This window comes from Nostoc sp. LEGE 12447, from assembly GCF_015206985.1.
In the GTDB taxonomy this organism is placed as follows: Bacteria; Cyanobacteriota; Cyanobacteriia; order Cyanobacteriales; family Nostocaceae; genus Nostoc.
Genome location: NZ_JADEXT010000002.1, coordinates 403,700 through 461,370, shown reverse-complemented (window position 1 = coordinate 461,370; position 57,671 = coordinate 403,700). Strand labels below are relative to the sequence as shown.

Here is a 57,671-nt window from a genome sequence, read left to right as displayed (position 1 = left end):
AATTGCCTGCGTGAAAGAAGAAACCGCAGCGAGTGAGTCTTTTTGGCAATCTTCTTGAAAGTGTCCCATCCCTATGAAGTCGTCTATTGTATTAAGATGTGGTGGCATAGAAGTTTGGCAGTCAGTAGAGGCATTAGAAGCTGATATTTGTGCAACTAATGGTAGCGAAAAACCTAGCAGCACAATAGATGATGCATAAGCTAATAAAGAAGGTATAGAGAAAACAAATTTCATAATTTATATAATCCAGAAATATTTCTAGTTAACGTATAACTAGCGTTCACAGGTTGCACCTTTCACCAGAGCAGACACATCATGTCAATAAAAACATTATATATTGCCAAAAACAATTAAAGTAAGCTCATAGGATGCCTTACTTATACCCTTGACCAACGCACCATTCCAATACTTTCGGTGCGTTATGCTATCGCTAACACACCCTACCAAATTGGACATTAAAGGCAGTAGGGAGATGAGAAAATATGATCGCCTGCCGTAATGCTGAGTTTAAATATAGTATGTCAGGTGATCGCTCACTAAAAAAGAAATGCGATGTCTACGACGGGCTACGCCTACGCATTTCTGAACTCGGTGTTTCAAGTTCTGAACACCAATGACCGAGCAAAAAGGTCGAACTTCCGAGTTCCGAACACCAATGACCGAGCAAAAAAGTCAAAGTTCCGAGTTCCGAACACCAATGATCGAGTAAAAAGGTCGAACTTCCGAGTTCCGAACACCAATGACCGAGTAAAAAGGTCGAACTTCCGAGTTCCGAACACCAATGACCGAGCAAAAAGGTCAAAGTTCCGAGTTCAAAGCTTGAAGTTTTCAGTTAAGTCAGCAAATAGCCACTCTATATTCTGCTTAATTTCTACAATCCAGCCAAACTGTATGGTATTATTAGCAACTAGTTATTCGTCACTATCTAGGTAGATGACCTCTGGCTGGGTCGGCGGTTGGATTTGCGATACCATATTCGCCCTCAGAAGGATATTTAATCGGGATGCTTCCAAATTAGCCGACTCTTAAGGATGTCTGCGCCATGAATCTGAAACGATAACTAACTAAAACAGTACGATTGTTCTACTATAAACTAATTAAAGATAGTATTATTAAGGACTGTTTCATAAGAAACTCCTTCTTCGCCGCCCAATATGTCAGACAAACAGCTAGCAGCATCCTTGAATGGACATCTTCCGTACCCCAGCCACAACAGCCAGAATACCATTCGGATTCGGGGTGCTAGGCAGCATAATCTGAAAAATATTGACTTGGAATTGCCACGCGATCGCCTAATCGTATTCACTGGCGTTTCTGGTTCTGGTAAGTCTTCCCTAGCCTTTGATACCATTTTCGCTGAAGGGCAACGTCGCTATGTAGAATCCCTCAGCGCCTACGCCCGGCAATTTTTAGGACAACTGGATAAGCCGGATGTAGAAGCCATTGAAGGCTTAAGTCCAGCTATTTCTATTGACCAAAAGTCAACGTCTCATAACCCCCGTTCCACTGTGGGTACAGTGACAGAGATTTACGACTATTTGCGGCTGTTATTTGGTCGCGCTGGCGAACCCCATTGTCCGATATGCGATCGCTGTATTGCACCCCAGACAATCGATGAGATGTGCGATCGCATCATGGAATTACCAGACCGCACCCGCTTCCAAATCCTTGCACCCGTTGTCAGGGGGAAAAAAGGCACACACCGGAAGCTTTTGTCAAGCCTGGCATCTCAAGGTTTTGTCCGCGTGCGAATCAATGGCGAGATCCGCGAACTGTCAGATTCTATTGAATTGGATAAAAATTTTACCCACACCATCGAAGTGGTAATTGACCGCTTGGTGAAAAAAGCTGATATCCAAGAGCGTTTGGTTGATTCTTTGTCTACGTGTCTCAAGCAATCGGGTGGGATTGCAGCCATACTGGTGAGTTTGCTTGGTGACGACGGACAAGAAAAAGAAGAAGAATTAGTATTTTCGGAAAACTTTGCTTGTCCAGAACATGGCGCAGTAATGGAGGAATTATCACCGCGATTGTTCTCCTTTAACTCTCCTTATGGTGCTTGTCCACACTGTCACGGCATCGGGACTTTAAGAAGATTTGCGCCAGACTTGATCGTACCTGACTGGGAAGCGCCAGTTTATGCTGCGATCGCGCCTTGGTCAGAAAAAGATAATTCTTATTACTTGGAATTACTCTATAGCGTCGGACAGATTTATGGGTTTGAGTTACAGACAAATTGGGGCAAGCTGACAGAAGAACAGCAGCAAATTCTTCTCTATGGCGAGAAAGATGAACGAGCCGCAGAAGCGCAAAGGAAGCAGAGTTTTAAAGGTGCTATTCCAATTTTGCAACGGCAGTATGAAGGTGGTTCGGAATTAATTAAACAAAAATTAGAGCAGTATTTAATCGATCAACCGTGCGAAGTTTGTAAGGGAAAACGATTAAAACCTGAAGCCTTGGCAGTGAAGTTGGGACAATATGGAATTTTAGAATTGACTACCGTATCAATTCGGGATTGTCGGGAGAGAATTGAGCAATTTAAGTTGAGTGATCGCCAGTTACAAATTGCTGATTTAGTCCTGCGAGAAATCAAAGCAAGATTGCAATTTTTGTTGGATGTAGGTTTAGATTATCTCACCCTTGACCGTCCCGCCATGACCCTTTCCGGTGGCGAAGCCCAACGAATTCGTCTAGCAACGCAAATTGGTTCTGGTTTAACAGGAGTTCTCTACGTTTTAGATGAACCGAGTATTGGTTTGCATCAACGAGATAATGGCAGGTTGCTTAAAACCTTAACGAAATTGCGTGATTTGGGTAATACATTGATTGTCGTTGAACACGATGAAGAAACAATTCGCGCAGCTAACCATATAGTTGATATTGGCCCTGGTGCAGGAATTCACGGTGGAAATATTATCGCCCAAGGTGATTTTCAGGCATTATTAGCAGCAGAAGATTCTTTAACGGGTGCATATTTATCAGGAAGGCGAGTAATTACCACACCAGCAGAACGCCGAGAAGGAAATGGGCGTAGTTTGGGAATTAAAAATGCCCATCGCAACAATCTACAAAATATTGATGTAGACATTCCGCTAGGTAAACTCGTCTCGATCACTGGTGTGTCTGGTTCTGGCAAATCTACACTGATTAACGAATTACTATATCCATCTCTGCAACACCATTTAACAAAGAAAGTTCCCTTACCCAGACATTTGGATAAAATTCAGGGATTAAACGCGATTGATAAAGCGATCGTTATCGATCAATCTCCAATTGGACGCACGCCACGTTCTAACCCTGCAACTTACACAGGAATTTTTGATGCCATTCGGGATGTATTTTCCCAAACAGTAGAAGCCAAAGCTAGGGGTTACAAACCTGGACAATTTTCCTTCAACGTTAAAGGTGGACGTTGTGAGGCTTGTAGCGGACAGGGTGTGAATGTTATTGAAATGAACTTTCTCCCGGATGTTTACGTGCAATGCGAAATTTGTAAAGGTGCAAGATACAACCGCGAGACTTTGCAGGTGAAGTACAAAGATAAGTCAATTTCTGATGTTCTGAGAATGACAGTTGAGGAAAGTTTGGACTTTTTCCAGAATATACCCAAAGCGATCGCGCGTTTGCAAACTTTATTTGATGTCGGGTTGGGTTATGTCCAACTAGGACAACCTGCGACTACTTTATCTGGTGGTGAAGCGCAACGGGTAAAATTGGCAACAGAACTATCTCGACGCGCCACAGGTAAGACACTTTATTTAATTGATGAACCGACAACAGGGTTATCTTTCTACGATGTTCACAAATTATTAGATGTGTTGCAAAGATTGGTAGATAAAGGTAATTCAATATTAGTAATTGAACACAACTTAGATGTAATTCGTTGTTCTGATTGGGTGATAGATTTGGGGCCAGAAGGTGGCGACAAAGGGGGAGAATTGATTGCTGTGGGTACACCAGAGGAAGTTGCAAAAAATCCCAGGTCTTATACTGGGCAATATTTAAAGCAGGTGTTGAAACAATATCCGGCGGTGAAGAAGTAGGACGGTGCTTTAGTGAAACCTAACACACCTGATACGGTAATTTGAAAATGGTGTCTTTGGCTTCACTTTAACGCACCTTATAATTGAATCTAATTCTTTTCTATAAATCTCAAAATGTATATTAATAAATCTCTACGTAATAATATTGAAGAATGGAGAAACAGGGTTGCTAATGCACATTACAATCAACTACATAGACAACTAGATTATTTTTTAGAAAAATTAGAAAATACATCCGTTCTCAACTCTATATTATTAGAGTTACAAATAGTAACTGATAGTTCTGGAATTAATCCTAGAGAAAAATGTAGAGATGCACTAAGAGCTGGGATGCTTTTTTCTATATTTGAAAATAAAAAGTTTGTAGATGAAACTGAGCGTGTAATATATCATTATAATTTATTAAAAATCTTACAAGATGATGATACACCTTTATATTTAAATTCCTCTGTGATTGATGGCACTACGCAGCCATCAGAAAGACCAAGATTGTTTGTATCTCAATATATTGATCCATTAGTATATTACATCCAAGATAAACTTGATGAAAGTAGTACAGTTTTATATCTGTTAGAAAAATATAAGCAACGATGTGAATGGTTTTTTAAAGAGGAACTTCGCAAACTTTATGAGGATAATCAAGGTAATCCAGATAAACAAGGTAAACAAGAGAAAGTTTTAGATAAAGATTTAAGAAAGTTTCTATTTGACCAAGGTATTGATTATCCATTATCACAACCTCCATCGCCATCGGGTGAAGCAGATATAGTAAGTCTTTTAAATACCAAAGATCCATTGGTACTAGAAGTCAAAATTTTTGATAGAAATAATAATAATTATGGTAAGAATAGAATAATAGATGGCTTCAAGCAAATAGTTAAATATGCAAATGATTACAATAAATCGATAGGCTATTTATTCTTATTCAATTTTGATAATGCTGAAATAGATATAGTTACAAATTATGGAAACTCTAATTTTCCAGTCAGAATATTTTTTAATGGAAAAACGTATTTTATTATTATTGTTAATATATATCAATTCAATACTAAAAGTGCTAGTCAAATTAAAGGGAAATTACAAAAATTCACTATTCTTGAAGAAGAACTTACAGTAGAAGCAATATCATAGCTTGAGTAGATGAAACTGAACTGAGTATATAGAAGTAGTTACTGTGTTTTATTATGTTAACTTCTTTTTATGACTCTAGGAAGAGAATAATTGAGGTTAAAAGATGAAAGTTAGATTTTGGTAAAGTAATTAGCATTCGTAAACTTATAAAATCCTGAAAAATCAGCTTATAAAATAAACAAACTTGCATCAACGTGAAAAAACTTTCCCAAAGCCTCAGCTTGTTTTTTAGTGATTTCTAGTTCGCCATTCATGATTTTAGTAACAATCTCGCTTGAACCCAGAATTTCTACCAAATCAGCTTGTTCCAAAGTTCTAGCTTCCATCAAATGCAAGAGTCTTGAGCGAGGTGTTGAGGAATTAAGCTGATAGTGCTTATCTTCAAAATCCTCACTCAGTTTTACCAATAATTCCAACAAAGCATCTTCTTCAAGAGTTAGATGGGAACGAGAAAGCAATTCTTCAACAGTTTCTAAAAACTTCTCATTTTCCTCTTCTGTCTTGATAATCCGAGGTTGATGTTGAGATAGCAATTGGCTGTAAATGTTTGAGTTAAAAGTAAGGGTCATTTTTCCAATAGCTAATTAGCCATCTTTCCCCTTTGCCAAAACTGCCGTAAAATCTCTCCAGGTTTACGATCCCATGTGTCGATATGCTCATATATCAAGTTATCTTGGTTGAGTTTATACGTTGAATAGCCATTAAAAAGCAACCCAGCTTTCCAAGGAACCCGCAACACTCCCCGCACCGTCCACTTTGCTAAAATCGTATCTTCGGCTGACTGATAAACCTCATGTACATCAAAGTAAATTTGGGTAAAAAATAGCCGAGCGTGAAATCGCAAAGTCCAAAATATAATGCGATAGTTAAATTTGTATTTGAATGTATTTACTGGGTCTTTAAAGTAGATATCATCTGTATAAATGTCATAAGAAATATCTTTTTCAAAAAGTGTTGGTAAATCTTCTTTTAGAGTTTTAATTACCTGTTCCACCGATAATTGAAATTCCACGCGCCTTTTCCCTTAAAAAATCTTTTTTAACAACCTTTGCCAAATTGAAGATGTCCTCTTGTTATTTACACCACCCGCACTCAAATCTGACAGAGTGGGAAATGATGCAGACTTAGCATAGGGCCCATTTCGCAAAACTTTAGCTAGGGTATTGTTATTTTCGCGCAAACCTTCGTAAAAAAAGAATACCTCTCCTTGAATCCCAAGTTGGCGATTGTATTCAATTGCCTGCACCAGATATTCTGGACTAATACAATAATTGCCAAGCTTCATCAGTATTCCCGGTGCTAACTTCGGCAGTGTCGTATCTGTGAACTGCTGGTTTACTAGTTTATCAGCGATCGCAGCGTAACTCCCAAAGTCACGGCGGTAAATCTGCGGCTGAATCATATCAACTATTCCCCGCTTCAGCCATGCGGGTGAGTCTTGCAGATATTCCTGGAATGCCCAATCATGGATATTAGGTGCGATCGCTACTAGCAAATTAGGATTAACTGCTTTTACCTCCCCGTAGAGACGCGCCAAAAACTCAGTCAGAATATCTGCACGCCACTGTAACCATTGCCTATCCTTGGGATTCTCTGGTGGATTGCGATCGAATTCCTGGCGATAGCGGCTGACAGTTCCCTCATCATAGCCACCTTCACAGGGGAATGCTGGCAAGCGATCGTCACCTTGGATACCATCCACATCATAATTCTTTACAACTTCCAGCACCAAATTCAAGAAGAATTCCTGTACCTGTGAGTCGAGGGCATTCAACCACTCAAAGCCATTTTTATTTAGTAAGTTGCCGTTAAAATCACGCGCAGCCCATTCCGGTTTTTTCTGTAAAAGTACACCACCATTCAAATTGTAGGAACTGGCAAAACCGTATTCAAACCAAGGAATGACTTTCAATCCAACTCGCCGCGCCTCAACTACCACCTCTTCTAAAGGGTCACGACCTACAGACATAGGGTCAATTTCGACTCCAAATGTCTGCTGCATTGTTTGACTGGGATACAGAGTTACTGCCTTGTTCCAAACAACGGGAAACACCACATTAAATCCCGTCTCTGCTAGAAAATCCATTGCCTCAGCAATACGTTGCTTTGACCTGAGAACTTTACTATCAGTAGTGGTCAGCCAGATACCACGGGTTTCTATTATTGCCATTTCTTTGAAGAAGAATTCAGGAGTCAGAAGCAATTAGTGGACCAAACTTTCTTGTTTTGTGGGGGTTTTAAACCCGATTATTCGTCCGCCAATCATACACAATACCCATACTGAATTCTGACTCCTGAATTCTGTTTGATTGAAATTCTCAGCACCGCACCATCTAAACATTGACTAGCCGACGATACCGAGCCTGTATTATTGTGTAAATTCCATAGGCAACCAAACCTAACGCCACAATACCCAAAAGCCATACCCCGTTAGGCTGTTGCGCTAGCGTCTGTAATACTTCATCCAAACCTTCGGCGGTAGCGGCGTTAGATTGCCTTGCTGCTTCAATTAAAAACCAACCGATAATACAAAATACTATACCCCGTGCCGCCAAACCAAATCTGGAAATCCTCATTACCCATTGAGCTTCTTTGTTGCTTAACTGAGTTAAATTGAGTTCTTTACGAAATTTCCCACTAAAAGCTTGATAAAACTGATAGAAACCTAGAGCAATTACAAACACCCCCGCAGTTCCAACTAACCATTGACCAAAAGGTTGAGAAAGCAAACGTGCTGTCCAATCTTCAGTAGAATCACTACTATTTTTACCGCCGCCTGTACCCATAACAATTTTCACAGCACTTAAGGCTAAACTTGCATAAATCAAGCCATTAACTGCGTAACCAATTCGTACTGCCAAACCTTTGGCATCATTACCTTTATTTTCTGGGTCTTTAATTGCCTGTACAAAACGCCAGATTACGTATCCAATCAAGCCAATTGCAACTAAAGCCAGCAAAAATTTACCAAATGGCTGGTTAACGATTGTTTGGAGAGCGCCTTGGGTATCAGTTGTTTTACCACCGTTGCCAAAAGCCGCCTGTGCTGCCAGTAGTCCAACTATACCGTAAACTACTCCCTTGGAAACATAGCCAAATCGTCCCAGTCGCTCAACCCACAATGAAGCATGGTTTGTCAACTGTTGTGTCATAGTATTTGGGAAGAATTATTATATCTATCCTTTACCAAAATTTACCCACAATTCACATCTACCCCAGGGCAAATTATCTAATGTTTTTGCAAAAAATCACTATCGTAATACTGTCTTTTAATAGATGTAAGACTCCTCAAAATACTATTACAGTTATTAAGTGCAGTATTATTATTTAGTACTTTTTAATCCTGAATTTTGATTAATTATGTCTCTAATAGAAAGTTCTTGGAAACACGAATATATAACTACCAATGGAGTAAAACTACACTATGTTACCCAAGGTGAAGGGCCATTAATGTTGATGTTGCACGGGTTTCCAGAGTTTTGGTACTCTTGGCGGCATCAAATACCAGAATTTGCCCAAAATTTCAAAGTAGTCGCCCTTGACTTGCGTGGTTACAACGATAGTGATAAACCAAATGAGCAATCAGCTTATGTCATGGATGAGTTTATCAAAGATGTTGAGGGAGTAATCAAAGGATTAGGATACCAAAAGTGTGTTTTAGTTGGACATGATTGGGGAGGTGCGATCGCTTGGAATTTTGCATACACTCACCCCGAAATGTTAGAACAATTAATTATTCTTAACCTGCCTCATCCTGCCAAATTTGCCCAAGGGTTACGCACTCCCCAACAGTTGCTACGTAGCAACTACATATTCCTCTTTCAACTACCGTGGATACCAGAATTACTTTTACAATCTTCCGACTACCAAGCTATTGAAACAGCTTTTAAAGGTACAGCAGTTAACAAGAGTGCTTTCACCAAAGCGGATATTGAGGCATATAAAAATGCTGCTGCAAAACGCGGTGCCCTGACAGCAATGTTGAACTATTACCGCAATATTTTTCAGCAGAGAATGCTAAATCCAAGTTGGGGCGTTTTGGAAGTGCCAACACTGATGATTTGGGGAGAAAATGACACTGCACTCGGCAAGGAACTAACCTATGACACCGCAGCTTATGTCCAAAACTTTCAAATTAAGTATATTCCTAATTGTGGCCATTGGGTGCAGCAAGAACAGCCTGAATTGGTCAATCAGTATATGCGAGAATTTCTAATAGACTTAACCTAATTTGCAAATTTACGATCAAATCAATTGATAAAGTATAAATACCTATAAAACTGCCAAATTATGCCAAGCAGTGCAAGCCTTTAAAATATTTAACAGAGATTTAATACTGGCAGCTTTTTAGGGTTTATCGGGTAAAAATCGACCAGAAAACAGGATATATAGAATTTTTTATCTCGCTATTATAGCAAGTTCATATCTTAATCAACTTATTAACGCATAGTATACATTGACCTCACAAAGTTTAGTGAGATAATAGAGTTGTGAGGGACAGAACGGACGCAACTTGATTATTAAGGGGGAAAATATATGAAACTCCAGCTATTAGCGGCCATGGCCTTAGCAACTCCCCTATTTTTCGCTAGCTCGGTTAGAGCCGAAAATCCGCAGGATTTACAAAAGCTGCTTTCAACTGGGGAATGTATCCAGTGTAATTTGTCGGGAGCTAACCTCAGTGGCGCTCATTTAATTGGTGCTGACTTGAGAGGCTCGAAGCTCGAAGGAGCAAACCTTGTAGGAGCTAACCTCGAAGGTGCTGACTTAACAGGTGCTAATTTGGCAGGTGCTAACCTAACATCAGCTTATGTAAGCAATGTTAATTTGAAGCAAACCAATCTTAACGGAGTAAATTTTACCCGCGCTACGATTCACGATTCTAATGTGTATAAAGCATCAATGAACGATCTAAATCTAACTGATGCCGAAATATTTAACACTGGAATCGGGATTGGTGGAGAAGATGCCGAAATTCCCGATTGGAAATAGGCTGAACTGAGTAGGCAGGTGAAAATAAACACAACATCAGAGAAACTGGTTTTTGGCCAGCATTATCTTTAAAATCTGCCTATACAAAAATAAAAAATGAAACCCCTCTTGCTTGTAATCACTTTACTATGACGCAAGCAGAGGGGGTTTCTTATTGGGATTGAGCCGATTTGTCTTGGTGCTATTTTGAAAGCACATAATCAATGATGCTAGTTCCTACGGGAAAAACTCACTATCAAATTCGGAAAGTGGGTATGAAAGCGGTTATCGCACCGTGGCAATCTCAAATTCCCACTTCTTTACTCGGTACTGTTTTGCTGACTATAGTCCTGCAAACCACTCATAGCCCTGATCTTCCCAATAGCCTTTAAGAGGCAACAAATTGCTGACGAATGTAATTTGAGTCACCCACTTGCTTTGCTTATAGCCCAGTTTAATTGGGGATGCTAGGCGCATAGGCGCACCATTATCAACTGATAATGGTTGTCCATTCTTTTGATAAGCCATCAGGGTTTGGGGATGTATAGCAGAGGCAAGATCCCAGCTTTCATAGTAGCCATCAGCAGATTTAAAGTAGACAAAACGGACATTTGACTTCGGCTGTACCAGCGCTACTAAGTCTCGCAATCGCACGCCTCCCCATTGAACGATCGCAGCCCAGCCTTCAACACACACATGACGAATTACCATTGAAGTTAAGGGAAGTTTTTCAATATCCCCCATACTCAATTGCATCGGGTTACTAACCTCGCCATCAATCTTCAGGCGAAACTGCGCCGGATCAATTTGCGGTGTGAAGTCAAAGGAATTGATTAGCAATTTGTCTGCTTCTATGGCACTAACAGGAAATTCTGGAACTGGTTTCTGACTTAAAAGGAGTGCTTCTAGACGTTGGTTTAGTGGCTCAGATATTTGCCGCAGATTATCTGAGAACAAATTTGTCCCACAGCCACCTAAAAGAAAGCCTACCCCTGAAAGTCCAGATAGTTGCAGTAATTGGCGACGGGATAAGGTGCGTTTGGGAAGAATCAGACTCATATTACCTCTACAGGAACATAGACTTAACTAGACGGATGCTTCCTACCTTCAGGGCAAGTAAGGAATGAGCAATTGTAAACAGTATGACTGTGGGAACAGTTATAAAGTGAACAGTGCTTAGAGTTTGCCAACTACCAAACAGCCCCGAAATCCAATGCAGTTGGGCAGGTTTGTACATCGCCAGACCACTCAAGATTGCCAACAGTAGCACTGGAATGATAGCAGTATAAACTAGATAAGAGTTTGAGAGAGTTATTGCGTAAGTCCTACCTAAGAGTTTCAGAACAAACCTATCTCTGGCTGGCTATCCTGAACTTTGGAACATACAAAGATAATTGATGCTTAAGCCTTGATATGCGATGCCTACAGCAGCAAGCTACGCAACCCAATTTTCTAGAGTAATATTTTGTTATTGAAGAATATCTGCGCTTTGATGATCCTGATACTAATCTATGGACAACAGAGGAAAAAAGCGACTTTTAAAATATTTATTGCAAATCTGACTATCATACCAGCGCTAACTAGCGATTAGGGTGGGTAATACTGCCCACCCTAAGACTTTAACTTGCTACTGCTTCAGCAGGGGCTGTCTCAACAGCAGTTATAGGTAAATAAACACTGACTTTTTTACGGGTTTTGCCCTTTCTCTCAAACATTACAACACCGTCGATTAAGGCGAACAGAGTGTCATCGCTACCAATACCGACGTTGTTACCAGGGTGAAATTTGGTACCGCGCTGACGCACGAGAATGTTTCCTGCACGCACAACTTGACCGCCATAACGCTTGACACCCAGACGTTGGGCGTTAGAATCACGACCGTTGCGTGTACTACCCGTTCCTTTCTTATGAGCCATGATTTCCTCTTAATGTATCTGTATCTACTTCTTTTTATTATTCAGCAGCGGTTTCAACTTCTTCAGCAGAAGTCTCATCTAAAATGGGGGTTTCCTTCTCCGCTTCTCCTTGGGCAACAAATACTTCACCGTTAAGGGTGATGGAGTCAATCATAAGTCTGGTAATTTCCTGACGATGCCCCCGTTTTTTGCGGGTTTTCTTTTTCGGCTTCATCTTGTATACCAAGACTTTACGACCTCTGTAATGTCGCATTACAGTCCCTTCTACAGTTGCACCTGTCACTAGTGGCTGTCCAATGCTGACTGCGCCATCGTGCTGCACGAGTAATACAGAGTCTATTGTAACTTTTTCATCTGGTTCGGTAGGAAGCAGTTCAATGTCATAAAACCGCCCTGGCTCTACTCGTATTTGTTTGCCGCCAGTTTCAATAATCGCGTAAGTCATGGAATTGTCCTTGAGGTTGCCGTACAGGTAGCTGGTTTTTATCTCCTGTAGAGAGGTTTTTGCCAGCTTTTGTAATATGTCTACCTGATCCGAGCAGGAATTAGACAGACAATCTAACATACTATTTTATCTACAGGTGCTAAGTCAAGCTTTCATTTGCCATCCCAGCAATTCTCATTATGATAGTATCCGACAAAACCTTGCTGACGTTGCTCTGAATTTTGGTTTTCAATGAGCCTACAACGAGGTCATCCTTGCCTGCCATCAGAGCCTCAAAACCCTGTTTAGCAAAAGTTTATCGAGGAAGGCAGTTCAAGAGTGAAGGAATACTGCTCTCACTCTTGAACTGCTGCAACCAGACAGGTCTTGATCATTTACTCCTTGTGCCTCCTGCCTCCTTCAAAGTATCAGTTTTCGCTTTTATCACTCGAACTTTATACAGGCTTGCTCAGATTTTCAGAGCAACCAAACACCAATTTAGACGCTAGGCGATCGCATTCCTATCTTTACCCCCAATGAGGTATTGTAAAATGATCCCATGCGATAGCTTGCTCTTCATCATCAACTAGGCGTAGTCCTAACCCAGGTATTGCTCAAATCAATATCAAAATGTAAACAATTACACAAATAACGGTAATTTTATATACATTTATCGCTCAAAAATGTAAAGATTATGCAAAGATGTCTTTTTAAGTATAGACATCGAAATAAATATTCTGTACTTACTTATTGTAAGGTTATTTAAATGTTTTACATTTTTAAGCTAAATACCTAGGAGTAATAGCCGACAATGAGAGCATAAAGATCATTTTGCCTATCCTCTATTTTCAAGACAGTAAGACTTACGCATTGGCAAAAGGCAAATATTAAGTAAATGTGGATTTCAGGCATTCAAAGTTGATTTTTCGACGCTTCTTTAACAATAGCTACTGAATCAAAGATTTTTGAAAAAAGTCTGAAACGACCTATTATCCTGAATTCACACCCCAAGTAATTTGACAGTGCCTAAGACTTAGATAGTCCTACATAGTTGGATACATATTACTTACAAGCTACTCAAGAGAGTGAATCTTCGGGAAAAATTGCTAACCCTCAAGGATGATTTGAAAGTATTGGCAAAAGTTGACAGTTTTGGCGAGTTCATTTTGCCCTAAAACAGTACTAACAGCAGGCTAAAAACTTAAAAGTTATGGCAAATATCATTGGAACCAACGGTAATGATAGCTTAGTAGGTAGCTTCGAGGCTGATACGATTGACAGTAAAGGCGGGAACTATACCATTCCAGCTAATGCAAGGGAGGACATCCTAACTGGTGGCGGTGGCAACGATAAATTTATTTACACTTTTTCCGACTACAACGACAATGATATCATCACCGATTTCGGTGGTATAGGTAAAGGCTCAAATCCCTCGGCAGCAACCATTGCCGAAGTAGACACACTGATATTCCAAGGTAATAACTTAAATGCCCAAAATCTGCTGCTGACACAGAATGGCAGCAATCTGGAAATTACCTTTGAACGCCAGGATAATATCAAAGTCACCCTGCAAAACTTTACTCTAGAAAACCTTGATAACCTAGCAACAGTGGGCAATATCTTGTTTGATGGACAAACCAGCATTCAGGACAGCTTTGATGTCGTCAATGCCAACTCGACTCAACAAAACCTGTTCAATAAAAACACAGTCACCTTCTTTAACGACCTGAATAACGATGTCATCGGCTTTAACAACTCAGATGATGTCATTAATGGTCAAGGGGGTAATGACCGTATCGATGGCAAAAGTGGCGACGACCTCCTGCGTGGCGGTACGGGGAATGATACTCTCATTGGTGGTGTAGGGAATGATAAACTCGTTGGTGGTGCAGGGAATAACATCCTCAACGGTGACACGGGTAACGATTACTTGAATGTTGACGGTTTGACAGGCGATAATCTACTTGATGGTGGCGATGGTAATGATTATCTCTCTGCCTCTCGCTACTACGACAACGAATACACATTCTATGACGCTTCTGGCAGTAATACCCTCAACGGTGGCGCTGGTAACGATACCTTAAATGTTGACTTATCAACAGGCGATAACCTACTCAATGGGGGCGATGGCAATGATTATCTCTCTGCCTATACCTTCTACCGTGACTTCTCTAACACTTCTGGAAATAATACCCTCAACGGTGGTGCTGGTAACGATACCTTAAATGTTGACTTATCAACAGGCGATAACCTACTTAATGGGGGCGATGGCAATGATTATTTCTCCGCCTCTGGTGACAGCACTATATACGGCTTCTATCCATCCACAGGCAATAACACTCTAAATGGTGGTGCTGGTAACGATACTTTGAATATTGACATATCAACAGGCGATAATCTACTCGATGGGGGCGATGGTAATGATTCTCTCTCTGCTTTTGGTGGAGTGGGTTCCCAAGGATCAGTAGGAGGGTTTTTTGGCAATAACACCCTCAACGGTGGCACTGGTGACGATACCTTGGATGTTGGCTTTTCCAAAGGCAATAACCTTCTGGATGGGGGCGATGATAATGATTATCTATCTGCCTCTAGCTACCTCTTCGGCGGTACTACTTCTTCTGGCAATAATACCCTTAACGGTGGTTCTGGTAACGATACCTTAAATGTTGACATATCAACAGGCGATAATCTACTTGATGGTGGCAATGGCAATGATTTTCTCACAGCCTCCAGCTACTACAGCAACGAAATAGGCTTCTATCGGATTTCCTCAGGCAATAACACCCTCAACGGTGGCGCTGGTAACGATACCTTAAATGTTGACATATCAACAGGCGATAATTTACTTGATGGTGGCAATGGCAATGATTTTCTCTCTGCTTCTGGCGCTTCTGGTGATAACACCCTCAAGGGTGGTGCTGGTAGTGATATCCTGATAGGCGGCAAAGGTAATGATGCCTTATATGGAGGTAATGGTAGTGATAGCTTTGATTTCAATAGTTTCAATGAAGGCGTTGATACTATTTATGACTTCAACGCAACTAATGAATTTATTCAGGTATCAGCTACTGGTTTTGATGGGGGGTTATCACTAGGTCTTCTTTTTGAGAGTAAATTTACCATTGGAACATCTGCAACCAGTAGCGATCAGCGATTTATCTATGATGATACTACAGGTGCATTGTACTTTGACCAAGATGGTAGTGGGGATGCTTTTACTCAGGTAAAATTTGCACAACTATCTGCTGGAGTGTCACTAACCAACAACAATTTTTATGTGATTGCTTAATTGTGATCGGTTCTTTTCAAAAATCAAACATGAGTCCTATTACATCATCAACATACCTCCAGAACATTTGTTAGCAAAGATGTGGTTGACATTTTCTGCAATTACTGTGTCAGCACCGTCGCTAAAGTTCCAAGTCTAGGTAATAGGATCATTTCCTGGGTAAGTGGCGATCGCTTACCCAAAAATCAGAATTGGTGCTTTTTATTTAAAAACTGCTTCTATCTGAGGAATGATTTTTATAAACTAGTAGAAATATTTTAGACCCAAACATATAGTTTCTTGTCAAAATCCACACATTTATCTTATTTGTTTTAAAATCAAAATTACACGCTTAATCTAATAGTTCTTTACAGAATTTAGTGAACCAAAAAAGTCAAATTACTACATTCAAACCTGATATTTAAAACAGGAGATGGATTTGTCATGACACAGCAAAATGCTACTCGACTTTTTCAAGCCGTAAAAAAAGATCAAGCATTGCAGCAAAAGCTTAAAGCAACAGCTGATCCAGAAGCTTTCATCAAGATTGCTAAAGAGCGTGGTTATGACTTCACAACTGATGAACTGGAAAATGAAATCAACAAGTTATCAGAAGAAGATTTAGCCGCCATTGTCAATCCAGGATGGGGAACTAGACGGCACATTCTTCCTAGATAATTCCTATTCTAGGAAACTGAAAATATATGAACAACTGAATTGACAAGTTTTGCTCCTCAAGGGGATACCGTTGCATCATCTCCTTTAGGGGCATTTCTGTGAAATTAAGCAACTCTGCTTCCCATCTCCCCACCTGCCCAATACTGCTCGGATTTTGCATTTTTAACTCGGAATTGAGTTTTGGGAAAAGGTTAAAGGGTAAAGGTTTTTCCTTTCCCCTTCCCCTTTTCCCCTTAACCGACAATTATTGCCCACCTGCCTAACTCGTGAGTTAGGATGGCTATATTTTAATCAGGTGATATGGAAAGAATAGAAGTTGAGCAAAGAACTATTTTAATTGGTTTGGCAGGTAGCCACGGCTATGGTTTAAATCGTCCTGATTCGGACTTTGATTATCGGGGAGTATTTATCGCGCCCAAAAGGTACTACTTGGGATTTGATCGTATAGAACAAAAAGATACTGGTTGGGATGAACCAGGAATATTTTCATTCCTGGATGGCAACAAAGACACAGTTATATATGAATTAAGAAAAATCCTTCTGTTATTAGCCGGCGCGAATCCCAATGTTTTAGAATTGCTCTGGTTAAATAACTATCCTTTTGTAAACGCAGTTGGACAGCATTTAATTAATCATAAGCAGCTATTTTTGAGCAAGAAGGTAAAACATACTTACACTGGTTATGCCTTTGCTCAAATCAAAAAGATGGAAACTCATCGTAAATGGTTGTTAAAGCCACCACAAAAAAAGCCAATACCATCTGACTTCGCCATAGAAAACGAAGCCCCCCTCAGCAAAGATGAGCTAAATGCTTTTCTGGAGTATCTTTATAATTTAATCAGAGGACGGATTGAGTTTTTGGAAGAAGCGGAACAGTTATACAAATTGCTGACGGCAGATATTGATTTTAAAGGAGTGTTAAAACAATATACTTTACCCGATGAAACTTTAGAATATACTCAAAATTTAACCAATAGCCGTAAAGATTTTATCCGCCTGCTTCAAAAAAGCCAAAATTATCAAATAGCTTTAAGAGAATGGAAAGCTTACTTATCTTGGCAAGAAAATAGAAATCCGGCTAGAGCAGAAATGGAAAGAAAGTCAGGTTTTGACCTCAAACATGGTATGCACTGCATTAGATTATTACGCAGTGGAGTAGAAATATTGCGTCAAGGTGAAGTGATTGTAGATAGAAGAATAGCTGGTGATGTTGAAGATTTAAGAGCTATTTTGAAGGGTGAGTATTCTTATGAGCAAGTGATGAAAATAGCAGAAGATTTAGTCGCTGAAATGGAGGTTGTTTACGAACAATCTACCCTCCCTCACAAACCTGATTTAGAGGAAATTAATAAGTTGTGTATGGAATTGGTAGAAATGCAGAATTGGTGATTGGGCGCATTGGGGATTGGGTATGGGGCATGAGGCATTGTTAATTAGTTTCTTCCCCATTCCCTATTCCCTATTCACCATTAAATACTGTACATTAAATCAGCAAACCCATAGAGGCTGATGATCAGCAATAACGATGCTGTTAGTTGGGTAATTCGCGCCTGGGGTGAGGGCGCGATCGCTTCCCGTACTAAAATAGAAATAGATGCCCCAACTACTAGGCTCAAGCCTAAGATTAAATAGGGTATGTCCGGTAAAATTGTGGCTATTGCCAGCATAGCGATCGCTAATAAAAGCATCAATAATTCTACAAACCTGGGTGGGTTGTATTGGCTAGATAAAACAAAGCTGTTGAACCAAAAAGACCAAAATCTCATAGTCAGTGTTGAATATTGTTAGCGGTAGCGGGGACTTTAGCCCGTGCTGAGTTAAGAGTTGTTAGTTATGAAGCAGCTTTCCATTCAAAACTTTTAACTCCTAACTCCTCACTTCTAATTTTTAACTTCTAGCCCCTAACTTTTGACCTGTGCCGTTTTTTTGTGCAGCATCACTTTCTGGTAATTCTACGCCAAAGACGCGGCTAAAAACTTTGGCGACTTTGTAGCCAGAATCAATCGATTCTAAGGGGTCTTTCCGCAGTCTGTGACGCAAACATAGGGTAATCACACGGCAGATATCATCAACTGTAACTTCAGTGCGTCCTTCATAAGCTGTTAAGGCTTTCGCGGCGCGGTTACTAACAATGTCACCCCGCAAACCATCTACATCCAATTCAGAACAGACTTCAGAAATTTTTACCCGCAGTTCATAGTCAAGTTTCACTTCTGGCAAAAGCTGTTGAGCATTGACAATTTGCTCTTGCAATGCTTCTTGCTGGGGTTTGTAGCTTTCGAGAAATACTAGAGGATTTTGGTCAAAATCTGCCCGTTGTTCTACGATTTGCACCCGCAAGGCTGGTTCTTTTACGGTGTGAATTTCTGCGTGCATCCCAAAGCGATCGAGCAGTTGCGGGCGTAGTTCGCCTTCTTCAGGGTTTCCAGAACCCACAAGAACAAAACGCGCTGGGTGACGGATAGAAATACCTTCGCGTTCTACAGTGTTCCATCCACTCGCCGCCGAGTCGAGCAGCACGTCTACGAGGTGGTCATCTAGTAAGTTGACTTCATCTACATAGAGAATACCCCGATTAGCCTTTGCCAGTAGTCCTGGTTCAAAGGCTTTGACACCTTCAGATAAAGCTTTCTCAATGTCGATTGTGCCACAAACTCGGTCTTCTGTAGCTCCTAGCGGCAGGTCTACCATTTGGACTTTTTTATGAGCTACAGGAATTTCCGCCCCTTGTTCTAAGAGTTGGCGAACTTCATCGCTCATCAAGTCGGGGTCGCTAGGATCGCTACTGAAGGGGTCATTGGCAACCACAGAAATTTCTGGCAGCAGATCCGCCAGCGCCCGGATAGTTGTGGATTTACCGGTACCGCGATCGCCCATGATCATTACACCACCAATTTTGGGGTCAATCACGTTCAATAGGAGCGCCAGTTTCATTTCTTCCTGGCCCACAATTGCCGTAAAAGGAAATACCACGCGACGCGCACTTGCCGTGGATTGAGCAGTTGGACTCACTAAATTACCTTAACAATATTTTTCTTATTACAGTTCTCTATTGTGACACAGGTGGGGTGTGGGGGAGTGTGAAGATCAGGGGGAAGGAGGAAGGGGGCAGGGAGAGCAGGGGAAGCTAACGAAGAAATTCTTGCCCTCCCCATTTCCCATTTCCCATTCCCCATTCCTCATTTCCCATTCCCCATTCCTCATACCAATATCTATTGGGCACAAATGCTTACTAGCTGCGTCAACTATCTTAATATTGTCTGCTTTAGTTTTTCTGGTGCAAAAGTTCCATAAGCAGGGAACGAACAACTACCAACTCATCAATCCTGTACTAAGCATAAATACTTGTAGACTATATGGTTAGTAGATTCAATCGTAAAAGCGAGCAATGGCGTGTGTGGGTAGCTAATGCACCATTCAAATTTATGAAATCACTTTTTATTATTCAAAGTTGGCGGCGACTACTTAAGTATCTTTTTCCGATTCTCATTTTAATATCCTTTTTTACAGTATTGTTGGTGGACAGTTTCACTCCTGCGATTACCGAAGGTGGGGGCTTCAGTGCCATCGCACAGATACCCCGTCAAGAAATTCGTGGGGTTTGGATGACCACCAATGATTTTGACACTCTCAAGGATCGCTCCAAAGTCCAGGATGCGGTAAGTCAATTACGACGGCTGAACTTCAACACAATTTATCCTGTAGTGTGGAATTCTGGTTATGTGATGTATCCCAGTGCGATCGCACAACGTGCAGGTATCCAACCTTTTATCTATAAAGGTTCAGATGGACATGATATTCTTGCAGACCTGATTAACCAAGCTCATCGTAAAGGATTGCTAGTGATTCCCTGGTTTGAATTTGGTTTCATGGCTCCCCCAACGTCAGAACTAGCACTGAATTATCCTGATTGGTTCACACAAAAGCGGGATGGTAGCCAAACTTCTATCAGTGCGGCTGGTGAGGTTATGTGGCTCAATCCGTTCCTTCCGCAAGTACAACAGTTCATCACCAACCTCGTGCTGGAAACTGTCACTCAATATGATGCCGATGGCATTCAGTTTGACGATCACATGAGTTTGCCTCACGAATTTGGTTACGACCAATATACAGTTGCTTTGTACACCAAAGAAACCAAGAATGCTCCCCCAAAGAATTCCCAAGATGCGGCATGGGTAAAGTGGCGGGCAGATAAAATTACGGCTTTCATGGTACAACTTAACCAAGCTGTGAAGCAGAGAAAACCCCAGGCGATTTTCTCTGTTTCTCCTAATTACTATGATTTTGCTTACAAGTTTCACCTGCAAGACTGGCTGAGTTGGATACGGCAAAATATTGTGGACGAGTTAATAGTGCAAGTTTATCGTCCGAATCTGCAAAGTTTTGTGGCTAATATTTCTCGCTCAGAAATTCAAGAAGCCCAAAAAATAATTCCAACTGGAATTGGTATTATGACTGGGTTACGAAATAATCCAGTTCCTATGCAGCAAATTAAGTCTCAGGTGCGGGCTGCCCAAGAACGCGGTTTAGGCGTAACTTTCTTTTATTATGAAAGTCTTTGGAACGATGCTCTAGAACCCTTAAACGAGCGACAAGTTGGATTTGGAAGTCTCTTTCCATCTCCTGCACTCCGCGCCAGAATTGAATAACTTTTCTGTTGAAGATTACGTTAATAGACTATAAATTAACGTTTTTTTGTCTAATAGTAGTGCGATGTCGCCTATCATTCTGAAAGGCTTAGATTCCTAGCTTCTGCAAAGAAGCTAGGAATCTTGTTAGATAAAGCCCAAAATAGCCTAATTTTACTTTCAATGGTGCGATCGCCTCAATTAAAGTCTTTATTCATACATTTAATTCTAAATAAATATCCTGATAATTAGTTAGACAGTATATAGGTTTGGGAATACTGACAATTAGGGTAATGGATTGCTGCAATCCTTTGAGTTAGAGCTAGTTCCAGCCTCTCCCCTAAAGCACAGTCTTTCTAAGATTTTACTTATTATGAAAACCGTTGAAGTTACCTATGCAGGTCTAATCGAAGTTAAAAGGGGTGAGACTCCCAAAGAGCTATACTCTCATCAGAACGAAGCAATTAAAGCACTGAATGAAACTAATAAAGATGCCTTTGAAGGCTTGCTAGTTCTACCCACAGGTGGCGGAAAAACTTTAACAGCAGTTCACTGGCTACTACGTAATTTTATTAACAACAAAAAAAAGGTTCTGTGGATTGCTCATCGTCATGAACTACTTGACCAAGCACTTGAAACAGTTCGACTTAGTGCTTATTCGTCATTAGTGAGTAATGTATCAGGATTTAGATATCGTATTATCTCAGGTCATCCTAAACACGGACGACCTGTACACATTGAACCCAGTGATGACATTATCATTGCCAGTAAAGATAGTCTAAACAGTGGGCTTGATTACTTGTTGAAAAACTGGGTCGGTCACTTACAGGAAGTTCTCTTGGTTGTAGACGAAGCGCATCATGCAACAGCTAAGACCTATCGTAAATTGATTAATGCTGTCAAAGATAATCTAATGAAGCGAGGTCATGATAATGGCTTTCAAATGTTGGGGCTAACAGCTACTCCCTTCAGAACAGATGAGAGTGAGAAGGGTTTGCTAAAGTTAGTTTTTCCCAAAGATATTATTTTTTCAGAACACCTGAGAAACTTAATCGCTAAGGGAATCCTTGCTGAACCGATTTTTGAAAACCTAGAAACGAAGATAGAGATAAAGAAAAAATTGACAGCCAGGGAAATCAAAAATATTGAAGACTTTGACAAACTGCCAAAAGAGATTGCTGAGGAGATTGCTAAATCTTATGAACGTAACAAAATAATTGTTGATCATTATATCAATAATCGGGAAAAGTACAAACCTCTTCTGATTTTTGCAATCGATGTCATACACGCAATTGCGCTAAACAAGCTGTTTACAGATAAAAAAATTAATTCTGATTATGTTGTATCTTCGGTTAAAGATTTAGCTACAGGTACTACAGTTGCTGCAACAGACAATAAAGGGAAAATCCAAAAATTTAGAAATGGAGAGCTTGAAGTATTAATCAATGTAGAAATATTAACTGAGGGGACAGATTTACCTAACGTACAAACTGTTTTTCTTACACGACCTACTGCATCTACAATATTAATGACACAAATGATAGGGCGGGCTTTACGCGGACAAAAAGCAGGTGGTACAGAAAAAGCCTATGTAGTAAGTTTTATTGATAACTGGGAAGACAAAATTAACTGGGTTAATCCAGAAAAGCTTCATTTTGAAGATGATGCAGAATTTATTGAGAAAGATATTCCATCAGCTAATAGAACTGCTCGGCTAATCTCTATTGAGATGATCGAGGAATTCGCCCGCATCATGGATGAATCAATTGATACTACTGGGTTAGAAAAATTAGTGTTTTTGAAAAGAGTTCCTCTTGGAATTTATCGTTTTTCCATTCTTGAACCATCTGAAGGATATGAGCCTAAGCCTACCAACTATGATGTGTTGTTATATGACGACACAGAAGAGGCATACGACAACTTTGTACAGGATTTGAAAATTATATTTCACAGTATTGATTTACAAGATAGGGAAATCTTAACCCAAGTAGAACTTGAATTTCTTTTGAAAATTGCAAAGGAAATTTATTTTTCTGACTATCAAACTCTACTGGGCTATAGAGATGAAGATGTAAAAAATATCTTACGTTTCTATGCTCACAAGGAACAAAAACCAGAATTCTTAGCCTTTAGTGAGAGAAGAAAGTGTGATTTATCTATTGTAGCAAGGCATATCTATGACAATTCTTTAGGCGGTAAAGCAGAGGCTGACTATATCAAATCACTTTGGAATGATGAAAAGTCTTTTTGGCAAGTCCTATTCAGTTACAATAAGCTATATTTCATGAAGCAGTTGGCTATTGAAATTATGAAGATTGCAGACCCAGAAATATATGGTGATGATGTAGTCGGATCATTACCTACTGTAATTCCTGACACTATACCAATAGAAAAGTTAACTCTATATGAAATCAAAGAGCGAGATATTGTTGAGTACAGAAAAATTAAAAATGCTGTATTCACCAAGCACACAGATGCAAAAGGATTTATAACTTGTGCAATCAGTGGAGTTAAAAGTCAGATGCGGAGAGATTTCCAAATTGATCACATTAAACCTATGTCTCAAGGTGGTTTAACTACAATAGATAATCTGCAATTGCTGACACGTAAAGCCCATGTAGAGAAAACCCGTAAGGAGAATACAAGACGATAGCCTTCTAGGGATATCTTTGTATCCGTAGGTAATCTGAAATTTTCTGGTTTGGCAGGTTTAAAATGTATGGTGTCACTCAAAAGAGACTTATGACCTTAACCCTGAACTTGCCACCAGAATTAGAACAGTATCTTGCACAACAAGCTAAACAGCAATGGCTTTCTGTTGAAACATATATATACTTTACTTTGCAGATTTTGTAAGAATACATTTTACAGAAAGAGAAACAGTCTAAATTGGACAACTCAAAAATCTATTCATCGTTCACATCTTTAAATATAGATTTTAAATCTCGATAACCATGATTATTTTGAAGCTGCTGTTTTAGCGAAGGCATTAGCAGAAAAAAAGCAGCAACAGATAGTTGATAAAGTTACATTCGCATTTACTGAGGTAAACCCAGAACTTGCTGATGGAAATAGTGAAACCCAACATTATATTAGGCTAACACTGGGTTTCACAGAATTTAACTACCTTGATTAGGCGGTATTTCTTCAGGTGGTGCTTCCGCCGGGGGAGCCAGTACCGCATCCGGCGCAATTTCTTCTACAGGAATCGGTTGCTTATCCTCAATTTCAAAATCTGGTTGCGCTGCTTCCACTAATTCAGGAGATGGGGGATGTGGTGGAATCGCTTCTGGTACACTCTCGGTTTTGGCTTCAATGTCAGTAGTAACTGTCTCCTCTGCTGGTTTTTCTGGTATGACAATAGTTTTGTCAATAATTTCAACAGCAGGTTTCTCTGATAGTACAGAGGTAATGTCTTCTGGTTTGGGGGTTGTGGATGTCTTTTTACTCACAGTCTGTTGCACTTTATCTTTCGCGCCACTGAAGGTGCTACCCAGACCTTTTTGCAACTGGGCCAGCCGTTCTTGAAGGGACAATTTATTTACCTGTTCCTGAATTCCAGCTTTCACTGTCTCAGGACTGGGTACTTGGGTTTGTTGTGCCTGGGGGGTCAGTTGGCGACGTAATGATAGAGTTTGCCAGCCAAACCAGACCAAAAGAGCCACACTAGCCACATGACCCAGCAACAAACCTCCAGTAATGCGTGGTGCAAACACCCATAAGACTAAAGCATAGAATAGCCCTACGCCACTCCAGATAAAGTCATTCTTGCGATGGATTTCTGGAAAAAAGAAAGCTGCTATATAAATGGCTAAACTACCAATACCGACCACCAAAGCTAGGACAAATGCCAGCATTATTTGGTTACTCCTTACTGCGTCCTTTGACTATTTCAATTTTGCAAATTTTGTCAGTCAATTGTTGATTTAGATACAATTTAAAATTAATTAGCCGTGTTAGTTGTGGATTTTTGCCCTTTATTCAACTCTTAAGGTCTTCTTTAGGGGAGAACGGAAAATATCGGACTACCCTTAAAGTAAAAGGATCTGCAAGAGAGTTAGCCAGAAATTTTTTATGACACTACAAAGCTTTGGTGTGATTGGATTAGCCGTTATGGGTGAGAACATCGCTCTAAACGTAGAGCGCAATGGCTTCCCAATTGCAGTTTACAACCGCTCCCGAGAAAAAACGGATGCGTTTATGGCGCAGCGTGCTACAGGACGGAACGTCAAAGCCGCCTTTACTCTAGAGGAATTCGTTGCCTTATTGGAACGTCCCCGCAAAATCCTAGTAATGGTGCAAGCTGGTAAACCAGTGGATGCGGTGATTGCTCAACTCAAACCCTTGTTAGAGGAAGGCGATATCATTATCGACGGTGGCAACTCTTGGTTTGAAGATACGGAACGACGCACTCAGGAATTAGAACCCGCTGGGCTTCGGTATCTTGGTATGGGTGTCAGTGGCGGTGAAGAAGGGGCGCTGAATGGCCCATCTCTGATGCCTGGAGGTACAACAAGCTCTTACGAGTTTCTATCACCAATTTTCAACAAAATTGCTGCCCAAGTCGATGATGGCCCTTGTGTAACCTACATTGGTCCTGGTGGTTCTGGTCACTATGTCAAAATGGTACACAACGGCATTGAGTATGGCGATATGCAGCTAATTGCTGAAGCCTACGACTTGCTGAAAAATGTCGCTGGATTAAACCCCAGTCAGCTACATGATGTGTTTGCTGAATGGAATACCACCGATGAACTCGATTCATTTTTGATTGAAATTACGAAGAATATCTTCCCATATATTGACCCAGAAACAAATAAACCCCTGGTGGATTTGATTGTTGATGCAGCCGGTCAAAAGGGAACTGGACGCTGGACTGTGCAAACTGCGTTGGAATTGGGAGTTGCTATTCCCACAATTACAGCAGCAGTTAATGCCCGGATTATATCTTCGATTAAAGATGAGCGGGTTGCAGCATCTAAAGTCCTCACAGGCCCCAGTGGCAAGTATGACGGGCAAACTAAGGACTTTATCAACAAAGTACGCGATGCTCTCTATTGCTCAAAAATCTGTTCTTATGCTCAAGGGATGGCGTTGCTATCCACAGCTTCAAAAACATATAACTGGAATTTGGATCTGGGCGAAATGGCGCGGATTTGGAAAGGTGGTTGTATTATTCGCGCTCGCTTTTTGAATAAGATTAAGAAGGCTTTTAGCGAAAATCCAGCTTTGCCTAACTTGCTGTTGGCTCCCGAATTTAAGCAGACAATTCTTGACAGACAAACTGCTTGGCGGGAAGTGATTGCGACAGCTGCAACAGTAGGAATTCCAGTACCCGCATTTAGCGCCTCCTTGGATTATTTTGACAGCTATCGCCGCGATCGCTTGCCTCAAAATCTAACTCAAGCACAACGCGACTACTTTGGCGCACATACCTACCTGCGTCTTGACAAGCCCGGAAGTTTCCATACTGAATGGGTACCTATTGCTGAAGCTGGTAAGTAAGCTTTTGCACATCTGTATCAGAATATTGTGAAAGGTTAGTCAGTTTCAAAATACAGATTTAATAGTGGCTCTGAGTTTCAGAGCCACTTTTTTTATAGAACCGCAGAGGCACAAAGAACGCAGAGGAAGAGAGGAGGATAATAGCAATTCTCTACTGTTTATTGATTTTAAGGATTATTATTACCAAGATATTTGGCTTTTAATTCTTCTAATTCTTGATCTATTTCGTTTGTACTCGTTGGCTGAGATGTAGGGGTTGGTGATTGTATTTTATTTGGTTGAGGTTTGTTGCCACCCATAAATTGAGTTTTCATTTCCTCTAATTCTAGATCGATTTGACTAGGAGATGGCGATACAAAAGCGGGTGGAGAATTGGGTGGTGATTGAGGGATAGGCTTTGGCTTTATCGCTGGCGTGGCTGCTACTTGCGAATGTTGATTTAAGTCTTTAAGAACTTCATCTACTGTTTGATAACGCCGAATGGGAATGCTTTCTAGCATTTTGTTGAGAATGCGGCTCAACTGATTACTAATAGGAGTTTTCAAATATTGCTGCCAAACCCAAGTATCGTTGTTGATATCATAAGAATCGAAGGGCGATCGCTGAGTTAATAAATTAATACAGGTAGCACCCAAGCTGTAAATATCGCTGGCAAAAACAGCCCTACCTCTCATTTGCTCAGGGGCAACATATTCTGGGCTACCAATGCTAGTACCAGTTTGATTTAAGGCGTTGCCAATGGCAGATTTAGCTGCACCAAAATCTACTAATACTAGTTTGCTATCACCGCTACGTAAAATAATATTTTCTGGCTTAATATCACGGTGAATTACGTGTCTAGCATGACAAAATTGTAAAACTGACAATAAATCATTTAATAGTTGCCGGATTTGCGTTTCATTGAAAGCACCTCTATGTGCCAATTCCTGGGCTAAGTTGTGCCCGTCAATAAATTCTTGTACAAGATACTGACGGTCTTCTTGGGTAAAATATGCCAGGAGTTCGGGAATTTGGGGATGTTTACCCAATTCATCTAACTGCACCGCTTCTTGGTTAAATAACTCTACAGCTTTTGCAAGAGTGTTAGTGCCTTGGGATTGGGGATAAAATTGCTTAATTACACAGCGTGGTTTTGAGGGTTTATCTTCATCCACAGCTAAGAAGGTTCTGCCAAAACCACCTTGTCCGATTGGTTTGATAGCACGGTAACGTTCTTTGAGGAGTAACTTAGAACCGCAAGTCCGGCAAAACTTGACATCATTAGGATTTTCAGGCTTGGGACAATGGGGATTAAGGCAGTAGCTCATACAGGCGATCGCTCTTATATGTTCTTATTTTCTCCTGTCCCAGGCAAAAGAGTGTAATTAAGAGATTTTGGATTTGTGTCATGCAGAAGAGGGAAAACCGGGTGGAGGAATGATGAATCAAAAGAATCTAAAATCATCAAGAGCAATGGCTACGACGGCTACGCCTACGCACTGCTAAACTACCCCATACCTTCCATAACTGGATGGAAGTAGAAGGCAAAGCCTAATACTGTATAAGCAGCTAATAACAAAGTGCCTTCGAGCCAATTGGATTTACCATCAGAACTAATACTGTTTGCAATCAACACTGACACAACCACAGCAACTAATTCAAAGGGTTTGAAATCCAAATCCATTGGTTTACCCAATATCCGCCCTGCTATTACCAACACGGGCGCGACAAATAAAGCAATCTGCATACTCGATCCCACAGCTACAGAAAGGGAAAGATCCATCTTATCTTTCATCGCCACGGTGACTGCTGTGGCGTGTTCAGCTGCGTTACCGACGATGGGAACCAAAATTACCCCTGTAAACAGCGCTGTTAAACCTAGCTGAGATGTGGCCACTTCTAGAGAATCGACCAACATTTCTGACTCAAGTGCCACTAGCAAAGTACATACTAATAGCACGCTAACCCACAACATCATATTTGGTTTAGCATGAGGGGCTTCCTCTTCTTCTATCTCCGCTACACCCACGTCATATAAATAAGAGTGGGTTTTCATTGAAAATAGCAGCGTTAGGGCATAAACCAGGATTAATACTACAGCAACAGCAATAGAAAGATTTTGCAGTGTTTGTTCGTTAATTCCTTGAGAGGTATAATTCATCGCCGTTGGCATCAAAATGGCAATCACTGCTAAATTCATCGAAGCAGCATTCACCCGCGCCACAATTGGCTGAAATGTCTGTTCTTTGTAGCGCAGTCCTCCCAAAAGCATGGAAAAACCCATTACCAGTAGTAAGTTGCTGATAATCGATCCCGTGATACTGGCTTTGACGACATCTATTAACCCAGCGTTCAGCGCTACTAGGGCGATGATTAGTTCTGTTGCATTACCAAAGGTGGCGTTTAACAAGCCCCCCAATGACGGCCCCACTACGACAGCAATTTCTTCTGTGGCTGTACCCATCCAAGCTGCTAAGGGCAGGATTGCTAATCCAGCTGTAATGAAAACTATCAATTCTCCCCACTCTAGAAAGTGGGCTGCTACAGAAACTGGGATAAACAGTAATAAAACGAAAAGAATAATGTTTTTGGTTGACATTTGTTGTTTTGGGTTGAGGGTATCATTCACAGCGAGCAATCCTAAATTTTAAATTTGGAGTGTTGAATTAAAAATTACTTTCACTCATCACTCCCATAGGATACTCTCAACCACCTGTAGACCAATTCAGAAATTGTACTGTTTTCAGTTCACTACAGCGTATGTAAAATAAGATTGCGATTTAAGGAGTTTTTGTAATCTTTTGTTGCAAAACTATGAATTTGAGCCAAAATATTACACCAACAATGGGGTTTAATATATTAAAAGACAATTAAAATTTTGATTGGCGCTGCTAACGAGAAAACCCCTAACTGAGGCCTTCTTCAATGGCTAATTACTTTGAGCCTTCAGGGAAAGGGCTGTGCGATAACGCAGATTTCCCACTACAATAAAACCGCTTTGTCAAAAATTTGGTTGGATTCCATAGTTGTTGTTTATACCGGATTTTGTGTGAAAACCATTGTAGAAAGGTTTACGCACAATGTTTTCGGTGCAACTGCAAGTTTTTTGTTTTGGATAAATATACATGACTTCTGCTGCTGAAATGCCAGCTAGCTCTGGCTCAACGTTAACATTACATTCAGATCCCAAAAACGCTTACGAAACCGATCCCCTGAGAAAGGCTAATGGTGTTTATGTGACGGTGCATGGTCATTTTTACCAGCCACCGAGGGAAAACCCTTATCTGGACGCAATTGAACGCCAACCGAGCGCTGCACCTTTCCATGACTGGAATGAGCGGATTCATTGGGAATGCTATCGCCCGAATGCCTTTGCCAGAGTCTTAAATGACCAAGGCGAAGTGGTGGGGATCGTCAATAATTACGAGTATTTTAGTTTTAATATCGGGCCGACGCTGATGTCGTGGCTAGAACGCTACGATGTGGAAGTTTATCAGCGTATTTTAGAGGCGGATGCCAAAAGTAGCCAACGCTTACATGGTCACGGTAATGCGATCGCGCAAGTATACAATCACATCATCATGCCTCTGGCGAATGAACGCGACAAATATACTCAAATTCGCTGGGGTAAAGAAGACTTCCGCTCCCGCTTTGGACGCGATCCCGAAGGGATGTGGCTAGCGGAAACTGCTGTAGACTACGCCACCCTAGAAGCCCTTGTTGCTGAAGGTATTCGCTTCATTGTTCTTGCACCGTCTCAAGCACTGCGTTGCCGCCCCCTCCCTACTCCAGATCATCCTCATCCTGAATGGATCGAAGTCGGTGGTAGTCAGATTGATTCCACCCGTCCTTATCGTTGTTATTTGCAGCCCACACTCGATACTTCATCATCACCTCTGAGTGCGATCGCCACTAGCCCCAACGATAGTAGTACAGAAGAATTACCCTACATTGATATCTTCTTCTACGATGGCCCGATATCGCGCGACATGGGTTTTAGTGATGTAGTTTATAACTCCAGTCACTTTGCCGGACGTATCGGTTCCGCAGTCCGTGGGGATCATCGTCTGGCACAGTTAATCTCGGTGGCGACAGATGGGGAAACCTTCGGACATCACAAGAAGGGAACAGAAAAAACTTTAGCCTACGCCTTTACCAAAGAGTTTCCTCAACAGGGTTGGACGGTAACGAACTTCGCCCACTACCTGAGCTTAAATTCTCCCAGTTGGGAAGTGGAATTGAAGTCAGTCACAGCCTGGAGTTGCGCCCACGGTGTCGGCAGATGGGAGGATGACTGTGGTTGCGGTGGTGAAGGCGGTGTTTGGCATCAAAAATGGCGTCGTCCCTTGCGGGATGCCCTCAATTGGCTGCGCGATCAGCTAACTGAGGTTTATGAGGAACATGGTAGGCAGTTATTTCGCGATCCCTGGCAAACACGAGATGAATATATCCAAGTAATGCGCGATCGCTCTGCTACCAATGTCAACCGTTTCCTCGCCCGTCATCAAACCCACAAACTAACAGCAGCCGAACAAGTAGACGCTCTGCGCCTGTTGGAAATGCAGCGTCACGCTTTGTTAATGTTTACTAGTTGTGGTTGGTTTTTTGAAGAAATTTCCCGTCCAGAGGGGACGCAAATTCTGCGCTACGCCGCCCGTGCTTTGGAATTGGCAGGGGAAGTGGCTGGCGTACAGTTAGAAAAAGGCTTTGTCAAACGTCTTGGTTTAGCCCCCAGTAATGTCGATGAATTCAAACACGGTGCAGAAATTTATCGGCAACTCGTGTTAACTGCCCAGCTTGGCTTTAAGCAAGTAGCATCCCATTACGCCATTACTTCCCTATTTACCAATCAGAAACCATCACAGACGCACAATTCTTTGCCTAGAAAAGATGTTGCTGACAAACAATCTCAGCGTTACCACAAAAAAGTTTATTGCTATGCTGCCAATGAGCTAGATTACCAACTGCAACGGATGGGATCGCTAACTCTGGCTGTAGGAAATTTAAAGCTGGTATCAGAGATTACTTGGGAAAGTGAGCATTTGGTATTTGCGGTTCTGCATTTGGGAGGCTGGGATTTCCACTGCTGCATTCAACAATTTACTGGGCGGCGTGACTACAGCCAATTAAAAGAAAAGCTGTTTGGGGCACTAAAACAAGCTAGTGCGGCTCATACTATCTTGGCGATGACACAGCTATTTGGCGAAGAAGCTTTCAGCTTACAAAATCTATTTGCTGAAGAACGCCACCGGATTATGCGGTTGCTTAGTCAGGAAACACTGACACGCTTAGGACAGTTGTATACCCAAGCCTACCGTGATAATTATGGAGTGCTGATGGCGTTTCATCGAGATGAAATCGCAGTACCACAAGAGTTGCAGGTAGCAGCAGATATTGCTTTAGGGCATCGCTGTCTGATGACATTGCGATCGCTAGAGCAAGATATTGCCGATCCCCAAAAGAGTTGGAGTCACATCTTAGAATTGGAAGCGATCGCTACTGAAGCAAAACATCTGCGTTGTCGGCTGAATATTCCCGACGGTAAGCAGATGTTAGAACAGTTAATTGCGCGATCGCTCTGGCAATTATTGCACGATGCCAATGGTAGTTTTAATGCAGATATCCAACTATTGGAGCGGTTGATTGATGTCGGGGATCAACTAAATATTGACATTTCCCTACAGCGATCGCAGGAACTATACTTTAGTTGTCTGCACAGTCAAATAGCGCCGGTGTGTATTACTAGCGTTGGGAATGAAGGAGATAATCAGTGTCTTCAGTTGCTCAAGTTGGGCAAGAAGTTAGCCGTTGATGTTAGTGCGATCTCCAATCAGTTGGGATAAATGTAGGGACGCACGGTAAAAATCTCACGCAGAGAGAAGGGGAAAATTTTCCCCTTCTCTTTTTAATTTTCTTTACTTAGCCTGAGAGCGATCGCAATGGTAGGGATAAAGCCACTCACACCTGAAGAGTCCAAATGTATGTTTCTCAAAAAAGGTTCCTGCATGGCGGCTACGTGATATATCGATCCCAGCTTTAGTTTTAACCTCGTATAGCCAGGGAAAGACTATTACTAAAACAGTCATAAAAGTGAAGAGGTAAAGAATTGTAGTTTTAATATTGGGGAATCTTCGGTAATTGCTATTGTGATTTAGAGGCATAGAAATAAGAAACGAATAGCCCACACAATTTTAGCCTAATGCTGAAAATATCGCCGGAAGCGGGGGTCAATATTATCTGTTTTCTGCTGATTGCAGGTAAGACAGAGAGTTTGTAAATTGCTGATATCATTTTGACCACCACGGGCAAGGGGAATGATATGGTCAATGCTGAGGTGAGTTTCTGTAGTAGTTTTACCGCAGCTTTGGCATTGATATTTGTCACGTTCAAAAACATATTTCTTGACTTCCGGCGGGATACGAATACGGGGAGTTTTGCTCATTTTCTCTCTAGTTGCTAAGAAATCTTTCCAAGCTAGGTACATCTACCCAACTTGCTTTTGTATGAGATTCATGGGATAAATCCATCAACAACTGAGAATAAATTCCTTCCCGCAGTGATGGTGTAATTTCCTGATTGCGTTCAATTCCCTGCACCCATTGATCTACTACGCGGATAAATGCCGAAATGCGGCCATCAGCATAATTTTTCGGAAAAATTAACCGATTCGGTATTTCTATTTCCGTTAAAGGTTTACCTGGCTGAGAACCCCAAACACGAAAGCCGTGGATATAATCTTTTTGATTTTCACTGCCTACAATTAATGTACCGCGATCGCCATATACTTCTACCCAATGAGTTCTTGCTGCATGAACAACTGCGCTGATAGAAAGTTGGCAAGGTGTACCATTTGCTAATTCCAGGGTTAATATACAGTTGTCATCTGTATTTACTGACTTAGATTCTCCACTAACAGGGTCAATTCGTGTAGGAATCGCAGTACTCAAATGGGCGTTTAATCTCCGGACTGGCCCGAATAACCAGTGAATATAATCGAAGGCGTGGGAACCTAAAGATCCTAATGCACCGCCTCCTTTATCTTTGTCAGAATACCAATTCCAAGGGCGTGAAGTATCAGCACGAGAAGAACCTAACCAATCAATTTTAATTAGGCGTAAATCACCCACATAATCTTCTGATAGTAATTCAGCAAATAACTGCCATGCTGGTACAAAACGAAATTCAAAATCTACAGTCGCAATTACACCTTTTGCTTTCGCTAACTGATAAAGTTCTTTAGCTTCGACTGCATTTAAGGTTGTCGGTTTTTCTAGTAATAAATGTTTCCCAGCTTGTAGTACAGTTTTTGCCATTTCATAGTGCAAAAATGGCGGCGTAGAGATACTGACTGCTTGCACTTCTGGTAATGCCACAATATCAGCCAGAGAATCAGAGGCGTGTGGAATATTATGGGATTCTGCTATGGCTTTGGCTTTATTTATATCTCGATGATAGACAGCAACTACCTCAGTTTGAGGATGTGCTTGGAATCCAGGGATGTGGACTTTTTGACCAAATCCAGTGCCTGCGATCGCAATTCCAATCATATAATTTTTCCCTATATTGTATGTGATTTTTATTGTTCGTAATAAATTTTACAATTATCGCAAAACTCTAATTGTAAAAGGGTAACGATAATACTCACCCTTGTAAGCTTTTACAGATGCAAAAGTCACTACAAATGATTGTAGTATGAGTTTGAATAAAATTAATGACATCAGTACAATTAGCAAGCCGTCTAAAATATTTTTTATTTCATTGGATGAACCATTATTAATCATCACCATGACAAAGCTAGTTAACAATAAAATTAAGGATATTGCTATGACAATCAATGTATATAATGTTAAAGAAAATTGAAAATTTAAAGATTCTTTACCTTGAAAATCAATCCAAGGATATTGTGATTTTTTAAAGTGCCAAATAATCAGGGGAGCTAAAAGATTTAAAGGTAAATATAAAGGAATGCCAATAAATACTAAAAAAAACAATAATATCCATCCCAACAAAGCCGAGAAATGACACAACACCGCCCATATACGCATTTGTTGTTTAGGTTTTTGTCTCATGGCTTTTTATGTGTAGGTGGATTTACCAGATAATTACCCACTCTAATTATCTACAAAAAAGCCAAAAATGAGCTTAAAACCTGAGTATTTCTCCGTCATAGTTTTCGGAAAGAAGTTTTATTTCTCTGACTGTGCCCAATGCGGTTTGGATAAGCATTTGGGGGATGGGGTTGCGGGTAAGGAGTAAAGGATGTATTCAAAACCTTTTCCCTTTAACCGAACCGTATTGAGACTGTACCCTCTTTTGGCATTGAGCGATGGCGTAACCGCCTGCCGGAGGCGATGGTCTCCGACCGACCGGAGGTCATCGCAATTTGAAAACAGTCTGACAGTTTATACTGAGTACTGGGGAAACAAGCAACCAGATTTTGGGATACTCAATAGCAAGGTTAATATAGAACTTACGCACAAGAGATCCGCTCTATGCTGTAAACTTAATAACACTAACGGATTTTCAATATGCGAGTTCAAATAACTGTAGTTGGGTTGCTTGCCGCCGTAGGCATCGCAGTAATGTTAGTGGGTGGTAAAAATCCACAGGCCCTTGCAGACTCGCAACCATCTACTCAAGACGGGGCTAGTGGGATTATGACACCAGAAGCTACGATCCAGGTAGAGGGAGAGTATGCCAAATATGGTGATTATATAGGAGTTAGTTTGGGAGATAGCCAGACGCTGGAAATTTCCCAAAAAATTGTCAAAGATATCCAGATTCGTTTTATTAATGACAAAGGTCTGCCAATCAAAGGGCGAACTCAAAAAGATTTTATCATTGGTTTGCTCAGACTCAAACCAGGTCAGGTATTCCGTGAAGATTTACTTCAAGCAGACTTGCAACGATTGAGGAGATTAGAGTCATTTAATCAAGTCAATGTTTACCCTAAAGAAGATGCTTCTAGTGTTAATCTCATTTATGCAATCAAAGAGCGTAGCTTCCCTTCTCTCATCTTAGGAGGCGGTAATAACGATGACGTTGGGTTATACGGTCGGGTGGGTTATAAAGATGAAAATGTTAGCGGTCTGAACGATAAATTAGATACAGTTTTGCAGTTTAGCACTAAAGATGTCCAATTTGATGGTCAATTCACTAGTCGTTATCGTTCAGAAGAACCAAACCGCTTAGGCTATAGCATTAGAGGTTTTCGTAATCGCAATACATCGGGAACCTTCAACGAAGATATCAGATTGGCGAACGGTGACAAAGTGCGAGAAGGAAGATTCGGTGGTTCTGTGGCACTTTTACGAGCTTTTGATGAGTGGGATACATCTGTGGCTCTCAACTATACCAGAATTAGCCTACGCGATCAAGACTATAACGTTGTCCAGGTCGATAGATTAGGGAGTCCCCTATCTGTGAGCGGTACTGGAATTGATGACTTATTTACAGTATCATTTGCCGTATCCAGAGATCAACGCGATCGCCGAGACAATCCGACTCAAGGCTCAATCCTCACCTTCAGTACAGAACAAGCGATTCCCATTGGACTGGGGAATATTTCCAGCAACCGCTTACGGGGAGACTATATTCAGTATTTCCCAGTTAGTTGGATAGGTAATGGTAGACCAACTGATAATCCAGAAATGTTGGCGATTAATTTACAAATTGGTACAACTATTGGAGACTTCCCACCAGCCGATGCTTTTAATATTGGTGGAATAGATTCTGTCAGAGGTTACGGTTATGGTAAAGTTGCCAGTGGTCGGAGTTATGGATTAGCTTCCGTGGAATATCGGTTCCCAATTTTCCAATCAATAGGTGGAGTTGTCTTTACTGACTTCGCTTCAGATTTTGGGTCTAGCGAAACCGTGTTAGGAGAACCAGGAGTCTTACGAGACAAACCTGGAAGCGGCTTTGGTTACGGCTTAGGATTGCGCTTGAACTCACCCTTTGGGCTAATTCGAGGCGACTTAGGAATTAGCGACAAGGGAGAAGTGAGATTTGAAGTTACTACAGGTCAGCGATTTTAAGATAGTTGGCTGATAACTCGTTCCAATTCTTCTATCATCACATCTGAACCTGTTTCCCGATATACTTGCACCAATGATTGGTAAAACCACAAAGTTTTTTCTTTACCACTGCTAAATTCAGTCCAAATAACATCTCCCATTTGTCGCCAATCTGCCAGCAAAGACCTAGCATTATGTAGTTTATCAGCCAGCGAAACTCGCCGAACTGAGGGTGAAGCGTGACGGAGTTTTTCTATGTATCTATTCTTACGCTCTTGCCAAGGTGGTTTCGGTGGTGTATCCCACTCTGTACAGCCATCGATAATTGCCACAACTGTTTCGCCGAAACGTTGGCGGATGTCCTCACGAATGGGTTTACCACCTTGGTCTTCTATACTATCGTGTAATAAAGCTGCGATCGCTTCCTCTTCACTCCCACCCATTTCCAATACCAGCGCCGCCACACTCAACAAATGGGAAATATAAGGAATACCGCTAACCTTACGAGTCTGGTTAGCGTGGAGACGATTAGCATAGACTAACGCCGCTTCAAATCTTTCTGTTAATTTTGCTGCACCCATTTTTTATCCTCACAATTAATCTTCTTGAATAATCCAGCTATCCTAAATTTAGAAAGTATTAATAAGTATGCCTTATGCACTTGTATATTATCCAAATATCAACACACAGCAAATTAATGAACTTAGGCAAAAATATGACCCACAGTTTTATTTAATTGAACCGCATATCACCCTAGTCTTTCCTCTAATCGGAGCTATCTGTGAAGATCATCTTACTCTTCATATTAAAAATATCCTGAGTGCATGGAAAAAATTTCCTATTCATCTACAGGGATTTCAAAAATCATGGGATGAATATCTGTTCCTTACGGTTCAAGAAGGAAAAGAAAATGCGATAAAATTACACAATGATTTATATACGAGTATATTAGCTGAATATTGCAGAGAGAATACAGCCTTTGTTCCACATCTAACGCTAGGAGTATTTTCTAAAAATCGGATTCAATACTTACAGGCTTTAGAAGAAGCACAACAGTTAGATTTAGATTATTGTTGTATGGTGGAAAAACTAAATCTGTTGAAGATTACTGATGTGAATAGGCAAATAGTATGGAACCAAGAATATATATTGCCAAGCTGAACATGAAAAACTTGCAAGTTGTGGATAAAGAGTTTTCATCTCTCCCGATTATTGATATCAGCACCTTGGTTTCTCGAAAAGGAAATCTCCATTCCGTCGCATCTCAGATTAGGCAAGCGTGTCGAGAATCGGGCTTTTTCTATATTATCGGACATGGTGTAGACGAAAATTTGCAACAGCGACTCGAAGAACTCAGCCGCCAGTTTTTCGCCCAGGATTTGGAAACTAAACTTAAAATTCGTATGGCTTTGGCAGGTATTGCATGGCGAGGTTATTTTCCCGTTGGTGGCGAACTGACATCCGGTAAACCTGACTTGAAAGAAGGTATTTACTTTGGCGCTGAACTGCCAGACGAACACCCACTAGTGCAAGCTGGTACTCCTATGCATGGTTCAAACCTCTTCCCCGCCGACATGCCCCAATTTGGCGAAATAGTGCTTGAATATATGGAGGCGATGACAAACTTGGGGCATACTCTTATGACTGGTATAGCTCTAAGTTTGGGATTAGAAGAATCCTACTTTGCTGACCGTTATACTTCAGATCCTTTAGTGTTGTTTCGCATCTTTAACTATCCTCCTAATTTATCACCGTCAGATGGTAATTCGATATGGGGTGTTGGCGAACATACTGATTATGGCGTTTTAACTATTCTCAAACAGGACGACTCAGGCGGATTACAAGTTAAATCCAAGTCAAGTTGGGTTGCTGCGCCTCCCGTTCCCGCTTCCTTTGTTTGTAACATCGGCGATATGCTAGACAAGATGACGGGAGGTTTCTATCGTTCTACGCCTCATCGTGTACAAAACCAGTCCCAAAATCATCGCCTTTCGTTCCCCTTCTTTTTCGATCCCAATTTCGATGTAGAAGTGAAGCCGATTGAATTAGATAATATAGTAGCGAATGATAATATAGGCGATCGCTGGGATAACGCTAACATTCATGATTTTCGCGGAACTTATGGTGATTATGTGTTGAATAAGGTGTCTAAGGTTTTTCCAGAATTGCGGCGAACAGTATTATAGGGTTTTAAGCCATTTCTTCTTTGCTGATGCCGATTCAACCACAATTTACACACATGGTAGCTATTGCAATTGCAATTCATCAAAATCCCTATTAGGGATTAAAACTAGCTGTTTTTACTTTTTGCAATACCTTACGTTCTATATTGAAACCCCAAAATTGCTGGTAATACTGGGGAGAGAAGAAAAAATGTATGAGTCAATGGGTTTATAATTGAAAACTGTGACTCAGAGAGAAAGTTTGATCTAAGGAAGTCCTAGCTCAAATCTTATCCCAAGGGGAGATGCCAAGGACGAACAGTGACAACTCATAATTGGAGCGAAGCGACTGGTGGACAGTTTATTACAAGGAGTTAACCTGTACTTAATTGGCATGATGGGCGTTGGTAAGACGACAGTAGGCCCCTTACTAGCAAAGCATCTAGGTTATGGGTTTTTGGATCTTGATGGTGTCATTGCCAAAGCAACAGATAAATCTATCAATGAGTTATTTGCCGAAGAAGGTGAAGCAGGGTTTCGCCAAATAGAAAGTGACGTGCTTTCGCAAGTTTGTGCTTTTACAAAATTGACTATAGCAACCGGCGGGGGCATTGTATTACGGCGAGAAAACTGGGGTTACTTGCACCACGGTTTGATAGTGTGGCTAGATGTGCCAGTTGAACTCATTTATAGGCGTTTAGCTGAAGATACCACCAGACCACTCTTGCAAGATACTGACCTTAAGGGTAAATTGCGATCGCTCCTCGAACAACGAACACCACTTTACTCTCAAGCCGATTTGCACATCACCGTCCAAGAGGGAGATACGCCTGAAGACATTGCCAACAGAATAATTGAGGTAATTCCTAACGTTCTCAAACCCCAAGTTTCTCATTAAGAAGACTCAAGTTACCAAATTTTGCCCATCCGTAGGATAAATCCGGGTAATTCTGGATTACTCGTAACGGCTTCGGGATTATCCAAAATTTCAACTTCTCGATTAGGACGGTAAATGTAGACTTTTCGATTCTGCCGATCTATTAACCAGCCTAGTGATGTACCGTTATCGATGTACTCCTGCATTTTCTCTTGTAATTTGATCAGGCGATCGCTCAATGAGCGTAACTCAATCACAAAGCTGGGACAAATTGGTGCAAATGAAGCTTTTTGTGCATCTGTTAAGGCATTCCAGCGCTCCAGTTCAATCCAAGAAGCATCAGGGGAACGCATTGCTCCATTGGGTAGTGTAAAACCTGTACTGGAGTCAAAGCCTATGCCAGTGCCATCTTGTTCTGTCCAATACCCAAGCTGTGCAGCAATGTTAAAGTTACGGTTGCCCGTATCTGAAAAAGCTGGTGGCATAATGATGACTTCCCCATTAGCAGTGCGCTCGATTCGCAAATCTCCATTGGCTTGGCAGAATTCGTAGAACTGCTCATTTGTCATCTGCACAAGGGAGGGGAAATTTACCGTTAGGGGTATGCTTTCAGTTTGGATTAGCAGCGTGGTCATTTTCATTCCCTAGCTTCAGCCGAATGATTTCAATTCTAGAGGTTTGAAGGAGCGATCGCTTGCTTGTTGTGTCGGGTAATCTGGGAATAGTTAACCTGTCTCATCCGTCGTATTTATGGGATTGACTCTAAAGCTTGAAATTTTACTCCTCTGTCACCAAAGAATTCAATGGATATTGAAGAGTTTTTCAGTCGTTTAGATACTGGGGAAAAGGATTTTTCAGGAGTCGATCTCAGTGGTGCAGTCCTAAGCGAAGTTGATTTGTCTGGCATTAATCTCAGTGGTGCTGATTTGAGTGGGGCGATCCTCTGTAAAACTAAGTTATGGGGTACTGATTTAAGAGACGCTAATCTGAGCGGTGCTGATTTACGTGGTGCTGATTTGAGAGTTACTCATATGGAAGGCGTTAATCTTGAAAATGCTAACTTATTGGAAGTTAACTGGCGCGGTGCGGAAAAGTATGGGGCTTATTTTTACAATACGGTTATGCCAGATGGTGAACTCGTAACTGAACCAAACAGCTATGAATTATCAGTACAAACATACTCAACTTTGGCAGCCGAGATTGTGAGGAGTTACAAAGTCTTCTACACTGACTGAAATAGGTTTTAACTCTCTCTGTTAGGCTCCTCATGACGGACAACGATTCTGAATACATCAGACAAACTGAAGCCACTCGTGTGCGTGTACTCAGTGAAGCACTACCTTATATTCAACAATTCGCCGGTCGCACTGTTGTTGTCAAATATGGCGGCGCAGCGATGAAAGATAGCACACTCAAAGACAAAGTTATCCGCGATATTGTATTCTTATCCTGCGTGGGCTTGCGTCCAATAGTAGTACACGGCGGTGGCCCAGAAATTAACAGTTGGTTAGATAAGCTGGGAATCGAACCACAATTTAAGAATGGTCTGCGAGTCACTGATGCTGCCACAATGGATGTGGTGGAAATGGTTTTAGTTGGTCGAGTTAACAAAGAAATCGTCGCCCTAATTAACCAAGCTGGTGGATTGGCTGTAGGACTTTGCGGTAAAGACGGTAATCTATTTACAGCCCGTCCCCAAGGTCAAGAAGGCATCGGTTTTGTCGGGGAAGTCAGCAATGTTAACATCAAGATTTTGGAAACCCTCGCTAGCAATGGCTATATTCCGGTAGTCTCTAGCGTCGCCGCAGACGAAACAGGGCAAGCTTATAATATTAACGCTGATACTGTAGCCGGGGAAATCGCTGCGGCACTAGGAGCAGAAAAGTTAATTTTACTGACCGACACCAGTGGAATTTTAAAAGATTACAAAGACCAATCTACCTTGATTCCGAAAGTAGATATCCGCGAAGCCCGCGAGTTAATTGTCAATGGGATAGTTACCGGTGGGATGATTCCCAAAGTTAATTGTTGTGTGCGATCGCTTGCTCAAGGAGTCCGTGCAGCGCACATCATCGATGGTCGTATTCCCCACGCCCTGTTACTAGAAATCTTTACTGATGTTGGGATTGGGACGATGATTTTGGGTTCGCAATTTACCTTTTGATGCTTATGAGGCATGGGGGATGGGAGATTGGGGATTGGGGATTGGGGATTGGGCAAAACACAGTTCCGTTAGCGGATAGCTAAGGTTTAGCCCGTGCTGTTAGCGGATAGCTAAGGTTTAGCCCGTGAAGAGTTAGGAGTTACGAATTCTTCCCCTGCCTCCACTGCTGCCCCCTGCCTCTCTATATTTTGCTCACCTGCATTTGATACCAGAGTTTTTAATCAGAAAATAGTCGCAGCTACTTAGTTAAAATTTTAGAAATTTATCCACTTCAGATTGTCAGCCTTTGAAAAGATTCCAAAAAGATTGCTGGTGTTGGCAAAATTAAAACAGTGCTAATTTTTGTATAAGACGTGAGTGCAGAAAGTTTAGAAATTGCTAAGACCTTCTACCAGACTGGGAAAATTGCCTTTGAAAATGGGCGATACCGTGAAGCTGTAGAAAATTTAGAAAAAGCCAGCGCCCTATTAGCTCGTAATTCTCGCTTTGGGGGTGAAGTAGAAATTTGTCTGGTGACAGCTTATGAGGCGGCTGGACGCACGGATGAGGCGATCGCTCTTTGCGAAAGACTCAAACGCCATCCCTATATTGAAATCAGCAAACAAGCGCGACAGATGGTTTACATCTTAAAAGCACCAAAGCTGAAAAGACCTAGTGAATGGATGACCCAAATCCCCGATTTGGGCACACTACCCGATAATGAACTCAAAATTTCTGTAGCTGCTAAACCCACTAAATCTTCTGTGCCGCAGAAGCCAAAACCCACAGAACCAGAATTTGTTGACCTCAGTCAGGTCAATACCAGAGATAATCGCTTTATCTGGGTGGCGCTAATTGCCATTGGTTTAACCATCTCGTACTTGGTTTGGTTGAATTTTTCAGGAACCCCTGGCTGATACTATGTTGACTTTTGGGGAGATTTATGGTTTCAACTTCTTCAATTTTCGGAAAGATTTTGTTGTGGTTAATCAGACCATTTAGTTTTGTATTGACACTGAATGGTCGAAATCGAATGAACCGCGTCTTTCCTATGCAAAATCCTATATTGTGGCTAGTGCTATTAACATCCCTGTTACTGACTGGCTGTGTTAAATACGATGTAGGGCTTAACTTTGATAATTCAAATAGTGGTGAATTCGTACAGCATATTAAGTTGGGAGAGCGGCTAACCAGCTTTAGTGGCGATTCTGTATACGAATGGTTGAACAGCATAGAACGCCGCGCCCGTCAACTAGAAGGTAAAACGCAGCGAGTTTCCCAAGAAGAAATCATCGTTACAATTCCTTTTAGTAGTGGTAGCGAATTGCAAGAGAAGTTCAACGAATTTTTTAATTCCCGTACAAATCAATCCTCTGAGGCTGTGCAGAGCAAATCTGACTCAGAACTGCCAAAGATTGAATCAAACGTCCTGTTGGAGCAGAATTATTTTTTACTTTTAGTCCGAAATCGGTTGATTTATGATTTGGATTTGCGATCGCTTGCTCTAATTGCCAGCAAAGGTAATGTTCTCGCTAATGCTGGTTCAATTCTCGACTTGGAATTTAGCTTGAAAACTCCTTGGGGAGCCAAAAACATTCAACTAACTGAAACTGCCATTGAGCCAGAAAAAAATGGCAATCAACTAGTGTGGAAACTCCAGCCTGGTCAACTCAACCACATAGAAGCGGTTTTCTGGCTTCCTAGTCCCCTTGGTATTGGTGCATTGTTAATTATCCTATTTGTCTGGGGAGGATTGTACTTGAGATACAATTTCATGCCAGATCCCAGAACTCAATTGCTTCCCAAAGCAGCAGCTACCCAGGAATAGTAGACTATTTATCTATTGAGGGAATTGGAATTGGGAATTGGAAAGAGGACTTGGGGGCAAGGAGAATCGGGAACAAGGGGAAAGACTTGTTTCAAGTTTTCCCCCTTGTCCCCCCTGCTCCCTATGCTTCCCCTGCCTCCCCTGCTCCCTGCCCCCTTGCTTCTTCCCCATTCCCCATTCCCTGTTCCCGTTGTTCGCTGCCATACCAGCGTTCAGCAAGTACATTGAGTTGATGAAGGATTTCAATCAGTTCCTTACCCCGTTCTGTCAGACCGTAAGTTACTTGGGGTGGAACAGTTGGTTCATATTGGCGATAAACAATCTCTGCTGCCTCAAGCATCCTCAGTCTTTCTGTTAAAACCTTGGTAGAGATGCCCTCGACTAAGTGCTTCAATGCAACAAAGCGAGTAGGTCCACTATTACACAACACCCACAGTATATACATTGTCCAAGGGCCTGATAGTAAAGACATCAGAATGCTGATTGGGCAAGCATCAGAATTTTTAGAGACAGACATCGATAAGTTCGCCAAAATTTTCCAATAGTTACTTTATGGTAACTACTTTACTTTAGTAACTAGTTACTTTTAGTATCTGATGTAATGCTTTGAAATTTAGACTCAAAAAAAGTCAAGGCAGAAAACTCTAAATCAGGAGATATTTGGTGGTAAATATTCTACATATTGATTCCAGCCCCCGTGCTGAACGATCGCACTCACGAGAACTATCTAAAGAATTCGTCAGTGCTTGGAGGGCAGCACATCCTGAAGATGCGATCGCTTATCGAGATTTAGGTCGTCACCCAGTTCCTCACGTTGATGAAGCTTGGATTGCGGCGGCATTTTCACCACCAGAAACCCATACCCCAGAGTTAACTGAGGCAATCAGAATTTCTGACGAGCTTATTGATGAGTTTTTGGCAGCAGATCGCTATGTCTTTGGAGTACCAATGTATAACCTGAATATCCCTTCCACTTTTAAGGCTTACATTGACCAAATCGTTCGTGCTAACCGGACTTTTGCAATAGATGCTCAAGGTTTTAAAGGGTTAGTTGAGGGCAAAAAAGCAGTGATCATCACAGCTCGCGGTGGTGACTTTAGCGCTACATCTCCTTTTGCTGCCTACGACTTTCAAGAACCATACCTGCGGGCAATTTTCGCTTTTATTGGGCTTACAGATATTCAATTTATTAACGTTAACAGGCTGAATGAGGGTGATGCCCGTACCCAATCTTTAGCAGAAGCACGGGCAGCAATTCAAGACGCGATCGCTCAGTGGTAATGTATGGAATTGGGAATTGGGCATTGGTTAAAAATTGTTCTTCCCCTGCCTCCTGCCTCCTGCCTCTTCTTCACGGTGATAACCGCTCAATTTTCCAAGTGCCATTATCTAAACGGCTATAGAGCAAGCGATCGTGTAAGCGACTAGAGCGTCCTTGCCAAAACTCAATTTCTGTAGGGATCACTCGTAAGCCTCCCCAATGAGGCGGTCGGGGGATCTCTTGATTTTCATATTTGCTATAAAACTCCTGCATACGTCGCTCTAAAACTTCTCGACTTTCTATCACCTCGCTTTGATTAGATACCCACGCACCCAGGCGACTGTTAGGAGGGCGAGTATCAAAATACTGATCGGATTCAGTTTCAGAAACTTTCTCTACATACCCACAAATCCGAACTTGACGTTCCAGTTCTGCCCACCAAAAGACTAAAGCCGCCAGAGGATTTTCTGCCAGTTCTTGTCCTTTGCGGCTATTGTAGTTGGTGAAGAAAGCAAAGCCCCGTTCATCGAAATCCTTCAGTAGCACCATTCTGGCTGAGGGCTTACCGTCGGGTGTGACGGTAGCAAGAGTCATCGCATTGGGTTCGGGGAGTTGACCTGCTAAAGCCTGATCGAACCATTTTTTAAATTGGATAAAAGGATTGAGGTCTACCTCAAGTTCACTCAAACCTTCCAAGGTGTAGTCTTTGCGAAGGTCAGCTACGGTTTTGTCCATTTTGATTTACTTCCTTGCTATCAGATACACTTATACATATCTTTGTTAAAAATATCTATGATGATAATCAGTGCCATCAAGAATTTTACAAATTCTTTCAGGAATATCTTAAAATAGGTTGCATAAAATGCGCCGTTCGGCCTCCCTTCAACGCCTGTTAATTTATGGTCTGAGCGGTCCAATTATCGCTCTTAATGTCTGGCTACTGTCCGTGCTTTTTCGATACTTCCAGCATCCCATTACCGTCTTGAGCATTGGGGCAATTTTAGCTTTTCTACTAAATTACCCGGTTAAGTTCTTTGAACGTGCCCGAATTACGCGCACTCAGGCAGTAATCATAGTTTTACTTGCAACATTAACCCTGTTTGGAATTCTAGGTGTCACCTTAGTCCCGTTGATCATTGACCAAACAATCCAACTGTTAAATAAGATCCCTGATTGGTTAGGCGCTAGTCAAGCAAACTTAGAGCAATTTGAGATGCTGGCAAAACAAAGACGTTTGCCGATTGATCTAAGAGTTGTAACCAGTCAAATCAATGCCAACATTCAGAATCTGGTGCAACAGCTAGCTTCTGGGGCAGTGGGATTTGCTGGGACACTGTTATCAGGCTTATTTGACGTAGTGTTAGTCATTGTGCTGGCATTTTATATGCTTTTATATGGCGATCGCGTCTGGTATGGTCTGGTCAATCTTTTGCCTTCTAATATTGGAGAGCCTCTTACCGCATCCTTACGCCTAAATTTCCAGAACTTCTTCCTTAGTCAGTTGTTGCTAGGGCTATTCATGATGCTAACCCTGACACCAATTTTCTTAGTCATGAAGGTACCCTTTGCCCTGTTGTTTGCCATATTAATTGGGATTTCAGAACTCATTCCCTTTATTGGGGCATCTCTTGGCATTGGTCTAGTGACGATTTTAGTACTACTGCAAAATTGGTGGTTAGCGGTTCAAGTTGCAATCGCGGCAATTCTTATGCAACAGCTTAAAGATAACTTGTTAGCTCCCAGGTTACTCGGCAACTTTATCGGACTGAATCCCATTTGGATTTTTGTAGCTATTTTGATGGGATTTGAGATTGCTGGGCTGTTAGGAACGCTTGTTGCTGTTCCCATTGCTGGTACTATTAAAGGCACTTTCGATGCGATCAAGAGCGGCAAACCGAGTGATTTTGTCTCAACTGTCACCATTGCTCATGACCCACCTCAAGATTGAGAGGGGAGGGACAGGAGGGCAGGGGGCAGGGGAAGCAGGGGAGGTAGGGGAAGAACAATTTTTAACCAATGCCCAATTCCCAATTCTCAATATCAAAAGTTGCACATTCCGATCTCACAATTCACAATGGTGATTGATTACAAATTTCAGAGGATACTGGCAGCAGGCAATTCCTGATTAAAAGAAGCACAAGCGAATCTATTAAGTACACGCTTTGCCAAGATTCAATGAATTTACTGTTGAATTTACAGTCTTTCGATTCTTAATTAATTAACTTAGAACCCGTTGATGGAAGCTACCGAGCTATTAGAAACAATCACACTCCTGATTTACCAAGCTGAACAGGGAGAAATTGACCCTTGGGATGTCCAAGTAATTGAGGTGATTGACCGTTACTTAGAACTGATGGCACCGGAGTCAATAGGAAGAGGCTATGAAGCGGATTTGTCTCAATCTGGACAGGCATTCTTATCAGCATCAATGCTGGTATTATTCAAAGCCAATACATTGATGCAATTGTCAACAGTAGGTGATGTCCAGGATGGTGTATTAGATGATGCGATGCTGGAAGATGAAGACGGAATATCACATCATGGTCATCGTCTACCATTAGAACGGCAATTGCGTCGCCGTCCATCGGCAATGCCACCACCAAAGCGCCGGGTGACTCTGCAAGAATTAATCAAGCAATTGCAGATTATGGCAAACCAGCTAAAACTAGTAGAAAAAGTCAGCAAACCTATTCGTCCCAGACGTTTGCCTAGCGTCCAAAGTATGCGGGAGGCACTGGAGTTAGCTCACCAAGAAAATCTGACAGAAGTAGCTGGAGAACTCGAACAAGTCTTGAATTTATCGGCCAGAGAGCTAAATTCAGAACAAAATTGGTTGAATTTAGAACAACTTGTAGAATTGTGGACTCAGACAAAGCTTTTCAACCAAAATGGGTCTGGACATGAGTCTAAACACAGTCATTTAGTTAGCGTTTTCTGGGCACTACTACTACTTTCGGCTCAATCGAAAGTAGAGCTATTTCAAGAGGAGTTTTACAATGAGATTAAAATTCGGCTAATTACAGATTCAGCTAAGACCAGTAAACCTTTTGAGCAGTCGATGAACTAAAAAAGCGAAAAGTAGCCCTACAGATAATTTACAGATTTTTGATTCAGTCTCAAAATCCGAGTAAATTGAAAAGATAAGCGATCGCTTGTCATCTAAGTATATAGATGGTTGTAATAACCACTAAATTCCTGTTATCCCTGTTTTGGGGATAACTTAGAGCAGAAATAAAAACTGATGATTAAGTATCACTCGATGAAAGTAAACTGGCTTGTGGTTGAGGAATAAATTTTTATGAAAGCGATGATTCTCGCGGCTGGCAAGGGTACTCGCGTGCGTCCGATTACCTATACAATTCCTAAACCAATGATTCCCATCCTGCAAAAGCCAGTGATGGAATTCTTGCTGGAACTGTTACGCCAACATGGATTTGACCAAATTATGGTCAATGTCAGTCATTTGGCTGAAGAAATAGAAAACTATTTCCGTGATGGTCAACGGTTTGGGGTGCAGATTGCCTATTCCTTTGAAGGCAAAATTGATGATGACGGTAAACTGGTAGGGGAAGCAATCGGTTCTGCTGGAGGGATGCGCCGCATTCAAGACTTCTCACCGTTTTTTGATGATACCTTTGTGGTGTTGTGCGGTGATGCTTTGATTGACCTAGATTTAACTGAGGCGGTTAAATGGCATAGAGCTAAAGGGGCGATCGCTACTATTATTACAAAATCTGTTCCCCAGGAAGAAGTTTCGAGCTACGGTGTGGTAGTCACTGATGAAGAGGGGCGTGTTAAAGCTTTCCAAGAAAAACCTTCAACTGAAGAAGCCCTCAGCACCAACATCAACACAGGTATTTACATCTTTGAACCAGAGGTTTTTAACTATATTCCATCTGATGTGGAATATGACATTGGTAGCCAATTGTTCCCCAAATTAGTGGAAATCAAAGCCCCCTTCTATGCCATCCCTATGGACTTTGAATGGGTAGATATTGGTAAAGTTCCAGACTATTGGCGGGCGATTCGCGGTGTACTGCTGGGTGAAATCAAAAATGTGCAAATCCCCGGTCATGAAGTCGCCCCTGGTATTTATACTGGCTTAAATGTCGCCGTGAATTGGGACAAAGTGGATATCACAGGCCCAGTTTACATCGGCGGGATGACAAGAATAGAAGACGGAGCGAAAATTGTCGGCCCAGCGATGATTGGCCCCAATTGTTGGATATGTAGTGGCGCAACAGTGGAAAATAGCGTGATTTTTGAATGGTCGCGCCTGGGGCCAGGAGTCAGGTTAGTCGATAAGCTAGTGTTTGGACGTTATTGTGTAGATAAAACTGGGGCCGCTATAGATGTCCAAGCGGCTGCTTTAGACTGGCTAATTACCGATGCTCGCCAGATACCACCATCTCATACCCCTGTTGAGCGGCAAGCGATAGAGGAATTGCTGGGGACAAACGCGAATTAGGGAATGGGGAATGGGGAAGAAGCAAGGGGGCAGGGGGCAGGGGGCAGGGGAAGCAGGGGAAGAAGAACTATTTATCGATTCTTGAGCTATACCCAATTCCCAATTCCCAATGCCCAATGCCCAATGCCCAATTCCCAATTCCCATTCCTAACTAACTATTCAGATACGTGTATCTTCTGAGACTCTGCTCGTAGGTTTGCAGTAATCGCTGAGATTCTGCTAGGGTGATGCGCTTTTCTTCTAATGCTTTCTCACAACGCTGGCGAATGTTTTCCACCATATCTTCGGAGTCATACTGAACGTAGCTTACTACTTCGCTCATGGTGTCACCTTTGACAACGTGTTCAATCTGGTAGCCTTTGGGCGTTAATTGGATGTGAACAGCATTAGTATCGCCAAATAGGTTGTGCAAATTGCCCATGATTTCTTGGTAAGCTCCATTCAAGAACATCCCTAAATAATAGGGTTCTCCGGGCTTGTAGGTGTGTAGTTCTAAAACTGATTTGACATCGCGCAGGTCAATAAAGCGGTCTATTTTGCCATCACTATCGCAGGTTAGGTCTGCTAAAATTCCTCGCCGGATTGGTTCTTCATCCAAACGGTGGATTGGCATGATGGGGAATAACTGGTCGATCGCCCAGCAATCTGGTGCTGATTGAAACACTGACATATTAACGTAGTAGATGGAAGCCATGATTTTCTCAAGGTCTTCTAGTTCATCGGGTACGTATTCTTGCTGTCTAGTGATGTTAAGAATTTTCTGGCAACAAGCCCAGTATAGCCGTTCGGCTTTGGCTCGTTCTCTGAGGCGTAAAATTCCTAAGTTGAAGCGACTGATGGCCTCTTCTTTGAATTGTGCAGCATCGTGATACAACTCTTGGTAATTCTCTTGGTTGATAGATTGATAGCTTTCCCAAAGATAATTAATGATTGGGGATTCTCCCTCTTGTGGAGGTTCTGGTGAATCGAGAGGGACATCGCTAGTACTGAGAACGTCGAAAATCAGCACGGACTGATGGGAAGCGATCGCACGTCCGCTTTCACTAATCAGTGTTGGTACGGTAATTTGGCGTTCTGCACAGGTATCTTTTAACTCTGCCACAATGTCGTTGGCATAGTTCTGCATGTTGTAATTTTTCGACGCATAGAAGTTGGTTTGGGAGCCATCATAATCTACGCCCAAGCCGCCACCGACATCAAGGTATTTCATATCCGCCCCCAGCATAGCCAATTCCACATAAATGCGGCTGGCTTCTTGGATGGCATCTTTAATTACATTGATGGCAGAGATTTGTGAGCCGATGTGGAAGTGCATCAACTGCAAAGAATCGAGCAGGTTAGCTTCCCGTAACTTGTCAACAGCCTCAATGACTTCAGGCATTGTCAAACCAAATTTAGCGCGATCGCCACTGGAGGCTCCCCAACGTCCCATACCTTGGGTACTGAGTTTAGCACGAACACCCAAAATCGGTTTAATACCTAACTGGCGATTGGCATCAATCACCAAATCAACCTCTTCAATCTGTTCTAAGACAATGATTGGTGTTTGCCCTAATCTTTGGGCTAACATGGCCGTTTCGATGTATTCTCGGTCTTTGTAGCCGTTGCAAACTAACAACGCTCCTGGTGTATCTAAGACAGCCAGGGCAATCATTAATTCTGGTTTGGAACCAGCTTCTAAGCCAAATTGATGAGGCTTGCCAAACTTAACTAAATCTTCAATCAAATGCCGCTCTTGGTTGCATTTGACAGGAAACACACCCCGGTATACGCCAGGGTAGTTGTAGCGGGCGATCGCTTTGGCAAAACAAGCATTCAACCGTTCAATCCGGTCTTCCAAAATATCGGAAAAGCGAATCAACATCGGAAGTCCCAAGTTGCGCTGTTTCATGGAGTTAACCAATTCAAACAAGTCTAAGGAACCACCGCGATCGCCTTTGGGTGAAACGGTGACGTGACCAGCAGCGCTAATGGAAAAATAGGGTTGTCCCCAACCTTCAATACGGTATAATTCTTCGCTATCCTCAATTTTCCAGGAGCGAGGTAAACTTCCTGTGGTAGTACTAGGTGGTAAAAGTTTCTTTTGCTTATGATTTTTCACTTCAGATTTTTGTCCATTGGACGGTACTGGTACCACCTCGTCAGATGTAGCAGTTGACTCAACACCCATTTCTTCCTAACCTCTGTTTTTCGCCCACGACTTAACAATTTAACGCATTCATTTGGGAACGTATATGTACCCAAAGATAATTTCTAAGATAAACTCTGATTGGTCAAGAGTCATTGGTCATTGGTCATTGGTCATTGGTCATTGGTCATTGGTCATTGGTCATTAGTCACTAGTCAAGAGTGCAAAACCCTTAGACAAATGACAAATGACAAGATAAAAACTTTATTAAGCTTTGGGAGATCGCAATGGAACGTACATTCTTAGCAATTAAGCCTGACGGAGTACAACGGGGATTAGTGGGGGAAATTATCCGTCGCTTTGAAACTAAAGGTTTTACCCTAGTTGGTTTAAAGTTCCTGAAAGTCAGTAAAGAACTAGCTGAACAACACTATGGTGTTCACCGGGAACGTCCCTTTTTTGGTAGTCTAGTCGAATTTATCACTTCTAGCCCAGTGGTAGCGATGGTATGGGAAGGTGATGGTGTCGTTGCATCTGCCAGAAAGATTATTGGTGCTACAAACCCCTTAACATCTGAACCGGGAACAATTCGCGGTGATTTTGGCATAAATATTGGTCGTAACTTGATCCACGGTTCTGATGCTCCAGAAACCGCACAACAGGAAATAGCCCTATGGTTTAAAGATGAAGAATTAGTCAATTGGCAACCACACATAACACCTTGGTTGCACGAGTAAAACATTAGGGGCTGGGGATTGGGGATTGGGAATTGGGAATTGAGGATGGCTCAAGAATCAATCAATAGTTCTTTTTTCCTGCCCCCTTGCTTCTTCCCCATTCCCCATTCCCCATTCCCCATTCCCCATTCCCCATTCTTACTTAGATGCTTCGCTCTTTTCTGGTTCTAATTCGGGCATTTCAGTGCTAACACGCTTGGAAAATCCCCAGCCTAAAATCAGGAAAATGGCAGTAATCATGATCCATTCTGGTGGAACTAAATTATCGTTCACCACTTTCAACAACAGGCGCAAGCCTACGAACGCTACAGTTACATAACCTGCGTCTTCTAAGTTTTCGTATTCGTCTAGCCAACGGATAAACAATCCTGCCATAAATCGCAGCGTAATAATCCCAATTGTTGCACCCGTCAGCACTAGCCATTTTTCTTGAGAAACTGCGATCGCAGTAGTCACGCTATCCAAAGAAAATGCCAAATCTGTAAATGCAATCACAGGTATCGCTTGCAACAATGAATTAAAACGCGGCCCGTGATGGTGATCGTCCTTAGATTCTTCCGAGGTAAAGTGTTGAAATACCAACCACAGCAGATAAGCAGCGCCCAATAATTCAAATTGCCAGAATTGTTGCACCCAAGTGGCAGTCAGAATCAGGCTGATTCGCAGCACATAAGCAACGACTAAACCAAAGTTGAGGGCTTTACGCTCAAGTTCCTTGTCTTCCAACCCTTTTGCGATCGCAGCCAAGGCGATCGCATTGTCGGCAGATAACAGCGCCTCTAAAAGCACCAGGATCAGCAGAACTATAAGGGCTTCAAGGCTGAAATGAAAGTCGAGGTAATCAAAAATTCGGTCTAGCATTCCGGGTTTCTCAAGCAGAAAAAATTAAAATTTGACAAGATTCAGAGATTTATATATTAAAAAGCGCAATAAATTGTCACTCTAATTCAGCTTAACGTGCTTCTGGTGCATTTTGAAGGGGGTTTAATGGATGCGATCGCAGTCTGAGTGGGGTAATTTGCGTATAAGTCAATACACCAAAAGTTTTAACATCTTGCTCAATGCGATCGCCTTCAATTTCTGACGTAAACTATCACGCCGTTTCTGCCGTAGTGAATCACACCCAAATAAAACTAGAGTAAATAAGCTACCAGAACCAAGCCCCATTAGGGAAGTTGAGAAAGCTGTTTTCATTCCTACCAGTAGTCCTTTACTGACAGTCATCAGTTCTTTGGTATCTTCTGTAGATATATTGATTCCTTGGAGTCCCTGTTGTGTACCATAAAAGGTTCCTAAAACGCCGATGGCAGTGAATCTTGTCCAAATAATTCACAAGCCACTTTCCAAGCGTGGTTAACCGCCACAATTTCTTTAACCAATTTCTCCATTGAGGGATAAGATAGTTTTGCAGTTTCACTAATCAATGCTTTTGACCTACCTAACTGAGCTTTAATAGGTCTATAGTTTCCAGAAATAGAAACTTATTTAGCTTTGTTCTAAACTCGACTTTATCCAAAATTAAGAACTGGGTTCTCTTTATAGAGCAAAAACCCTAGCTTTTTGGCAAAAACTTTTTCCATGTCACTGATTAACGCTGAAATCTAAAAATTAAAACTACTGTACTACAAAGGTTTCAGCGTCAGCTTGAGTGTTACCAAAAAATGGATAAAGTCGAGCTAAAGCTATATTGATAAAATTAATTTTTTGATGGAAAACTGCTCTTTGAGCGTTAAAAAGTTCGTAATATCACTAAGTTAAATTATATTGGCACATTCCATATTTTCTTGGTTATGCGTGGGAAAAATAAAACAAAGCCTGCTTACGTAGGCTTTATTTCTAAAGCAATAGATTATGGTTTAAGGGCAACTTAACCTACGAAAAATCTACTAAAATCTCACAAAATCTCTGCCAACTTTACCACCAGAGTGTTTGCTAAATCCAATAACCTGATATCATCTGTATCAATACTATTTCCTTCACCAGCAAACAAGTGTCTTACAGCAGATAACCTGTCATTGGGTTCAGAAATTCTCCACAATTCTTCTAAGTTTACTGCAAAATCAAATAGCGATCGCTCTCCTAAATGCTGTCTTACCTTTACAGCTACAGTATCATTACTTACCAAAAATTCTTTGATAGTATCTAATTGAGAATTACCTAAAATTTCGTCATGTCCCCAGGTTTCTAGCCAGTCTCCATCTACATCTTCAACGTAAAAATTTACAAAATTAACTCCGTAAGTTAGCCAGTTCTGCTGCATTTGTCGCGCTGTTGCTAAAGCTTCAGCAAATGTATCCACTTGATTGTTGCAGTGAGTTTCTCTTTTGTTAGCCATAAAAGCTGTAATTAGCAAGTAAGTATGTAGGCTGAACACAAACCGGAAATATCAAATTCCTTAAAGTTCACGAAAATTTCAAATATTTGCCACCAGAAAGGTAATCACTGTTATACAGGGCCACGTTGACTAACTGGTTGACAAAATTAGCATCCTTGGGATTGTAACTTAAGAACAATCCTCTCTCTATTTCCCACGATCGCAGTGTATTTTGCCAAGCTTGGTACTTTTGGTAATTAAGTTCTTCAGAGACACTAGTAACTTGAATGCAAAGCGGTTGATTGTTACGACTACTAACAATTAGGTCTGTTGCCATAGAGAGGTCGGCGATATAACGCTGCCAAAAACTACCTTCTCGACTTACAACATCCTGAGCTATTGACTTAATGATATCATCATCGACCTGATTAAATTCACCTGCCATTAATTTTTGTTTCCAAATATAAAACTTGGAGTCACTTGCATTAATCCATCTAGGAAATAGATAACCATACCAATATCTCTCAATCGGTGTCATCAACTCGAATTTTGCTTTCTGTTCTTCTTCCGAAGGTAAGGATTTGATTATCAGCCAAATGGTAGAATCAGTAATTACCTCTAAGAGAAATGCAATGACAAATGGTTTTGCAGTCAGGGAACCTGGCTTGATATTCTTTACCCAACGATTGATTTCATCTAATCTTCTCGCCAAATTATGATCTACCGAGGAAGCTCGCAGGGTAAGTGACTTTAGCTTATCCTTAATCTCTGTTGCTTGCAAACGAGGCCCTACTTTCAGAAGATAACGCTTTTTTACACACTAATAACTAAATCTTAACTTGAAAGTGTACTTAATTAATTTCCTGATGTCATCAAATATTCTCTAAGTCGATGCCCTTTGTGCGTAATACCTCCCGCAATCGAGCGAGTTCTTGCTCTGCTTGTTGGGCGCGTTCTTCTGACTCTTGGGCACGTTCTTCTGCTTGTTGGGCACGTAAACGTTCTTGTTCAGCTAACTCTTCTGATGATAATATTAATTGATTTTCAGTAGTGAAGAATCTTAATTTACCTTCATAAACTCCCAAATAAAGTTCTAACTGCTGACTCCACAAACGTCCATCAGTAGTTCCTTGGATTTCTTGATACTTGCCATCAACTAAATGAAATCCCTGAAGTTCCATTATTACAGGGTCAAACCAGAAATAATCTGGTGTACTGAAGGTATCTTGATAAACTTGTTTTTTTAACCCTTCATCAATTGCTGTCGTTTAACTTGACAAAATTTCTACAATCACGTTTGGATATTTGCCGTCTTCTTGCCAAACTACCCAACTCTTACGGTCTTTTTTCTGAGTCCCCAAAACTACAAAAAAGTCTGGGCCACGAAAATATTCTGATTTTTTCTGGTTAGGACTATAATAAATCGTCAAATTGCCAGAAGCATAGAAATCTTGCCATTCTCGCCACCATAATTTGAGTATGCGAATCAGTAAATCGATTTGGTCACGATGTAAGTCACTTTCCAAGGGTGGTTCGTCACTCAGTATATCACCAGGAGGAAAAATAACTTCGTCTTCTGAAATACCATCAGAAATCAATTCTAGGGTAGCAGGTTCAGACATCAGCGATCGCTCCGCAATTTATTTACTGAAAAGTTGGTAACTTGCAGATGGCTTTGAACACTTGCAATAACTCTATTGCATCTGGAGATTCGTTTAAACTTAATAATGGCATTAACTGATAATTTGACTGCTCGTCATGTCTTAGATGAACAAATTGATAACGCAGTCCGTTAGTTACCAGTCCTCAAACAGATGGTTGTTGCTCTAAACTCTTAAAAGCATAAGTCAATAATTGAGGTAAACCTTCACCCACTTCAATCGCACTGTTTTTTGTTTCAATTACTACAACCCAAAATGGCGGTGCAATATTACTTTGAAAGCTGTTGATTGCTAAAATATCTATCCGTCCGGTAATTCTTCTGTCTTCATCTTCGACAGCGATCGCAATGCTATCTTCCATTGTCAACCGAATCGGTAGATCATAAAACCCTGCTAATCGCATCAAGGGTGCGAATGTTATAAATTTAACCAGCCCTTCAGAAACTTTCCTTGCATTTAAGTAACAACCGAAGTCATTTCTGATTCGCAATAAATCCTGCTGTTCAAACTCAGACAGTGGTTCTAGACTTAAAAAATTTGTGAATGAACCATTGGAAAGTTCTTCCAGTTTAAGAAAGCGATGAACATCGTTGAGACATAGACTACTAGCATCGACGATGAGCGTCATAGTTTCAGGCGTTGTTTGTCAAGACTACTTATATTTTGCAACATTCGCGGTAGATAGGCTGCAATGTAACGTCTTTACATTTATTGATCGCTCGGTTTTGGTAGATGAAAATGAATGTAAACTAAATAACTCACTCACCAATTTTTACCTAGCTTAACGAAAATCTAAACACCGTCTAGCACAACTGGGCTAAGAATAGTTTTTAGTAATAATAGCGATCGCACTCATAACTAACCATGTCTGAACCAAATATCGAATCAATCCTCCAAGAGAACCGCCTCTTCCATCCTCCTAGTGAATTCTCGCAGAATGCCCATATCAAAAGCCTAGAAGACTATCAGCGTCTCTATGACAAAGCTAAAGCTGATCCGCAGCAATTTTGGGCAGATTTGGCTGGAACAGAATTAGAATGGTTCCAAAAATGGGACACAGTATTAGACTGGCAACCACCTTTTGCGAAGTGGTTTGTTGGCGGTAAGATGAATATTTCTTACAATTGCCTTGACAGACATCTCACTACTTGGCGCAAAAATAAAGCAGCATTGATTTGGGAAGGAGAACCAGGTGATTCTCGTACCCTCACTTATGCCCAACTGCATCGGGAAGTTTGCCAGTTCGCCAATGTATTGAAGCAATTGGGTGTACAGAAAGGCGATCGCGTTGGTATTTATATGCCGATGATTCCCGAAGCTGCGATCGCAATGTTAGCCTGTGCCCGAATCGGCGCACCCCACAGTGTGGTATTTGGTGGTTTTAGTGCCGAAGCTTTACGCGATCGCTTAATTGATGCTACAGCTAAATTAGTAATCACGGCTGATGGTGGTTGGCGCAAAGATGCGATCGTTCCTCTCAAAGAACAGGTAGATAAAGCTTTAGCTGATGGTGCTGTTCCCAGCGTTGAAAAT

54 protein-coding genes and 1 pseudogene (2 of these 55 running past the window's edge) are annotated in these 57,671 nt (G+C 41.5%); 26 read left to right on the top strand and 29 right to left on the bottom strand.

The annotated features are described in order from the left end of the window. Positions 1-234 carry the 5' end (the start) of a tetratricopeptide repeat protein gene (locus IQ274_RS04460; protein ID WP_194141538.1) on the bottom strand. It extends 426 nt beyond the left edge of the window, so the window shows 234 of its 660 coding nt (coding positions 1-234); the start codon lies at positions 232-234; its stop codon lies beyond the left edge, outside the window. A 248-nt stretch (positions 235-482) separates the two neighbouring features. Between IQ274_RS04460 and IQ274_RS37230 the strand changes: the two genes are divergently transcribed. The 3 genes from IQ274_RS37230 to IQ274_RS04450 all read left to right on the top strand — a co-directional run bounded on the left by IQ274_RS37230 (position 483) and on the right by IQ274_RS04450 (position 5,174). Then, complete coding sequence (locus tag IQ274_RS37230) at positions 483-617, top strand: hypothetical protein (protein WP_265578512.1); 135 nt, start codon at positions 483-485, stop codon at positions 615-617. A 537-nt stretch (positions 618-1,154) separates the two neighbouring features. Beyond that, on the top strand, positions 1,155-4,043 hold the full coding sequence (gene uvrA, locus IQ274_RS04455) for an excinuclease ABC subunit UvrA (RefSeq protein ID WP_194141537.1): 2,889 nt from the start codon (positions 1,155-1,157) through the stop codon (positions 4,041-4,043). 114 nt (positions 4,044-4,157) lie between these two features. Continuing rightward, the gene (locus IQ274_RS04450; protein ID WP_194141536.1) at positions 4,158-5,174 is read left to right on the top strand and encodes a hypothetical protein; all 1,017 of its coding nucleotides are present in this window, start codon (positions 4,158-4,160) and stop codon (positions 5,172-5,174) included. 167 nt (positions 5,175-5,341) lie between these two features. Here the strand turns inward: IQ274_RS04450 and IQ274_RS04445 are convergent, their stop codons facing one another. From IQ274_RS04445 to IQ274_RS04430, 4 genes are all read right to left on the bottom strand, one after another. Then, a complete protein-coding gene (locus IQ274_RS04445; protein ID WP_194141535.1) occupies positions 5,342-5,743 on the bottom strand; it encodes a helix-turn-helix domain-containing protein in 402 nt (133 codons plus the stop codon). Between the two features lie 11 nt (positions 5,744-5,754). Next, positions 5,755-6,186, bottom strand: a complete 432-nt coding sequence (locus IQ274_RS04440; RefSeq protein WP_194141534.1) for a DUF2358 domain-containing protein — start codon at positions 6,184-6,186, stop codon at positions 5,755-5,757. 12 nt (positions 6,187-6,198) lie between these two features. After that, a complete protein-coding gene (locus IQ274_RS04435; RefSeq protein WP_194141533.1) occupies positions 6,199-7,344 on the bottom strand; it encodes a glycoside hydrolase family 10 protein in 1,146 nt (381 codons plus the stop codon). Positions 7,345-7,507: 163 nt separating this feature from the next. Then, entirely contained in the window at positions 7,508-8,326 is an 819-nt protein-coding gene (locus tag IQ274_RS04430) for a DUF1206 domain-containing protein (protein ID WP_163929432.1), read from the bottom strand. A 208-nt stretch (positions 8,327-8,534) separates the two neighbouring features. Here IQ274_RS04430 and IQ274_RS04425 point away from each other — a divergent pair, with 208 nt between their 5' ends. Both IQ274_RS04425 and IQ274_RS04420 read left to right on the top strand, forming a co-directional pair. Continuing rightward, positions 8,535-9,404, top strand: coding sequence for an alpha/beta fold hydrolase (locus tag IQ274_RS04425; RefSeq protein ID WP_163929431.1), 870 nt, complete (start codon positions 8,535-8,537; stop codon positions 9,402-9,404). Positions 9,405-9,710: 306 nt separating this feature from the next. Further along, a complete protein-coding gene (locus IQ274_RS04420; RefSeq protein ID WP_163929430.1) occupies positions 9,711-10,166 on the top strand; it encodes a pentapeptide repeat-containing protein in 456 nt (151 codons plus the stop codon). A 321-nt stretch (positions 10,167-10,487) separates the two neighbouring features. Here the strand turns inward: IQ274_RS04420 and IQ274_RS04415 are convergent, their stop codons facing one another. The 3 genes from IQ274_RS04415 to rplU form a co-directional block, all read right to left on the bottom strand. Continuing rightward, positions 10,488-11,204, bottom strand: coding sequence for a molybdopterin-dependent oxidoreductase (locus tag IQ274_RS04415; protein WP_194141532.1), 717 nt, complete (start codon positions 11,202-11,204; stop codon positions 10,488-10,490). 560 nt (positions 11,205-11,764) lie between these two features. Next, entirely contained in the window at positions 11,765-12,061 is a 297-nt protein-coding gene (rpmA, locus tag IQ274_RS04410; RefSeq protein WP_114084255.1) for a 50S ribosomal protein L27, read from the bottom strand. 37 nt (positions 12,062-12,098) lie between these two features. Next, complete coding sequence (gene rplU / locus IQ274_RS04405; RefSeq protein ID WP_163929454.1) at positions 12,099-12,506, bottom strand: 50S ribosomal protein L21; 408 nt, start codon at positions 12,504-12,506, stop codon at positions 12,099-12,101. A gap of 1,189 nt (positions 12,507-13,695) precedes the next feature. Here rplU and IQ274_RS04400 point away from each other — a divergent pair. From IQ274_RS04400 to IQ274_RS04390, 3 genes are all read left to right on the top strand, one after another. Then, positions 13,696-15,774 (top strand): beta strand repeat-containing protein, encoded by a 2,079-nt coding sequence (locus tag IQ274_RS04400; protein ID WP_194141531.1) that lies wholly within the window; start codon positions 13,696-13,698, stop codon positions 15,772-15,774. Positions 15,775-16,197: 423 nt separating this feature from the next. Next, positions 16,198-16,431 (top strand): Nif11-like leader peptide family natural product precursor, encoded by a 234-nt coding sequence (locus IQ274_RS04395; protein ID WP_012412345.1) that lies wholly within the window; start codon positions 16,198-16,200, stop codon positions 16,429-16,431. 300 nt (positions 16,432-16,731) lie between these two features. Then, entirely contained in the window at positions 16,732-17,820 is a 1,089-nt protein-coding gene (locus tag IQ274_RS04390; protein ID WP_163929428.1) for a DNA polymerase beta superfamily protein, read from the top strand. Between the two features lie 80 nt (positions 17,821-17,900). Here IQ274_RS04390 and IQ274_RS04385 read toward each other — a convergent pair whose 3' ends face one another. Continuing rightward, positions 17,901-18,197, bottom strand: a complete 297-nt coding sequence (locus IQ274_RS04385; RefSeq protein WP_163929427.1) for a hypothetical protein — start codon at positions 18,195-18,197, stop codon at positions 17,901-17,903. Between the two features lie 121 nt (positions 18,198-18,318). Further along, positions 18,319-19,443 carry a magnesium chelatase ATPase subunit I gene (bchI, locus tag IQ274_RS04380; RefSeq protein WP_163929426.1) on the bottom strand — a complete coding sequence of 375 codons (1,125 nt, stop codon included), beginning with the start codon at positions 19,441-19,443 and terminating at the stop codon, positions 18,319-18,321. Between the two features lie 413 nt (positions 19,444-19,856). On the opposite strand from bchI, the gene IQ274_RS04375 reads away from it, so the two are divergent. Both IQ274_RS04375 and IQ274_RS04370 read left to right on the top strand, forming a co-directional pair. Continuing rightward, positions 19,857-21,080 (top strand): glycoside hydrolase family 10 protein, encoded by a 1,224-nt coding sequence (locus IQ274_RS04375; protein ID WP_228058026.1) that lies wholly within the window; start codon positions 19,857-19,859, stop codon positions 21,078-21,080. A gap of 352 nt (positions 21,081-21,432) precedes the next feature. After that, complete coding sequence (locus tag IQ274_RS04370) at positions 21,433-23,712, top strand: DEAD/DEAH box helicase family protein (protein WP_194141529.1); 2,280 nt, start codon at positions 21,433-21,435, stop codon at positions 23,710-23,712. Between the two features lie 466 nt (positions 23,713-24,178). Here the strand turns inward: IQ274_RS04370 and IQ274_RS04365 are convergent, their stop codons facing one another. Continuing rightward, complete coding sequence (locus tag IQ274_RS04365) at positions 24,179-24,916, bottom strand: Ycf66 family protein (RefSeq protein ID WP_194141528.1); 738 nt, start codon at positions 24,914-24,916, stop codon at positions 24,179-24,181. 217 nt (positions 24,917-25,133) lie between these two features. Here IQ274_RS04365 and gndA point away from each other — a divergent pair, with 217 nt between their 5' ends. Continuing rightward, positions 25,134-26,564 (top strand): NADP-dependent phosphogluconate dehydrogenase, encoded by a 1,431-nt coding sequence (gene gndA / locus IQ274_RS04360; protein ID WP_012412521.1) that lies wholly within the window; start codon positions 25,134-25,136, stop codon positions 26,562-26,564. A 167-nt stretch (positions 26,565-26,731) separates the two neighbouring features. On the opposite strand, the gene IQ274_RS04355 is transcribed toward gndA, so the two are convergent. Next, complete coding sequence (locus IQ274_RS04355) at positions 26,732-27,871, bottom strand: serine/threonine-protein kinase (protein ID WP_194141527.1); 1,140 nt, start codon at positions 27,869-27,871, stop codon at positions 26,732-26,734. A 179-nt stretch (positions 27,872-28,050) separates the two neighbouring features. Continuing rightward, complete coding sequence (gene cax, locus IQ274_RS04350) at positions 28,051-29,142, bottom strand: calcium/proton exchanger (RefSeq protein ID WP_163930916.1); 1,092 nt, start codon at positions 29,140-29,142, stop codon at positions 28,051-28,053. A gap of 526 nt (positions 29,143-29,668) precedes the next feature. On the opposite strand from cax, the gene IQ274_RS04345 reads away from it, so the two are divergent. Further along, positions 29,669-32,386 (top strand): DUF3536 domain-containing protein, encoded by a 2,718-nt coding sequence (locus tag IQ274_RS04345; protein ID WP_194141526.1) that lies wholly within the window; start codon positions 29,669-29,671, stop codon positions 32,384-32,386. A 72-nt stretch (positions 32,387-32,458) separates the two neighbouring features. On the opposite strand, the gene IQ274_RS36280 is transcribed toward IQ274_RS04345, so the two are convergent. Genes IQ274_RS36280 through IQ274_RS04330 form a run of 4 tightly spaced genes read right to left on the bottom strand, consistent with a single transcriptional unit; the run spans position 32,459 to position 34,612 of the window. Beyond that, positions 32,459-32,704, bottom strand: a complete 246-nt coding sequence (locus IQ274_RS36280) for a hypothetical protein (protein WP_228058025.1) — start codon at positions 32,702-32,704, stop codon at positions 32,459-32,461. Between the two features lie 35 nt (positions 32,705-32,739). Further along, the gene (locus tag IQ274_RS04340; protein WP_163930912.1) at positions 32,740-32,985 is read right to left on the bottom strand and encodes an HNH endonuclease; all 246 of its coding nucleotides are present in this window, start codon (positions 32,983-32,985) and stop codon (positions 32,740-32,742) included. 7 nt (positions 32,986-32,992) lie between these two features. Next, entirely contained in the window at positions 32,993-34,090 is a 1,098-nt protein-coding gene (locus IQ274_RS04335) for a Gfo/Idh/MocA family protein (RefSeq protein WP_194141525.1), read from the bottom strand. A gap of 54 nt (positions 34,091-34,144) precedes the next feature. Beyond that, positions 34,145-34,612, bottom strand: a complete 468-nt coding sequence (locus IQ274_RS04330) for a DUF4870 domain-containing protein (RefSeq protein ID WP_194141524.1) — start codon at positions 34,610-34,612, stop codon at positions 34,145-34,147. Between the two features lie 459 nt (positions 34,613-35,071). Between IQ274_RS04330 and IQ274_RS04325 the strand changes: the two genes are divergently transcribed. Then, a complete protein-coding gene (locus tag IQ274_RS04325; RefSeq protein WP_194141523.1) occupies positions 35,072-36,580 on the top strand; it encodes a BamA/TamA family outer membrane protein in 1,509 nt (502 codons plus the stop codon). On the opposite strand, the gene IQ274_RS04320 is transcribed toward IQ274_RS04325, so the two are convergent. Continuing rightward, positions 36,577-37,140 (bottom strand): HD domain-containing protein, encoded by a 564-nt coding sequence (locus IQ274_RS04320; protein WP_194141522.1) that lies wholly within the window; start codon positions 37,138-37,140, stop codon positions 36,577-36,579. The genes IQ274_RS04325 and IQ274_RS04320 overlap by 4 nt on opposite strands. Before the next feature lie 67 nt (positions 37,141-37,207). On the opposite strand from IQ274_RS04320, the gene IQ274_RS04315 reads away from it, so the two are divergent. The 3 genes from IQ274_RS04315 (at position 37,208) to IQ274_RS04305 (ending at position 39,619) form a co-directional block, all read left to right on the top strand. Then, entirely contained in the window at positions 37,208-37,720 is a 513-nt protein-coding gene (locus tag IQ274_RS04315) for a 2'-5' RNA ligase family protein (protein ID WP_194141521.1), read from the top strand. Between the two features lie 2 nt (positions 37,721-37,722). Next, entirely contained in the window at positions 37,723-38,745 is a 1,023-nt protein-coding gene (locus IQ274_RS04310; RefSeq protein WP_194141573.1) for an isopenicillin N synthase family dioxygenase, read from the top strand. 328 nt (positions 38,746-39,073) lie between these two features. After that, positions 39,074-39,619, top strand: coding sequence for a shikimate kinase (locus IQ274_RS04305; RefSeq protein WP_194141520.1), 546 nt, complete (start codon positions 39,074-39,076; stop codon positions 39,617-39,619). 11 nt (positions 39,620-39,630) lie between these two features. Here the strand turns inward: IQ274_RS04305 and IQ274_RS04300 are convergent, their stop codons facing one another. After that, positions 39,631-40,233: a Uma2 family endonuclease gene (locus tag IQ274_RS04300; RefSeq protein WP_194141519.1), complete on the bottom strand. Its 603-nt coding sequence runs from the start codon at positions 40,231-40,233 to the stop codon at positions 39,631-39,633. A gap of 168 nt (positions 40,234-40,401) precedes the next feature. Between IQ274_RS04300 and IQ274_RS04295 the strand changes: the two genes are divergently transcribed. The 4 genes from IQ274_RS04295 to IQ274_RS04280 all read left to right on the top strand — a co-directional run bounded on the left by IQ274_RS04295 (position 40,402) and on the right by IQ274_RS04280 (position 43,569). Next, a complete protein-coding gene (locus tag IQ274_RS04295; protein ID WP_194141518.1) occupies positions 40,402-40,833 on the top strand; it encodes a pentapeptide repeat-containing protein in 432 nt (143 codons plus the stop codon). 32 nt (positions 40,834-40,865) lie between these two features. Next, positions 40,866-41,762 carry an acetylglutamate kinase gene (gene argB / locus IQ274_RS04290; protein WP_163930894.1) on the top strand — a complete coding sequence of 299 codons (897 nt, stop codon included), beginning with the start codon at positions 40,866-40,868 and terminating at the stop codon, positions 41,760-41,762. Positions 41,763-42,115: 353 nt separating this feature from the next. After that, positions 42,116-42,658 (top strand): tetratricopeptide repeat protein, encoded by a 543-nt coding sequence (locus IQ274_RS04285; RefSeq protein WP_163930892.1) that lies wholly within the window; start codon positions 42,116-42,118, stop codon positions 42,656-42,658. 26 nt (positions 42,659-42,684) lie between these two features. Further along, the gene (locus IQ274_RS04280; RefSeq protein ID WP_163930890.1) at positions 42,685-43,569 is read left to right on the top strand and encodes a DUF3153 domain-containing protein; all 885 of its coding nucleotides are present in this window, start codon (positions 42,685-42,687) and stop codon (positions 43,567-43,569) included. A gap of 121 nt (positions 43,570-43,690) precedes the next feature. Here the strand turns inward: IQ274_RS04280 and IQ274_RS04275 are convergent, their stop codons facing one another. Continuing rightward, positions 43,691-44,086 (bottom strand): winged helix-turn-helix transcriptional regulator, encoded by a 396-nt coding sequence (locus tag IQ274_RS04275; protein WP_194141517.1) that lies wholly within the window; start codon positions 44,084-44,086, stop codon positions 43,691-43,693. 146 nt (positions 44,087-44,232) lie between these two features. Here IQ274_RS04275 and IQ274_RS04270 point away from each other — a divergent pair, with 146 nt between their 5' ends. Further along, positions 44,233-44,850 (top strand): FMN-dependent NADH-azoreductase, encoded by a 618-nt coding sequence (locus tag IQ274_RS04270; protein WP_194141516.1) that lies wholly within the window; start codon positions 44,233-44,235, stop codon positions 44,848-44,850. Positions 44,851-44,920: 70 nt separating this feature from the next. Here IQ274_RS04270 and pdxH read toward each other — a convergent pair whose 3' ends face one another. Continuing rightward, positions 44,921-45,565, bottom strand: coding sequence for a pyridoxamine 5'-phosphate oxidase (gene pdxH / locus IQ274_RS04265; protein ID WP_163930886.1), 645 nt, complete (start codon positions 45,563-45,565; stop codon positions 44,921-44,923). A gap of 127 nt (positions 45,566-45,692) precedes the next feature. On the opposite strand from pdxH, the gene IQ274_RS04260 reads away from it, so the two are divergent. The 3 genes from IQ274_RS04260 to IQ274_RS04250 all read left to right on the top strand — a co-directional run bounded on the left by IQ274_RS04260 (position 45,693) and on the right by IQ274_RS04250 (position 49,298). Next, complete coding sequence (locus IQ274_RS04260) at positions 45,693-46,778, top strand: AI-2E family transporter (RefSeq protein ID WP_163930884.1); 1,086 nt, start codon at positions 45,693-45,695, stop codon at positions 46,776-46,778. 288 nt (positions 46,779-47,066) lie between these two features. Then, positions 47,067-47,897: a segregation/condensation protein A gene (locus tag IQ274_RS04255; RefSeq protein WP_194141515.1), complete on the top strand. Its 831-nt coding sequence runs from the start codon at positions 47,067-47,069 to the stop codon at positions 47,895-47,897. 231 nt (positions 47,898-48,128) lie between these two features. Beyond that, a complete protein-coding gene (locus IQ274_RS04250) occupies positions 48,129-49,298 on the top strand; it encodes a sugar phosphate nucleotidyltransferase (RefSeq protein ID WP_163930880.1) in 1,170 nt (389 codons plus the stop codon). Positions 49,299-49,449: 151 nt separating this feature from the next. Here IQ274_RS04250 and speA read toward each other — a convergent pair whose 3' ends face one another. Further along, on the bottom strand, positions 49,450-51,468 hold the full coding sequence (speA, locus tag IQ274_RS04245) for a biosynthetic arginine decarboxylase (RefSeq protein WP_012412497.1): 2,019 nt from the start codon (positions 51,466-51,468) through the stop codon (positions 49,450-49,452). 245 nt (positions 51,469-51,713) lie between these two features. On the opposite strand from speA, the gene ndk reads away from it, so the two are divergent. Continuing rightward, positions 51,714-52,163, top strand: coding sequence for a nucleoside-diphosphate kinase (gene ndk / locus IQ274_RS04240; protein ID WP_012412496.1), 450 nt, complete (start codon positions 51,714-51,716; stop codon positions 52,161-52,163). 138 nt (positions 52,164-52,301) lie between these two features. Here ndk and IQ274_RS04235 read toward each other — a convergent pair whose 3' ends face one another. The 7 genes and pseudogenes from IQ274_RS04235 to IQ274_RS04210 form a co-directional block, all read right to left on the bottom strand. After that, complete coding sequence (locus tag IQ274_RS04235; protein WP_163935302.1) at positions 52,302-53,024, bottom strand: TerC family protein; 723 nt, start codon at positions 53,022-53,024, stop codon at positions 52,302-52,304. A gap of 168 nt (positions 53,025-53,192) precedes the next feature. Further along, positions 53,193-53,387, bottom strand: coding sequence for a hypothetical protein (locus IQ274_RS04230; RefSeq protein ID WP_228058024.1), 195 nt, complete (start codon positions 53,385-53,387; stop codon positions 53,193-53,195). Between the two features lie 68 nt (positions 53,388-53,455). Next, complete coding sequence (locus tag IQ274_RS37225; RefSeq protein WP_265578511.1) at positions 53,456-53,587, bottom strand: hypothetical protein; 132 nt, start codon at positions 53,585-53,587, stop codon at positions 53,456-53,458. A gap of 470 nt (positions 53,588-54,057) precedes the next feature. After that, positions 54,058-54,498: a hypothetical protein gene (locus tag IQ274_RS04225; RefSeq protein ID WP_163935299.1), complete on the bottom strand. Its 441-nt coding sequence runs from the start codon at positions 54,496-54,498 to the stop codon at positions 54,058-54,060. A gap of 67 nt (positions 54,499-54,565) precedes the next feature. Next, on the bottom strand, positions 54,566-55,258 hold the full coding sequence (locus IQ274_RS04220; RefSeq protein ID WP_175586905.1) for a hypothetical protein: 693 nt from the start codon (positions 55,256-55,258) through the stop codon (positions 54,566-54,568). A 91-nt stretch (positions 55,259-55,349) separates the two neighbouring features. Further along, positions 55,350-56,099 (bottom strand): annotated as a pseudogene (locus IQ274_RS04215) (Uma2 family endonuclease). Between the two features lie 184 nt (positions 56,100-56,283). Then, a complete protein-coding gene (locus IQ274_RS04210; RefSeq protein WP_322745177.1) occupies positions 56,284-56,766 on the bottom strand; it encodes a restriction endonuclease subunit R in 483 nt (160 codons plus the stop codon). 236 nt (positions 56,767-57,002) lie between these two features. Here IQ274_RS04210 and acs point away from each other — a divergent pair, with 236 nt between their 5' ends. Beyond that, on the top strand, positions 57,003-57,671 hold the start of the coding sequence (gene acs / locus IQ274_RS04205) for an acetate--CoA ligase (RefSeq protein ID WP_163935296.1). Its footprint extends 1,305 nt past the window's final position; 669 of the gene's 1,974 nt are visible here — the first part of the coding sequence; it begins with the start codon at positions 57,003-57,005; the stop codon falls past the right edge of the window.

What these genes read in the sequence shown, in the direction of transcription:
- IQ274_RS37230 (WP_265578512.1), top strand. Translation starts at nt 483, where the DNA reads ATGATCGCCTGCCGTAATGCTGAGTTTAAATATAGTATGTCAGGTGAT.
- uvrA (WP_194141537.1), top strand. Translation starts at nt 1,155, where the DNA reads ATGTCAGACAAACAGCTAGCAGCATCCTTGAATGGACATCTTCCGTAC.
- IQ274_RS04450 (WP_194141536.1), top strand. Translation starts at nt 4,158, where the DNA reads ATGTATATTAATAAATCTCTACGTAATAATATTGAAGAATGGAGAAAC.
- IQ274_RS04445 (WP_194141535.1), bottom strand. Translation starts at nt 5,743, where the DNA reads ATGACCCTTACTTTTAACTCAAACATTTACAGCCAATTGCTATCTCAA.
- IQ274_RS04435 (WP_194141533.1), bottom strand. Translation starts at nt 7,344, where the DNA reads ATGGCAATAATAGAAACCCGTGGTATCTGGCTGACCACTACTGATAGT.
- IQ274_RS04430 (WP_163929432.1), bottom strand. Translation starts at nt 8,326, where the DNA reads ATGACACAACAGTTGACAAACCATGCTTCATTGTGGGTTGAGCGACTG.
- IQ274_RS04425 (WP_163929431.1), top strand. Translation starts at nt 8,535, where the DNA reads ATGTCTCTAATAGAAAGTTCTTGGAAACACGAATATATAACTACCAAT.
- IQ274_RS04420 (WP_163929430.1), top strand. Translation starts at nt 9,711, where the DNA reads ATGAAACTCCAGCTATTAGCGGCCATGGCCTTAGCAACTCCCCTATTT.
- IQ274_RS04415 (WP_194141532.1), bottom strand. Translation starts at nt 11,204, where the DNA reads ATGAGTCTGATTCTTCCCAAACGCACCTTATCCCGTCGCCAATTACTG.
- rpmA (WP_114084255.1), bottom strand. Translation starts at nt 12,061, where the DNA reads ATGGCTCATAAGAAAGGAACGGGTAGTACACGCAACGGTCGTGATTCT.
- rplU (WP_163929454.1), bottom strand. Translation starts at nt 12,506, where the DNA reads ATGACTTACGCGATTATTGAAACTGGCGGCAAACAAATACGAGTAGAG.
- IQ274_RS04400 (WP_194141531.1), top strand. Translation starts at nt 13,696, where the DNA reads ATGGCAAATATCATTGGAACCAACGGTAATGATAGCTTAGTAGGTAGC.
- IQ274_RS04395 (WP_012412345.1), top strand. Translation starts at nt 16,198, where the DNA reads ATGACACAGCAAAATGCTACTCGACTTTTTCAAGCCGTAAAAAAAGAT.
- IQ274_RS04390 (WP_163929428.1), top strand. Translation starts at nt 16,732, where the DNA reads ATGGAAAGAATAGAAGTTGAGCAAAGAACTATTTTAATTGGTTTGGCA.
- IQ274_RS04385 (WP_163929427.1), bottom strand. Translation starts at nt 18,197, where the DNA reads ATGAGATTTTGGTCTTTTTGGTTCAACAGCTTTGTTTTATCTAGCCAA.
- IQ274_RS04375 (WP_228058026.1), top strand. Translation starts at nt 19,857, where the DNA reads ATGAAATCACTTTTTATTATTCAAAGTTGGCGGCGACTACTTAAGTAT.
- IQ274_RS04370 (WP_194141529.1), top strand. Translation starts at nt 21,433, where the DNA reads ATGAAAACCGTTGAAGTTACCTATGCAGGTCTAATCGAAGTTAAAAGG.
- IQ274_RS04365 (WP_194141528.1), bottom strand. Translation starts at nt 24,916, where the DNA reads ATGCTGGCATTTGTCCTAGCTTTGGTGGTCGGTATTGGTAGTTTAGCC.
- gndA (WP_012412521.1), top strand. Translation starts at nt 25,134, where the DNA reads ATGACACTACAAAGCTTTGGTGTGATTGGATTAGCCGTTATGGGTGAG.
- IQ274_RS04355 (WP_194141527.1), bottom strand. Translation starts at nt 27,871, where the DNA reads ATGAGCTACTGCCTTAATCCCCATTGTCCCAAGCCTGAAAATCCTAAT.
- cax (WP_163930916.1), bottom strand. Translation starts at nt 29,142, where the DNA reads ATGTCAACCAAAAACATTATTCTTTTCGTTTTATTACTGTTTATCCCA.
- IQ274_RS04345 (WP_194141526.1), top strand. Translation starts at nt 29,669, where the DNA reads ATGACTTCTGCTGCTGAAATGCCAGCTAGCTCTGGCTCAACGTTAACA.
- IQ274_RS36280 (WP_228058025.1), bottom strand. Translation starts at nt 32,704, where the DNA reads ATGCCTCTAAATCACAATAGCAATTACCGAAGATTCCCCAATATTAAA.
- IQ274_RS04340 (WP_163930912.1), bottom strand. Translation starts at nt 32,985, where the DNA reads ATGAGCAAAACTCCCCGTATTCGTATCCCGCCGGAAGTCAAGAAATAT.
- IQ274_RS04335 (WP_194141525.1), bottom strand. Translation starts at nt 34,090, where the DNA reads ATGATTGGAATTGCGATCGCAGGCACTGGATTTGGTCAAAAAGTCCAC.
- IQ274_RS04330 (WP_194141524.1), bottom strand. Translation starts at nt 34,612, where the DNA reads ATGAGACAAAAACCTAAACAACAAATGCGTATATGGGCGGTGTTGTGT.
- IQ274_RS04325 (WP_194141523.1), top strand. Translation starts at nt 35,072, where the DNA reads ATGCGAGTTCAAATAACTGTAGTTGGGTTGCTTGCCGCCGTAGGCATC.
- IQ274_RS04320 (WP_194141522.1), bottom strand. Translation starts at nt 37,140, where the DNA reads ATGGGTGCAGCAAAATTAACAGAAAGATTTGAAGCGGCGTTAGTCTAT.
- IQ274_RS04315 (WP_194141521.1), top strand. Translation starts at nt 37,208, where the DNA reads ATGCCTTATGCACTTGTATATTATCCAAATATCAACACACAGCAAATT.
- IQ274_RS04310 (WP_194141573.1), top strand. Translation starts at nt 37,723, where the DNA reads ATGAAAAACTTGCAAGTTGTGGATAAAGAGTTTTCATCTCTCCCGATT.
- IQ274_RS04300 (WP_194141519.1), bottom strand. Translation starts at nt 40,233, where the DNA reads ATGACCACGCTGCTAATCCAAACTGAAAGCATACCCCTAACGGTAAAT.
- IQ274_RS04295 (WP_194141518.1), top strand. Translation starts at nt 40,402, where the DNA reads ATGGATATTGAAGAGTTTTTCAGTCGTTTAGATACTGGGGAAAAGGAT.
- argB (WP_163930894.1), top strand. Translation starts at nt 40,866, where the DNA reads ATGACGGACAACGATTCTGAATACATCAGACAAACTGAAGCCACTCGT.
- IQ274_RS04280 (WP_163930890.1), top strand. Translation starts at nt 42,685, where the DNA reads ATGGTTTCAACTTCTTCAATTTTCGGAAAGATTTTGTTGTGGTTAATC.
- IQ274_RS04275 (WP_194141517.1), bottom strand. Translation starts at nt 44,086, where the DNA reads ATGTCTGTCTCTAAAAATTCTGATGCTTGCCCAATCAGCATTCTGATG.
- pdxH (WP_163930886.1), bottom strand. Translation starts at nt 45,565, where the DNA reads ATGGACAAAACCGTAGCTGACCTTCGCAAAGACTACACCTTGGAAGGT.
- IQ274_RS04260 (WP_163930884.1), top strand. Translation starts at nt 45,693, where the DNA reads ATGCGCCGTTCGGCCTCCCTTCAACGCCTGTTAATTTATGGTCTGAGC.
- IQ274_RS04255 (WP_194141515.1), top strand. Translation starts at nt 47,067, where the DNA reads ATGGAAGCTACCGAGCTATTAGAAACAATCACACTCCTGATTTACCAA.
- IQ274_RS04250 (WP_163930880.1), top strand. Translation starts at nt 48,129, where the DNA reads ATGAAAGCGATGATTCTCGCGGCTGGCAAGGGTACTCGCGTGCGTCCG.
- speA (WP_012412497.1), bottom strand. Translation starts at nt 51,468, where the DNA reads ATGGGTGTTGAGTCAACTGCTACATCTGACGAGGTGGTACCAGTACCG.
- ndk (WP_012412496.1), top strand. Translation starts at nt 51,714, where the DNA reads ATGGAACGTACATTCTTAGCAATTAAGCCTGACGGAGTACAACGGGGA.
- IQ274_RS04235 (WP_163935302.1), bottom strand. Translation starts at nt 53,024, where the DNA reads ATGCTAGACCGAATTTTTGATTACCTCGACTTTCATTTCAGCCTTGAA.
- IQ274_RS04230 (WP_228058024.1), bottom strand. Translation starts at nt 53,387, where the DNA reads ATGACTGTCAGTAAAGGACTACTGGTAGGAATGAAAACAGCTTTCTCA.
- IQ274_RS04225 (WP_163935299.1), bottom strand. Translation starts at nt 54,498, where the DNA reads ATGGCTAACAAAAGAGAAACTCACTGCAACAATCAAGTGGATACATTT.
- IQ274_RS04210 (WP_322745177.1), bottom strand. Translation starts at nt 56,766, where the DNA reads ATGACGCTCATCGTCGATGCTAGTAGTCTATGTCTCAACGATGTTCAT.